At 42.0% G+C, this 57,671-nt stretch carries 38 protein-coding genes, 2 tRNA genes and 3 rRNA genes (2 of these 43 only partly in view); 20 read left to right on the top strand and 23 right to left on the bottom strand.

Annotation, left to right across the window (positions count from 1 at the left end; all coding sequences use genetic code 11):
• The 3 genes from ABIS04_RS19665 to cysQ form a co-directional block, all read left to right on the top strand.
• A protein-coding gene (locus ABIS04_RS19665; RefSeq protein ID WP_371833649.1) for an Ig-like domain-containing protein crosses the window boundary here: on the top strand, window positions 1-1,098 show its 3' portion. It extends 198 nt beyond the left edge of the window; the window shows 1,098 of its 1,296 coding nt (coding positions 199-1,296); its start codon lies beyond the left edge, outside the window; it ends in the stop codon at window positions 1,096-1,098.
• A 229-nt stretch (window positions 1,099-1,327) separates the two neighbouring features.
• A complete protein-coding gene (gene nudE, locus ABIS04_RS18280; protein WP_350433473.1) occupies window positions 1,328-1,903 on the top strand; it encodes an ADP compounds hydrolase NudE in 576 nt (191 codons plus the stop codon).
• Window positions 1,904-2,043: 140 nt separating this feature from the next.
• Window positions 2,044-2,853 (top strand): 3'(2'),5'-bisphosphate nucleotidase CysQ, encoded by an 810-nt coding sequence (cysQ, locus tag ABIS04_RS18275; protein WP_137224672.1) that lies wholly within the window; start codon window positions 2,044-2,046, stop codon window positions 2,851-2,853.
• Window positions 2,854-3,036: 183 nt separating this feature from the next.
• Here cysQ and mnmH read toward each other — a convergent pair whose 3' ends face one another.
• The 3 genes from mnmH to ABIS04_RS18260 form a co-directional block, all read right to left on the bottom strand.
• Window positions 3,037-4,137 (bottom strand): tRNA 2-selenouridine(34) synthase MnmH, encoded by a 1,101-nt coding sequence (gene mnmH, locus ABIS04_RS18270; protein WP_350432006.1) that lies wholly within the window; start codon window positions 4,135-4,137, stop codon window positions 3,037-3,039.
• Window positions 4,137-5,192, bottom strand: a complete 1,056-nt coding sequence (gene selD, locus ABIS04_RS18265) for a selenide, water dikinase SelD (RefSeq protein WP_137224676.1) — start codon at window positions 5,190-5,192, stop codon at window positions 4,137-4,139. The genes mnmH and selD overlap by 1 nt, the downstream gene beginning before the upstream one ends.
• 446 nt (window positions 5,193-5,638) lie before the next feature.
• Window positions 5,639-6,748, bottom strand: a complete 1,110-nt coding sequence (locus ABIS04_RS18260; protein ID WP_137224678.1) for a fatty acid desaturase — start codon at window positions 6,746-6,748, stop codon at window positions 5,639-5,641.
• Window positions 6,749-6,906: 158 nt separating this feature from the next.
• Between ABIS04_RS18260 and fabR the strand changes: the two genes are divergently transcribed.
• The gene (gene fabR, locus ABIS04_RS18255) at window positions 6,907-7,524 is read left to right on the top strand and encodes an HTH-type transcriptional repressor FabR (protein ID WP_137224680.1); all 618 of its coding nucleotides are present in this window, start codon (window positions 6,907-6,909) and stop codon (window positions 7,522-7,524) included.
• Between the two features lie 64 nt (window positions 7,525-7,588).
• Here the strand turns inward: fabR and trmA are convergent, their stop codons facing one another.
• Window positions 7,589-8,686 (bottom strand): tRNA (uridine(54)-C5)-methyltransferase TrmA, encoded by a 1,098-nt coding sequence (trmA, locus tag ABIS04_RS18250; RefSeq protein WP_140235349.1) that lies wholly within the window; start codon window positions 8,684-8,686, stop codon window positions 7,589-7,591.
• A gap of 129 nt (window positions 8,687-8,815) precedes the next feature.
• On the opposite strand from trmA, the gene murI reads away from it, so the two are divergent.
• Window positions 8,816-9,595 (top strand): glutamate racemase, encoded by a 780-nt coding sequence (murI, locus tag ABIS04_RS18245; RefSeq protein WP_137224684.1) that lies wholly within the window; start codon window positions 8,816-8,818, stop codon window positions 9,593-9,595.
• Between the two features lie 48 nt (window positions 9,596-9,643).
• Here murI and ABIS04_RS18240 read toward each other — a convergent pair whose 3' ends face one another.
• The gene (locus tag ABIS04_RS18240) at window positions 9,644-10,087 is read right to left on the bottom strand and encodes an RNA-binding protein (RefSeq protein ID WP_140235348.1); all 444 of its coding nucleotides are present in this window, start codon (window positions 10,085-10,087) and stop codon (window positions 9,644-9,646) included.
• 685 nt (window positions 10,088-10,772) lie between these two features.
• On the opposite strand from ABIS04_RS18240, the gene ABIS04_RS18235 reads away from it, so the two are divergent.
• The 5 genes from ABIS04_RS18235 (at window position 10,773) to rrf (ending at window position 16,540) form a co-directional block, all read left to right on the top strand.
• Window positions 10,773-12,317: ribosomal RNA gene (locus ABIS04_RS18235) — 16S ribosomal RNA — on the top strand.
• 218 nt (window positions 12,318-12,535) lie between these two features.
• Window positions 12,536-12,612 (top strand) — tRNA-Ile (locus ABIS04_RS18230).
• A gap of 136 nt (window positions 12,613-12,748) precedes the next feature.
• A tRNA-Ala gene (locus ABIS04_RS18225) sits at window positions 12,749-12,824 on the top strand.
• A 498-nt stretch (window positions 12,825-13,322) separates the two neighbouring features.
• Window positions 13,323-16,227, top strand: a 23S ribosomal RNA gene (locus tag ABIS04_RS18220).
• Between the two features lie 197 nt (window positions 16,228-16,424).
• Window positions 16,425-16,540 (top strand): 5S ribosomal RNA (gene rrf / locus ABIS04_RS18215).
• Together the 16S, 23S and 5S rRNA genes with 2 tRNA genes alongside form the textbook arrangement of a ribosomal RNA operon.
• Before the next feature lie 286 nt (window positions 16,541-16,826).
• On the opposite strand, the gene mutT is transcribed toward rrf, so the two are convergent.
• The 9 genes from mutT to nadC all read right to left on the bottom strand — a co-directional run bounded on the left by mutT (window position 16,827) and on the right by nadC (window position 25,278).
• Window positions 16,827-17,225 carry an 8-oxo-dGTP diphosphatase MutT gene (mutT, locus tag ABIS04_RS18210; RefSeq protein WP_350432005.1) on the bottom strand — a complete coding sequence of 133 codons (399 nt, stop codon included), beginning with the start codon at window positions 17,223-17,225 and terminating at the stop codon, window positions 16,827-16,829.
• A gap of 10 nt (window positions 17,226-17,235) precedes the next feature.
• Window positions 17,236-17,448, bottom strand: a complete 213-nt coding sequence (yacG, locus tag ABIS04_RS18205; RefSeq protein ID WP_350432004.1) for a DNA gyrase inhibitor YacG — start codon at window positions 17,446-17,448, stop codon at window positions 17,236-17,238.
• A gap of 42 nt (window positions 17,449-17,490) precedes the next feature.
• Window positions 17,491-18,225, bottom strand: coding sequence for a cell division protein ZapD (zapD, locus tag ABIS04_RS18200; RefSeq protein ID WP_140235345.1), 735 nt, complete (start codon window positions 18,223-18,225; stop codon window positions 17,491-17,493).
• Entirely contained in the window at window positions 18,218-18,847 is a 630-nt protein-coding gene (coaE, locus tag ABIS04_RS18195; protein ID WP_350432003.1) for a dephospho-CoA kinase, read from the bottom strand. The genes zapD and coaE overlap by 8 nt, the downstream gene beginning before the upstream one ends.
• Window positions 18,844-19,758, bottom strand: coding sequence for an A24 family peptidase (locus tag ABIS04_RS18190; RefSeq protein WP_350432002.1), 915 nt, complete (start codon window positions 19,756-19,758; stop codon window positions 18,844-18,846). The genes coaE and ABIS04_RS18190 overlap by 4 nt, the downstream gene beginning before the upstream one ends.
• 34 nt (window positions 19,759-19,792) lie before the next feature.
• Window positions 19,793-21,058, bottom strand: coding sequence for a type II secretion system F family protein (locus ABIS04_RS18185; RefSeq protein ID WP_350432001.1), 1,266 nt, complete (start codon window positions 21,056-21,058; stop codon window positions 19,793-19,795).
• Between the two features lie 194 nt (window positions 21,059-21,252).
• Window positions 21,253-22,959 (bottom strand): type IV-A pilus assembly ATPase PilB, encoded by a 1,707-nt coding sequence (gene pilB / locus ABIS04_RS18180; RefSeq protein WP_350432000.1) that lies wholly within the window; start codon window positions 22,957-22,959, stop codon window positions 21,253-21,255.
• 85 nt (window positions 22,960-23,044) lie between these two features.
• Window positions 23,045-23,488, bottom strand: coding sequence for a prepilin-type N-terminal cleavage/methylation domain-containing protein (locus tag ABIS04_RS18175; RefSeq protein WP_350431999.1), 444 nt, complete (start codon window positions 23,486-23,488; stop codon window positions 23,045-23,047).
• Between the two features lie 911 nt (window positions 23,489-24,399).
• The gene (nadC, locus tag ABIS04_RS18170) at window positions 24,400-25,278 is read right to left on the bottom strand and encodes a carboxylating nicotinate-nucleotide diphosphorylase (RefSeq protein WP_350431998.1); all 879 of its coding nucleotides are present in this window, start codon (window positions 25,276-25,278) and stop codon (window positions 24,400-24,402) included.
• A 208-nt stretch (window positions 25,279-25,486) separates the two neighbouring features.
• On the opposite strand from nadC, the gene ampD reads away from it, so the two are divergent.
• From ampD to ABIS04_RS18130, 8 genes are all read left to right on the top strand, one after another.
• Window positions 25,487-26,041 carry a 1,6-anhydro-N-acetylmuramyl-L-alanine amidase AmpD gene (gene ampD / locus ABIS04_RS18165; protein WP_350431997.1) on the top strand — a complete coding sequence of 185 codons (555 nt, stop codon included), beginning with the start codon at window positions 25,487-25,489 and terminating at the stop codon, window positions 26,039-26,041.
• A gap of 158 nt (window positions 26,042-26,199) precedes the next feature.
• Window positions 26,200-27,051 (top strand): beta-lactamase regulator AmpE, encoded by an 852-nt coding sequence (gene ampE / locus ABIS04_RS18160; RefSeq protein WP_350431996.1) that lies wholly within the window; start codon window positions 26,200-26,202, stop codon window positions 27,049-27,051.
• A gap of 310 nt (window positions 27,052-27,361) precedes the next feature.
• A complete protein-coding gene (gene pdhR / locus ABIS04_RS18155) occupies window positions 27,362-28,114 on the top strand; it encodes a pyruvate dehydrogenase complex transcriptional repressor PdhR (protein WP_137224710.1) in 753 nt (250 codons plus the stop codon).
• A gap of 94 nt (window positions 28,115-28,208) precedes the next feature.
• Window positions 28,209-30,875 (top strand): pyruvate dehydrogenase (acetyl-transferring), homodimeric type, encoded by a 2,667-nt coding sequence (gene aceE, locus ABIS04_RS18150; protein ID WP_350431995.1) that lies wholly within the window; start codon window positions 28,209-28,211, stop codon window positions 30,873-30,875.
• Window positions 30,876-30,886: 11 nt separating this feature from the next.
• Entirely contained in the window at window positions 30,887-32,896 is a 2,010-nt protein-coding gene (gene aceF / locus ABIS04_RS18145) for a pyruvate dehydrogenase complex dihydrolipoyllysine-residue acetyltransferase (protein WP_350431994.1), read from the top strand.
• Window positions 32,897-33,068: 172 nt separating this feature from the next.
• Window positions 33,069-34,499 (top strand): dihydrolipoyl dehydrogenase, encoded by a 1,431-nt coding sequence (gene lpdA, locus ABIS04_RS18140; RefSeq protein WP_350431993.1) that lies wholly within the window; start codon window positions 33,069-33,071, stop codon window positions 34,497-34,499.
• Window positions 34,500-34,826: 327 nt separating this feature from the next.
• Complete coding sequence (locus ABIS04_RS18135; protein ID WP_350431992.1) at window positions 34,827-39,302, top strand: EAL domain-containing protein; 4,476 nt, start codon at window positions 34,827-34,829, stop codon at window positions 39,300-39,302.
• 97 nt (window positions 39,303-39,399) lie between these two features.
• The gene (locus tag ABIS04_RS18130; RefSeq protein WP_350431991.1) at window positions 39,400-41,664 is read left to right on the top strand and encodes a patatin-like phospholipase family protein; all 2,265 of its coding nucleotides are present in this window, start codon (window positions 39,400-39,402) and stop codon (window positions 41,662-41,664) included.
• A gap of 265 nt (window positions 41,665-41,929) precedes the next feature.
• On the opposite strand, the gene hxpB is transcribed toward ABIS04_RS18130, so the two are convergent.
• Entirely contained in the window at window positions 41,930-42,601 is a 672-nt protein-coding gene (hxpB, locus tag ABIS04_RS18125; protein WP_350433472.1) for a hexitol phosphatase HxpB, read from the bottom strand.
• Between the two features lie 403 nt (window positions 42,602-43,004).
• Between hxpB and acnB the strand changes: the two genes are divergently transcribed.
• Window positions 43,005-45,602, top strand: coding sequence for a bifunctional aconitate hydratase 2/2-methylisocitrate dehydratase (gene acnB, locus ABIS04_RS18120; RefSeq protein WP_350431990.1), 2,598 nt, complete (start codon window positions 43,005-43,007; stop codon window positions 45,600-45,602).
• 811 nt (window positions 45,603-46,413) lie between these two features.
• Here acnB and ABIS04_RS18115 read toward each other — a convergent pair.
• The 8 genes from ABIS04_RS18115 to priA all read right to left on the bottom strand — a co-directional run bounded on the left by ABIS04_RS18115 (window position 46,414) and on the right by priA (window position 56,975).
• On the bottom strand, window positions 46,414-48,051 hold the full coding sequence (locus ABIS04_RS18115) for a serine hydrolase domain-containing protein (protein WP_350431989.1): 1,638 nt from the start codon (window positions 48,049-48,051) through the stop codon (window positions 46,414-46,416).
• Window positions 48,052-49,325: 1,274 nt separating this feature from the next.
• The gene (locus ABIS04_RS18110) at window positions 49,326-49,547 is read right to left on the bottom strand and encodes a hypothetical protein (protein ID WP_350431988.1); all 222 of its coding nucleotides are present in this window, start codon (window positions 49,545-49,547) and stop codon (window positions 49,326-49,328) included.
• A 126-nt stretch (window positions 49,548-49,673) separates the two neighbouring features.
• The gene (locus tag ABIS04_RS18105; protein WP_137224730.1) at window positions 49,674-50,060 is read right to left on the bottom strand and encodes a gamma-butyrobetaine hydroxylase-like domain-containing protein; all 387 of its coding nucleotides are present in this window, start codon (window positions 50,058-50,060) and stop codon (window positions 49,674-49,676) included.
• Window positions 50,061-50,204: 144 nt separating this feature from the next.
• Window positions 50,205-51,530: an HslU--HslV peptidase ATPase subunit gene (gene hslU, locus ABIS04_RS18100; protein WP_137224732.1), complete on the bottom strand. Its 1,326-nt coding sequence runs from the start codon at window positions 51,528-51,530 to the stop codon at window positions 50,205-50,207.
• Window positions 51,531-51,555: 25 nt separating this feature from the next.
• Window positions 51,556-52,080: an ATP-dependent protease subunit HslV gene (gene hslV, locus ABIS04_RS18095; RefSeq protein WP_137224734.1), complete on the bottom strand. Its 525-nt coding sequence runs from the start codon at window positions 52,078-52,080 to the stop codon at window positions 51,556-51,558.
• A 170-nt stretch (window positions 52,081-52,250) separates the two neighbouring features.
• Entirely contained in the window at window positions 52,251-52,850 is a 600-nt protein-coding gene (locus tag ABIS04_RS18090) for an SPOR domain-containing protein (protein ID WP_140235327.1), read from the bottom strand.
• Window positions 52,851-52,852: 2 nt separating this feature from the next.
• The gene (argS, locus tag ABIS04_RS18085) at window positions 52,853-54,598 is read right to left on the bottom strand and encodes an arginine--tRNA ligase (RefSeq protein ID WP_350431986.1); all 1,746 of its coding nucleotides are present in this window, start codon (window positions 54,596-54,598) and stop codon (window positions 52,853-52,855) included.
• A 181-nt stretch (window positions 54,599-54,779) separates the two neighbouring features.
• A complete protein-coding gene (gene priA / locus ABIS04_RS18080; RefSeq protein ID WP_350431985.1) occupies window positions 54,780-56,975 on the bottom strand; it encodes a primosomal protein N' in 2,196 nt (731 codons plus the stop codon).
• Between the two features lie 81 nt (window positions 56,976-57,056).
• Between priA and ABIS04_RS18075 the strand changes: the two genes are divergently transcribed.
• Window positions 57,057-57,671, top strand: the 5' portion of a protein-coding gene (locus ABIS04_RS18075; RefSeq protein ID WP_350431984.1) for a FimV/HubP family polar landmark protein. It continues 195 nt past the right edge of the window; only the first 615 of its 810 coding nucleotides appear in the window; the start codon lies at window positions 57,057-57,059; its stop codon lies beyond the right edge, outside the window.

Below are 57,671 nucleotides of genomic sequence, written 5' to 3'. Positions count from 1 at the left end.
TTCATTGGGACAGATGTATTGGTGTATAGCATAAGTGATGGTAACGGTGGCACAGGTAGCAGCAAGTTAACCGTAACTGTTGTGGCGAACAGAGCCCCAATTGCAGTGGATGATATAGCTAATACAGATGATAAAACAACCTTGATATTAGATGTGTTGAGTAATGATACCGATGCAGATAACCAAACATTAAGCGTGATAGCGGTGAGCGCACAGCAAGGTAGCGTCATGATTGAAAATAACAAAATCCGTTATACTCCAATAACTGGTTTTGAAGGTATTGATACTGTGAGTTATACCATTAGTGACGGTGAAGGTGGTGAGGCTAGTGCGAATGTAATGGTTACCGTTACGGCTTTTAAAACTCAAGTAGTCAACAATGAGTCAAGTGGCGGCAGTATGCATTGGTTTTGGAGTGGTCTGCTATTGTTGGTGATAATGCTGCGTATCAAGCCGGAGAATGGTTTTAGATATTATAAGGTTTTATCATTAGGTTTGGTGGTGTTATTGGCAAGCTCGAGCCATGTTCAAGCACAAGAGTCATCAGTGATATCACCTTGGTATTTGGATGCTGTTGTTGGTTTTAGCGAATCGGTTAACACTCAAGCAGAATTGCAGCAGGAAATAACATCCGGTCAGATAGAGGCGTTTGATAAATCAGACACTAGCTTTGGTTTTAGTATCGGCTATCAAGTTAATTCAGTACTTGCTTTTGAACTTGGATATATAGATTTTGGTGAAGGCTCTACGCAGATAAGCGGCGAGAGTTTAAATACTGACCAATATCATGAGTTACTCAAATCCGTGTCGCCAATATTACCTACAGGATTCAGTGTGGGTGTCGAATTGAGTTTAGTCGAGCATGATGGATGGCGATTTTCGGTGCCAGTAGGGGTGTTAATTTGGGAGTCGGAAGCCAAAAGCTACTCCCAAGGGCAAACGTTAACGACTCAGTTTGATGGTACGGATTGGTATACAGGCATGCATTTAGATTATCAATTTACTCGCAATTGGTCTGCAGGTTTAGGGATGGATTATATTGCTTTGGCACCCAACGATATCTTAAGTTACCAATTAAACCTCCGTTATCATTTTTAATTTTTTCTCGGTAAGCTGATGCCTCCTTTTAGTATGTGAAATATCATGCTCAAAGGGGGCATTTTGTTTTATGGTTAAGTTCAACGGTGTTGAGTTGTTATCCACTTCTTATACCGCTAAGATATTTGTTGTTGACCTAGATTTTATTGCAATAAAAACAGGTCACATATTATTTTTGTTTGGTATAAGATTGATGTTTGTGAAAATGACATTATTTGATGAGGCTTCAATGACACAGCGGCATAAAAAGCCGGAGACCCTGCATAGCGAAATTGTTGCCAAAAGCAGACTGTTTCAAATTGAGCAGGTACACCTTAAGTTTTCTAATGGCGTAGAGCGTCAATATGAACGCATGAAAGGGAGTAACAGAGGTGCAGTGATGATTGTCCCCATTCATCAGGGTAATTTGTTACTCGCCAGCGAATACGCTGGAGGTACTGATAATTATGAGCTAGGCTTTCCTAAAGGATTGATTGACCCAGGTGAAACGGCGATAGAAGCTGCCAATAGAGAGCTCCAGGAAGAGATCGGTTTTGGTAGTTATCAATTGACCCATTTAAAAGAGCTATCTCTTGCGCCAAGTTATTTTTCCAGCAAAATGCACATTTTTGTAGCAGAAAAACTGTATCCTAGTCGTTTAGAAGGTGACGAGCCTGAGCCAATTGACGTGATACCTTGGCCATTATCTGATTGGCAGTTATTAATCGATAATGTTGATTTTTCCGAGTCTCGCAGTGTAAGTGCCCTTTTTTTAACTCAACAATATTTGGCTGGATCAACTCATCAGCTTGCTGATGAAAAATAGCTGAAGTTGAAAAACGCTAAATAGGTAACTTATTTTGGCGTATTGAATTCATCATGCAATCACACATAGAATAGGCAATAGCCGTATTTATTGGTGTCCTTGTCAGGTCATCTTTCTCGAATCCAGTAATTGGAGTAGTAATGAAGCCAGAAGATGTAATTGAGCAAGTCATAGACATTGCGACAGAAGCTGGACAAAAAATTCGTGATATTTACCTAAAAGGTAACTTTAAACGCGAAATTAAGTCAGATAACACACCAGTGACGTCTGCTGATTTAGCTGCCAATGATATTATTTGCAGTAAGTTAGCAGAGCTAACACCCGATATTCCTATTTTAAGTGAAGAAGCCGCGGATATTCCATTAAGTGTACGTGAAACATGGAAGCGTTATTGGTTAGTTGATCCACTTGATGGTACTGGCGAGTTCATTGCTGGAAGTGGTGACTTCTCTGTCATTATCGCCTTGATTGAACATAATCGTCCAATTATGGGGGTGGTTTATGTGCCGATGACTAAGGTGTGTTATTACGCAATAGCTGGACTAGGTGCCTATAAGCGTGATGGTAAGAACGAAATACGTATTACCAGTAAACAATTAACCGGTGATGAACCAGAACATTTACGTTTAGCGGTAAGTCGTCGTCAAGATCCTCAATCGGTATTAAAGTTACTTAATAAACCGAACCATTGCGAATTAGTGGTGATGGGCGGAGCAGCATTAAAAAGTTGTTTAGTCGCAGAGGGCAGAGCAGACTGCTATGTTCGCTTAGGACCAACTGGTGAGTGGGATACGGGAGCTGCACAAATTATTATTGAAGAAGCTGGTGGTGCGCTAATTGATATAAATTTACAGCCTATGACCTACAATGAGCGTGAAACGTTAGAAAACCCCAATTTTATTGTAGTCGGTAGTGCCAATTTACCGTGGGATTCACTTTTAACTAAATGATTTGCATATAGTTAATTCGATTTAATAAATATTTTGCAGTGTATTTTTTTGACCGATGGTGAATCATTCATCGAAAGTGTTAATCATCCGTTTAGGTTAGATGAGTTAAATATAGTTAACTTATATGCTGAAGATACCAGACATTATAAAGCCCTCATGATGAGGGCTTTATAATGAAGTGCTTTATGACTTATGGTTATCTAACCATTGGTGTATGGCTTGTCTATTACCTTGAAATATGACTCTATCTTTTTTCTGTTCAAGTTGATACTGGTACATTGGGTCATAATAAATAGTGAGTAACTGGCTTATCCAGTCTAGATGTTTACTGGTATCATTTTGATTCTGTTGCGCATTAAGTGCTTTATCTACTAAGTCTTGCAGTTCTTGATGTAATTTACCGCCTAAGCGTTTACGGATCCCCAGTAAACTTTGGGTCAAATATGCAGTAAAAGCATCGAAACCAGCTTGTTCACCCAAGCGTGACTCATAATCAGCGAGCTTTCCCTCTACATAATCATGCAATAAGCGCGGTAAACGTGCGTCTAATGGTTCATCGAGCACGATAATTTCAGCTTGTTGCATGGCGTGGTAAAAGCTGTGTGGCAGGGCAGAGCGACCAATCAGAATACTTTCATCTTCTAACAGTAAGTGATTATGTTGCTGTTGTTGATGTTTAAGTAATGAAACGGCTAAGTTATTTTCGAAGTTAATTTGACTGGGCTGCGGGTCAATATTTTTGCCAAAGCTCGATCCGCGATGATTTGCTATGCCTTCAAGATCGACAGACTCATCTCGCTGATTGATAACTTCTGTCTTACCGCTACCCGTTATGCCACTTAAAATAAGCATTTTTGTTTGGTTAGGGGTTTGTTCGATAGCATTAATTAAAAAAGTCCGCATGGCTTTGTAGCCCCCTTGAATATAAGGGATGTTTAAGCCTGACTCTTTAATCCATTGCTGTGATAATTGCGAACGTAAACCGCCACGGAAACAATATAAGTAACTGTCTGGGTGTTGAGACAATTGAGCTTGCCAAGCATCTATACGCTGTTGTTTAACTTTTCCGGTTACCAGCTCATGGCCTAATGCGATAGCAGCGTCTTGACCATGTTGTTTATAGCATGTTCCTACCTTCTCGCGTTCACCGTCTTGCATTAACGGTAAATTAATTGAATGGCTAAATGCACCTTTGATAAATTCGACAGGTGCACGCACATCAATTAATGGACGACCTTCTAATAGTATTCTGCCATATTCAGAGCTGGGAATAACCTCGCTCATTAGCTTAATTCCACAAGAACATCATGGCCATCAGAACTCGGTTTATAGGTATTGAGTCTCCCGATACAAATAGCTTCAATTCCATTGGTTTCTAATAATGCTTTAAGTTCATTTTCCGCTTCAGCACTCACTGCAACTAATAATCCTCCACTGGTTTGAGGATCGCAGAGAATGGCTTTTTGATCATCAGTTAAAGGGGGTAAATATTCGCCATAGCTGTCAAAGTTACGATGAGTTCCGCCAGGAATACAGCCAAGAGCCAAGTAATCACTTACTTTTGGTAATAAAGGCACTTGGGATAACACTAAGTTAGCTTTAAGTTTTGCGCCTTGGCAGACTTCAATTAAGTGGCCGGCCAGTCCAAACCCCGTTACGTCTGTTAATGCATTAACACCAACAATTTTAGCAATATCGATACCAATCTTGTTGAGCTGACACATCGCATCAGGCGCAATTAGACTATCTTCATCACGGAGTTTTTTCTGTTTCTGTGCTGTTGTCAGAATACCAATACCAATCGGTTTGGTGAGGTATAAACGATCGCCTGCTTTGGCGGTATCGTTTTGTTTTACTTGTTCAAGCGGAATTTGCCCTGTTACGGCTAATCCAAAAATAGGTTCAGGAGCATCGATACTGTGACCTCCAGCCAACATAATACCGGCATCGGCACAGGCTTGACGTCCACCATCTACTACTTGTTGTGCTACTTCTGCGGGTAATTTATTAATTGGCCAGCCTAAAATGGCAATCGCCATTATGGGAGTACCACCCATAGCGTATATATCACTGATGGCATTGGTGGCTGCAATTCGGCCAAAGGTAAATGGGTCATCTACAATGGGCATAAAAAAGTCTGTGGTACTGATAATGCCAGTTTGTTCATTTAGCTTATAAACAGCGGCATCGTCACGGGTTTGATTACCCACTAATAAGTTCGGATCAGTAAATACGGGGAGTTGTGATGCAAGAATGGTGCTTAATACTTTAGGGGAGATCTTACAGCCGCAGCCTGCGCCATGGCTATATTCGGTTAGTTTGATTGCTTGCTGAGACATATTAGTTGATCTTTCGATGGCGAATTGAGCAGCAATTATAATCATTATTAGGCAGAATATCTTGTGTTTTAGTCGTTTATCAAACTTAGTCGATCTTTTTTAAAGCTATAAAAATATTATTATGAACATTAGCTTATTTTATTTTTAGGTCAATTCAATGTATCGCTAATGTTATGCGGTAGTTAGGTGAGCATGGTGGTAAGGAGTAAAGGTAATATACGCGAACACATGTTCAGTGAGTGTTGCACTTAATTGATTGTCGTGTGAGCCAATACACATAGTTGCTACAGCAACGAACGACTGACCTCTATTTTGGGCTCGTAGAAAGAATGAATTGTAAAACGGGGTATATCTTAAGTTGAAGATAACAGTGGCATTATTTGGGATTGCTCAAAATAAAAAAGGTCACGTATGTACGTGACCTTTTAAATAGTTAAGCATTAGCTTTACTGTGCATAGGCAGCTGTTAAGCTTTTCCAATTACGTTGTTGCTCAAGAAATTGATTACGTAATAATTGTACCTGCTGTTTGAGGTTATGGTCAGTTAGTTGCTTACGTTTTGCTTCTAACAAGCTTTTTTGAGCTTGATAATATTCAACTAAGTGTTGCTTCATTAGCTCATACTCTGTTTGAAATTTTTCAATTATTTCATCACAGTTAGGTAAGTGAGCAACCTGATTTTGAGCCTCTAAAAGCTGCATTTGCAAACGGGCACTTTCAATACGTTCTTGTGGAACTTGACGTAAATTACTGGTTAAGCCAAACCAACTCATTAGCTTGATTAACCATTTGGTTGGATCGTAATCCCACCATTTAATACCGTTACGGTAATCATTTTCGAAAATATGATGAAAGTTGTGATAACCCTCTCCATACGTAAACAATGCTAAAATGGCATTATCTTTAGCTGTATTTTTATCTGTGTACGGTTGTTTACCCCAGATATGAGCCAATGAATTGATAAAGAAAGTACAGTGATGTACTACCACTAGACGCAATAAGCCTGCCATTAATACCATAGATAGAATATCGCCATTTAACCAACCGATAAATGCTGGCAAACCAATATTCATTAGTATCACTAAAGCTAAATAGTGTTTGTGTTGCCACATAACGATACGATCATTTTGTAAATCACGTACATTGTTATAATCACTATAACGACTTGCCTGATACTCGCGCAGCATCCAACCGATATGACTATACCAAAATCCCATTTTTGCGGAATATGGATCTTTATCATTATTATCAACATGTTTGTGATGAACGCGGTGATCACTACACCAGTGTAATGCACTGTTTTGAAGTGCGAGCGCCCCACCTAGTGCGTATAAAAAACGTACCGAAGAGTGAGCTTTATAAGCTTTATGAGACCATAATCTGTGGTAACCCGCAGTGATCGATAGACCACTTGCGTAAGCAAAAATAACAAACGAAATCCATTCAATGCCATCAAAGCCATGGGTAATACCACGCCAAGGGACTAATACTAGAGCGCCAATAAAAGTAATGGCAAATAACAGTGTATTAAGCCAAATGATTGGAGGTTTTTTCATTTAATAGGGTTCCAATAAATAGGTTTAAAAGAAGGTTGAGCGTACAATTGTACGCTAATTTAACTTAATGAGCTAGCCATGGTCAAGTTTAACAGGGCTGTGTTTCTGTTTTAAAAACGGTATTATCTGTGAATTAATAGTGATTGAATGGATTAGTAATGGGTGTTAGAGCACAACAAAAAGAAAAAACTCGTCGAGCATTAGTTGATGCTGCATTTAATCAGCTTAATGCTGAGCGAAGTTTTTCTAGCTTAAGCTTACGTGAAGTGGCTCGCGAAGCGGGTATTGCACCTACATCTTTCTATCGTCATTTTAAAGATATGAACGAACTGGGTTTGACTATGGTTGATGAAGGTGGATTAACCCTACGTCAAATGATGCGTAAAGGGCGTCAACGTGCTGAAGCGGGTGGCAGTGTAATCCGTATTTCTGTCGACACTTTTATGGAAGTCTTGGAGTCAAATCCGAACGTATTTAGAATACTGTTACATGAACGTTCTGGTACCTCTGCAGCATTTAGAGCTGCCGTTGAGCGTGAAATTGAGCACTTCATATCTGAACTTGCTCATTATACTGAAGCACAGACAAATCGTACACCTGTGTTAGCGCGTGCTCAAGCTGAAGCTCTCGTTATTTTAGTCTTCAATGCGGGCGCATCAGCGTTGGATTCAAAACGTAGTGAACGAAGATTATTAGCCGATCAATTAGTACTACATTTGCGTATGGTTGCTACTGGCGCTGAAGCGTTACAACATAAAATAGACAATCGAGCCTAATCGATTGCCTTTTTTATCAAACGAGGCATAAATTTTTTGCCCCCTGTTTGAATAGCACCTTTAATTACAGACGCTCTAGCAAAACGCCAGATTCCATATGGTCGGTATAAGGGAATTGGTCAAATAGCGCGAAGCGAGTGATTTTGTGGGTTTGACTTAACGTGAGTAAATTATCATTGAGGGTTTCTGGGTTACAAGATATATATAAAATCCGCTCATAACCTTGGATAAGCTTCAATGTTTCAGGATCAATACCAGCGCGTGGTGGATCAACAAAGATAGTATTGCAATCGTAACTGTCTAAATCGATACCCTCTAAACGTCTAAATTGACGTTTTTTAGCCATCGCATCGCTAAAATCTTCTGCCGACATACGAATAATTTGGACGTTAGTGACATTGTTGATATCAATATTGTACTGCGCAGCGTCAACAGAAGGTTTAGCCAACTCTGTGGCTAATACTCGATTGAAATTTTGAGCGAGGGCAATCGTAAAATTACCATTACCGCAGTACAACTCAAGTAAATCACCTTGGCTATTTTTAGTAGCATCAATAGCCCACTCCAACATTTTTACTGATACTTTAGCGTTGGGCTGGGTAAAACTGTTCTCAATTTGTTTGTAATGCAATACCTGTTCATTAACCGTTAATGTCTCAACCACAAAATCTTTATCTAAATCGATTTTCTGCTTACGCGCACGGCCAATAATATTGACATTGAATTGGGTACATAATTTTGCTTTTAATTGAGTTGCTTGTTCACGCCACTCTTCATCAAGCTGGCGGTGGTAAAGTAAAGAAACCAGTATTTCACCACTTAATGTCGACAAAAAATCAATTTGAAATAGTCTGTGGCGTAACGCCGGATTGGGTCTTAATTCTTCAATCAAAGTCGCCATCATTTGATTAATCAATTTACCAGCAGGTAAATATTGATCGCAACGCACTTTTGCATTCAGTGCTTTATCAAACATGTAGTAATATAGGTCATCGCCTTCGTGCCACATTCTAAATTCTGCACGCATACGGTAATTAGCTACTTCTGAAGCGAATACCTCTAGTGCGGGTGGGTTGAAGCTGGCAAAGGTCTGCTCTAGCTTGATGCGCTTTTGTTGTAATTGTGCATCGTAGTTTTTAGGGTCCATTGCAGCTAAATTCATATCGTCCACCTAAGGCTGTAAAAATGGGCGCAAATATTATACTAAATGACGCTCATGTCTAGTATTACGCGCCTAAGTATAAAGTTACATGATGATTAATGCTGAGCATATACATATTTGGAGCCCATATTGTCTGGACCTATTTTAGTGTTTGATTCTGGTATCGGCGGATTGTCGGTTATGAATGAAATTAGAAAACTACTGCCACAGCATGATTATTGCTATTTATTTGATAATGCACGTTTACCCTATGGAAACTTATCAGAGCAAGAATTAATCGTGGGCTGTGTTGCATTGATAACCTTTCATGCTAGACGTCTCAATGCCAGTATTGTTGTTGTGGCGTGCAATACCGCCAGCACTCTAGTGCTACCCGAATTACGTAAGCAATTATCGATCCCTATCGTCGGTGTGGTTCCGGCAATTAAACCTGCTGCGATGCTATCAAAGAAAAAACACATTGGTTTGCTGGCAACTCCAGGTACAGTAAAGCGAGATTATACTCAGGCATTAATTAGCCAATTTGCAGAAGGTTGTAAGGTTGAATTGTTTGGTACGTCGGAGTTAGTCCTACTAGCAGAGCAACATGTTGCGCAGATACCGATAGACTTAATCGTATTAAAACAACTGCTATTGCCCATTATAGAATCGGATATCGATGTACTAGTGCTTGGTTGTACACATTTCCCCATAATCGCGGCGGAAATTAGTCAATGCTTAGGAAGTGATGTGGCATTACTGGATTCAGGAGAGGCAGTTGCAAAGCGAGTGAGATTTCTATTAAGTAAAGAACAGCAAGGGAATAAGCACTTACAAGCTTGTTACACGAAAGGGATTAGCGAGGGATTAAAAGGAACATTAGTCGATTATGGTTTTGGTGATTTTTCGCTGGTAACCATAACCGACTAACAACACTGCTTAAATTGAACAGTGATAAGAATCTACTTTAAATAGCAATTAGCTATTATCTGAATCAGATTCTTGTGATTTAGCTTCTCTTACCTTTAACGTGCGTTCTTGAAAGCTGTAGTCGTTTAATTTCGACATTGCTTTCTGTGCGCCCGCTTCAGACATCTCAACAAAACCAAATCCTTTACGACGTCCTGTTTTACGGTCTCGCACTAAACGAACTGAGTTAACCGGTCCGTATTCGCCAAACAATGCCTTTACTTCTCCTTCATGAACACGGTAAGGCAAATTGCCTACATATAGTGTCATGGTAGGGCCAACATAAGGTTCGTCAGAAGAACTTGAACCGCTAGATGGCATAAAGGTGAAAATTAACGTCGCAACGACTACACCAGCAATAAACGCTACCGAAGATGGTGTACCGCCAAACTGAGAAAAAACAAAAGCGCCAAGAAGCGCCGCAATCAAAACAATCACGAATGATTTCTGCATAAAATAATCTCTAATGAATATAAAAATGATAAATAACTGTTAAATACTATTACATACTAATTAAAAATTACCAGATAAACCAGACCGCTGTTGAAAAATTGAGCTTAAAAGTCACTTAAATATCAAAAACAAGCATTTCCCATTTCATTGAAGATGGTTCTTTAAGCAAAAAAGCTAAAAAAGAATCGATCTGCATAAAAGTTCGACGTTCAATACGTTTCATCAATAAAAGCGCTTGCACTAAATCTTGTGTTGCCTATAATGCGCATCCACTGACACGGCAGACAGCGCAAGCAGTCACCGGGTTAGGTTGAATTAAGTGCCTCAAAACACTGAGTTCAGCAGCGAAAAGAAAGTTTGAAAAAACACTTGACGCCATAAAGGGAATGCGTAAAATACGCAGCCCAAGCCAACGACCTAGCGTCTTACGGCGATGCATGAAAGATAGCATCAACGCTCTTTAACAATTTATCAAGTAATCTGTGTGGACATTCACAGGTATTGAGTTATTCGAAATTGTCTTCTGTTCTTCGGAATGTTGGCAATCAAAAAATTTCAACTCAATGCAACGATGAATGTTCATAGCAATATGTAACAAGCATTTTATAGATTCTTCCGAGTTTATAAGGTGTAAATCAGAATTCATTGAGCCGAGATATTCCTAACCGAGTATTTCAAAAAACTTTAATTGAAGAGTTTGATCATGGCTCAGATTGAACGCTGGCGGCAGGCCTAACACATGCAAGTCGAGCGGTAACAGAGAGGAAGCTTGCTTTCTTTGCTGACGAGCGGCGGACGGGTGAGTAATGCCTAGGGATCTGCCCAGTCGAGGGGGATAACAGTTGGAAACGACTGCTAATACCGCATACGCCCTACGGGGGAAAGGAGGGGACCTTCGGGCCTTTCGCGATTGGATGAACCTAGGTGGGATTAGCTAGTTGGTGAGGTAATGGCTCACCAAGGCGACGATCCCTAGCTGTTCTGAGAGGATGATCAGCCACACTGGGACTGAGACACGGCCCAGACTCCTACGGGAGGCAGCAGTGGGGAATATTGCACAATGGGGGAAACCCTGATGCAGCCATGCCGCGTGTGTGAAGAAGGCCTTCGGGTTGTAAAGCACTTTCAGTAGGGAGGAAAGGTAGCGTGTTAATAGCACGCTGCTGTGACGTTACCTACAGAAGAAGGACCGGCTAACTTCGTGCCAGCAGCCGCGGTAATACGAGGGGTCCGAGCGTTAATCGGAATTACTGGGCGTAAAGCGTACGCAGGCGGTTCATTAAGCTAGATGTGAAATCCCCGGGCTCAACCTGGGAATTGCATTTAGAACTGGTGAACTAGAGTCTTGTAGAGGGGGGTAGAATTTCAGGTGTAGCGGTGAAATGCGTAGAGATCTGAAGGAATACCGGTGGCGAAGGCGGCCCCCTGGACAAAGACTGACGCTCATGTACGAAAGCGTGGGGAGCAAACAGGATTAGATACCCTGGTAGTCCACGCCGTAAACGATGTCTACTCGGAGTTTGGTGACTTAGTCACTGGGCTCCCAAGCTAACGCATTAAGTAGACCGCCTGGGGAGTAGGGCCGCAAGGTTAAAACTCAAATGAATTGACGGGGGCCCGCACAAGCGGTGGAGCATGTGGTTTAATTCGATGCAACGCGAAGAACCTTACCTACTCTTGACATCCACAGAAGCCGGAAGAGATTCTGGTGTGCCTTCGGGAACTGTGAGACAGGTGCTGCATGGCTGTCGTCAGCTCGTGTTGTGAAATGTTGGGTTAAGTCCCGCAACGAGCGCAACCCCTATCCTTATTTGCCAGCACGTAATGGTGGGAACTCTAGGGAGACTGCCGGTGATAAACCGGAGGAAGGTGGGGACGACGTCAAGTCATCATGGCCCTTACGAGTAGGGCTACACACGTGCTACAATGGCGTATACAGAGGGTTGCAAAGCCGCGAGGTGGAGCTAATCTCACAAAGTACGTCGTAGTCCGGATTGGAGTCTGCAACTCGACTCCATGAAGTCGGAATCGCTAGTAATCGTAGATCAGAATGCTACGGTGAATACGTTCCCGGGCCTTGTACACACCGCCCGTCACACCATGGGAGTGGGCTGCAAAAGAAGTGGGTAGTTTAACCTTCGGGAGAACGCTCACCACTTTGTGGTTCATGACTGGGGTGAAGTCGTAACAAGGTAGCCCTAGGGGAACCTGGGGCTGGATCACCTCCTTACCTATACGACTAACTCAATACCTAAAAGTGCAGCGATGCATGTGAGTGTTCACACAGATTACTTGATAGAAAGAAAGAGAAAGATATCGAAAGGTATTTTTGAGGATTTTGATTCTTAATCAAGGCACTTGATGAGTCTCGCAAGGAGTGTGCTTTTAGCACATGACTGAGAAACGAAGAAAGTAACGCCGAGTAAGGATGAAAAGACCAAAAAGAATGGGTCTGTAGCTCAGCTGGTTAGAGCGCACCCCTGATAAGGGTGAGGTCGGTGGTTCAAGTCCACTCTGACCCACCAAATCTTCTTTAACTCTGCGTTGATTTATACCTCGTTTAGCAAGCTAAACGTCGGCATAAACCGCCTTGATTTAAATCGATTTGGCTTCGCCAATCCTATGATTGGATACTGGATATTAATCTCACTGCATGTAAATGGGGCTATAGCTCAGCTGGGAGAGCGCCTGCCTTGCACGCAGGAGGTCTGCGGTTCGATCCCGCATAGCTCCACCATTTACACTTATCATGACGATAAGCATATGCATAGGTTAGAGATGCCAAAGATAAATGAAATTTTATCTTTGGCTTTTTTAAGCCCGCTCTTTAACAATTTGGAAAGCTGATAGTACTAACTAAAGGCGCATTGATAACGATTTATTGTTATTGATGTGATTACGTTAGTGCGAAAAATAATACTGATGCGAAAGTATCAGTATCTTGAGTTCTCAAAACACTGTTTAAGTGTCTTGAATATTCTAAAAACTAAGGCGAGTCCACTTCCTACCCTGGAGGTGAGACAAGTAAAAACCAGCTGGTCATAATACGACCCTGTTTTTCTTAGTCTCTTTTAGCAATAAAAGAAGCTAAGCGCAGTTAATCGCTTATTAGGCAAGGCTTGAAGTTGAACGAAGAATGAGTGTAGCAGCGCTACATGATTGAATCGTGAAACTGAAAACGTCGCATAATAAGATGAGTAACAAGCGAAAAAAGAAAGACTCATTTGGGTTGTATGGTTAAGTGACCAAGCGTATACGGTGGATGCCTTGGCAGTCAGAGGCGATGAAGGACGTAATAACTTGCGAAAAGCGTTGGCGAGCTAGTAATAAGCATTTGAGCTAACGATATCCGAATGGGGAAACCCAGCAGCATAAGCTGTTATCACTACATGAATACATAGTGTAGTGAGGCAAACCCGGGGAACTGAAACATCTAAGTACCCGGAGGAAAAGAAATCAACCGAGATTCCCCTAGTAGCGGCGAGCGAACGGGGATTAGCCCTTAAGTCTATGGGGTGTTAGTGGAATGAGTTGGAAAGCTCAGCGGCACAGGGTGATAGCCCCGTACATGAAAACTAACCATAGATGAAAACGAGTAAGGCGGGACACGTGACATCCTGTTTGAATATGGGGGGACCATCCTCCAAGGCTAAATACTCCTGACTGACCGATAGTGAACCAGTACCGTGAGGGAAAGGCGAAAAGAACCCCTGTGAGGGGAGTGAAATAGAACCTGAAACCGTGTACGTACAAGCAGTGGGAGCGGTTCTTGAGACCGTGACTGCGTACCTTTTGTATAATGGGTCAGCGACTTACGTTTTGTAGCGAGGTTAAGCGAATAGCGGAGCCGTAGGGAAACCGAGTGTTAACTGCGCGTTTAGTTGCAAGGCGTAGACCCGAAACCGAGTGATCTAGCCATGGGCAGGTTGAAGGTTGAGTAACATCAACTGGAGGACCGAACCGACTTATGTTGAAAAATGAGCGGATGACTTGTGGCTGGGGGTGAAAGGCCAATCAAACTCGGAGATATCTGGTTCTCCTCGAAAGCTATTTAGGTAGCGCCTCGAGCGAATACCATTGGGGGTAGAGCACTGTTAAGGCTAGGGGGTCATCCCGACTTACCAACCCTTTGCAAACTCCGAATACCAATGAGTACTACTCGGGAGACAGACAGCGGGTGCTAACGTCCGTTGTCAAAAGGGAAACAACCCAGACCGTCAGCTAAGGTCCCAAAGTGTATGTTAAGTGGGAAACGATGTGGGAAGGCTTAGACAGCTAGGATGTTGGCTTAGAAGCAGCCATCATTTAAAGAAAGCGTAATAGCTCACTAGTCGAGTCGGCCTGCGCGGAAGATTTAACGGGGCTAAACATACCACCGAAGCTACGGGTGCATTTCTTAGGAAGTGCGCGGTAGAGGAGCGTTCTGTAAGCGGTTGAAGGTGAAGGGGTAACCCACACTGGACGTATCAGAAGTGCGAATGCTGACATGAGTAACGATAAAGGGAGTGAAAAACTCCCTCGCCGAAAGACCAAGGGTTCCTGTCCAACGTTAATCGGGGCAGGGTGAGTCGACCCCTAAGGTGAGGCCGAAAGGCGTAATCGATGGGAAACAGATTAATATTTCTGTACTTCTGCTAACTGCGATGGAGAGACGGAGAAGGCTAGGCTAGCGCGGCGTTGGTAGTCCGCGTTTAAGGTAGTAGGCTGTATTCTTAGGCAAATCCGGGAATACGTACTTAAATGTACAGGTTGAGAGCTGATGACGAGTCACTAAGGTGATGAAGTAGTTGATGCCATGCTTCCAGGAAAATCTTCTAAGCTTCAGGTTAGTAGAAATCGTACCCCAAACCGACACAGGTGGTCGGGTAGAGAATACCAAGGCGCTTGAGAGAACTCGGCTGAAGGAACTAGGCAAAATGGTACCGTAACTTCGGGAGAAGGTACGCTGCTGTCGGTGATGGGACTTGCTCCCTAAGCTGACGGCAGTCGCAGATACCAGGTGGCTGCAACTGTTTATCAAAAACACAGTACTGTGCAAAATCGCAAGATGACGTATACGGTATGACGCCTGCCCGGTGCCGGAAGGTTAATTGATTGGGTTATCTTCGGAGAAGCTCATGATCGAAGCCCCGGTAAACGGCGGCCGTAACTATAACGGTCCTAAGGTAGCGAAATTCCTTGTCGGGTAAGTTCCGACCTGCACGAATGGCGTAATGATGGCCACGCTGTCTCCAGCCGAGACTCAGTGAAGTTGAAATTGCGGTGAAGATGCCGTATACCCGCGGCTAGACGGAAAGACCCCGTGAACCTTTACTATAGCTTGGCACTGAACATTGAACCTACATGTGTAGGATAGGTGGGAGACTTTGAAGCTTGGACGCTAGTCTGAGTGGAGTCAATCTTGAAATACCACCCTTGTAGTTTTGATGTTCTAACCGCGGCCCCTTATCGGGGTTCGGGACAGTGCCTGGTGGGTAGTTTGACTGGGGCGGTCTCCTCCCAAAGAGTAACGGAGGAGCACGAAGGTTGGCTAAGTACGGTCGGACATCGTACGGTTAGTGCAATGGCATAAGCCAGCTTAACTGCGAGACATACACGTCGAGCAGGTACGAAAGTAGGTCATAGTGATCCGGTGGTTCTGAATGGAAGGGCCATCGCTCAACGGATAAAAGGTACTCCGGGGATAACAGGCTGATACCGCCCAAGAGTTCATATCGACGGCGGTGTTTGGCACCTCGATGTCGGCTCATCACATCCTGGGGCTGAAGTCGGTCCCAAGGGTATGGCTGTTCGCCATTTAAAGTGGTACGCGAGCTGGGTTCAGAACGTCGTGAGACAGTTCGGTCCCTATCTGCCGTGGGCGTTGGATGATTGAAGGAAGCTGCTCCTAGTACGAGAGGACCGGAGTGGACGAACCGCTGGTGTTCGGGTTGTTATGCCAATAGCATTGCCCGGTAGCTACGTTCGGAATCGATAACCGCTGAAAGCATCTAAGCGGGAAGCGAGTCCTAAGATGAGTCATCCCTAGAGCTTTAAGCTCTCTAAAGGGCCGTAGGAGACTACTACGTTGATAGGCAAGGTGTGTAAGCGTTGTGAGGCGTTGAGCTAACTTGTACTAATGACCCGTGAGGCTTAACCATACAACCCAGATGGGTTTTACTGAAAATGTTCCCGACATTTTCTAGCACTTCCTCCTTCCATGGAGGTCGTACTAAAGGGAGCATGACCTTAGTGTTAGAATAGAGCGCTTAGACAGTGTGAGAGACTCAAAAAGCAATCAGCTTTCCGAATTATTATTTAATGCATAAAAAAGAATGCGTTAGATAAACAAAATTTGTCTGGAAACCATAGAGCTGTGGCACCACCTGATCCCATTCCGAACTCAGAAGTGAAACACAGTATCGCCGATGGTAGTGTGGGGTCTCCCCATGTGAGAGTAGGTCATTTCCAGGCGCCTAATTGACTTGAAAGAGTCGTGAGACAGCCCGCTATTGCATAGCGGGCTTTTTTACGTCTGTAATTTGTTGAAATTATGGCTTGGTTTATCTGAACATCATGTTTGTGTGGCCGATATGCCCATGTGTCCCCTTCGGGGATAAAAGAGTAGGTCATTTCCAGGCGCCTAATTGACTTGAAAGAGTCGTGAGACAGCCCGCTATTATATAGCGGGCTTTTTTACGTCTGTCATTTGTTGAGAGGGGTAAAAAATTATTGCAGCAGAGGAGGTGGTTTGGTGTCGTTATAAATTTAACGTTAATAACTTATCTACAATGGGTTTATTGGCTTCGGGGAACTCATATTTAGAGATGGTTTGTAGTTCAACCCATTCTATTTGTTGCCCTTCAACACCAGCGGCTTGGCCATTGAAATCTGTCACTAAGTGAATATCGAGTCTTACCTGTTTATCAGGATAGTCATGACAAATATCCATAAATTCTGTGGTGCTGCTTACATCAAGATTAACTTCTTCTTTCAATTCGCGAATTAGCGCTGCGGTTACCGTTTCATTTTGTTCGACTTTACCGCCAGGAAACTCCCATTTTCCACCTTGGTGCAAATGGTCATGACGCTTAGCTAATAAAATTTGCTTATGTTGATTTATGATAACGCCGACGGCAACATGTACCCTTTTTTGCATGTTATGCCCCTTAGTCTTTAAAGAAGTCGCCTTCATCAAAACCAATATCATCAAGCATATCAGGATCGATACTATTCTTAACCGGAATTGCGTGTTTCTCGCTAGCCCAGTCACCAAGGTCGATAAGTTTACAACGCTCACTACAAAAAGGTTTAAATAGAGCTTCGTCTTTCCATTCAACTTTGGTGCTACAAATAGGGCAGTTTACTACTGTTAAAGGCATAATCGTTCTTAGTCATTAATGTTGTTACTGATGGTAAAGTGTTTAAGTGCAGGTTGCTAGTGAGAATTCAACAGATTCATTAGTATGACGTTGTAAATTAAAATCTACGAAATGGATAGCGTAACGATTTCGATGGCCACTAATGGTGGGATAATAATTTTGGTTGGAATTTATTTTAACTCGGATTAACGACAGTGGTTGCGAAGAATCACCTTGAAAAAAACCTGCTTGTGCATGGCATAGATTAAAGTCTGCAGTAGATCTGATTAATTCTAATAATAGGGATATCGGTGCCAGAAGTGGTTGATATTGTACTAACCAGTTTTGAATATCTAGTTGTCTATGTTGCCAATCCTGACCTAACCAAAAATGTAGCTGAGGCAAATCAAAGTTACAGTACGCTCCTGTCATATTTGATCGTTGTCGTAATGCGGTAATAAATTTATCTTGTTTGAGTCTACAACCAATTCTTTCTTGTATTTGTAACGGTGACTTAAATGCGTTAAGTCTTTCTGTGAGTCGATCGACTTGAACACTATCGACATTTGAATTTTTTCGCCAATTGGAAATTAGCTGAATTTGTTTTTCGATATCTTTTAATATGTCGGTGCGATAATCACAACGTTCAGTGAGCTCTGCAAGAGAGAAAAGCGAGGGGAAACATTGATGTTGATGATCTTGTGTGGCATATAATTGCAACTGTTGGCCAAGATTATCTATGCGTAAATAACTACGTATTTTTTCATTTAATGGTTGTTCGTAGATTAAATCAGTCATTGAGGTCAGTTTCTAAATCAGCAGCCTGTTGTAAGTATTGTTGGTGCAGACGTAATACTTGACTGCGCAACAGTTCATTTTCTCCTTGATTATCAATAATATTATCAGCTTGAGCGACACGTCGTTCTCGGGTCATTTGACTCGCAAGAATATGTTCGACTTGTTGTTTACTGACACCATCACGTTGTATCGTCCTTGAAATTTGTAACTCGGGTGCAATGTCTACAACCAAAGTGGTATTCACTAAACTATCTAAATGGTTCTCAAATAGCAAGGGTGCCACCATTATCACATAGGCTGACGTTGATGCTTGTACTTGAGAAAGCATCTGGTGACGGATCATAGGATGGAGCAAATTATTAAGCCACAAACGTTGTTGAGGGTTATTAAATACTTGGGCTCGTAAAGCCGCTCTATCAAGGCTGCCATCGACTAATAAAATAGCCTTACCGAAATGCTCTGTTATTGCTTTTAGTCCATCAGAACTTATTGAGACAACCTCTCGAGCGATAACATCAGCGTCGACTAAGTCTATGCCGTATTCAGCAAATAAGTTCGCTATAGTGGTTTTGCCGCTTCCAATACCACCGGTAAGACCGACAACAAACTTGTTTTTAATCATAATGTACTTAGATACCAGTTAAGAATATCTTGCCCCCAAACTAACGCAATCCAACCCGCGGCAGCGATATAAGGGCCAAAAGGAATTGGATTACCTTTATTGAGTTTTTTAGCGATAATCATCGTTATACCTACTACAGCACCAACCAGTGAAGATAATAGAATAATTAATGGCAGCATTTGCCAACCTAACCAAGCACCGAATACGGCTAACAGTTTAAAGTCACCGTAGCCCATGCCTTCTTTGCCAGTAACCAGTTTAAATAACCAAAATATCGACCATAAACTTAAATAACCTGCAGCAGCACCAATAATGGCATCTTCAGGGCTAGCATAAATACCTTTAAGGTTAATAATTAACCCTAACCACAATATTGGTAACGTCAGTTGGTCCGGTAATAGCATTTCATCTAAATCGATGCCTGTTAACGCAACTAACACAAACGTTAAAATACTGGCATACACAAACTGCCATGTTGGGCCAAAATGCCAAGCTAAAGTGGCAATTAATGCCCCTGTTAATAATTCGATAATCGGATAGCGTATTGAAATACCGGTTTTACAATCGGCACACTTTCCCTTAAGCATTATCCAACCGAGTATGGGAATATTATGCCAAGGCTTTATATTGGCCTTGCATTTTGGGCATGCAGATCCTGGTACCACAATATTGTATTTTGCTGGGAATTGATCGATAGGTTTATTTAAGCGCTCATTACCCACCTGTTTAACAATATCTGGATGGTATTCGTTTAAATAAAAATTACACTCGCTTTGCCATTCGCGTTTCATCATCACTGGCAAGCGGTGGATCACGACGTTGAGAAAGCTGCCAATCGTGGCAGCAAAAATAAAGCTAATAGTGATAAACACCCAAGGGTATTGGGCCATTAAGGTGATAAATTCAGTCATTTCAATTCTATTGTTGAATAAGTCATAAAAACCTTTAGTTTATTATATTACCCATTTGGAAAATAGGTAAATACATTCCGACGATTAAGCCACCAACTAAAGTACCAATCACGACCATCATAATTGGTTCTATTAAACTGGATAAACCATCAACAGCATCATCCACTTGCATCTCATAAATATCAGCCACTTTATTAAGCATGTCATCCAAACCACCTGACTCTTCTCCAATCATTACCATTTGAATGAGCATATCAGGAAATAACCCTGTGGTGCGCATGGCTACATTCATCTGCATACCTGACATCACTTCTTGGCGCACTTTTAATAACGCTTTACGATAAACATAGTTGCCAGATGCGCCAGCAGCAGATTCTAAACCATCAATTAAAGGTACACCTGCTGCAAAGGTGGTTGATAAAGTGCGGGCAAAACGAGCCATTGCGGCTTTGTGGAGGATATCACCTACCAGGGGGATTTTTAGGATGGCTACATCAACACTGTCTCGAAAAGCTTGAGATTTCCTATGTGCACGTCGGAATAACCAAATCCCACCAATAATGGCGATAGCAAAGTAATACCATGCACTCTGTAGCCATTTAGAAATATTTATAATTATTTGGGTGAATGCTGGTAGCTCTGCGCCAAAGCCACTAAATATTTCTTCAAATTGAGGTACAACAAATAATAATAACAAGCTTGTTACTGCTATCGCGACAATAACAACGGCTATAGGATAAAGCATAGCTTTTTTGATTTTAGATTTTAATTGCTCGGCCTTCTCTCGGTAAGTTGCAACGCGGTCAAATACCGCATCAAGTGAACCGGAATGCTCTCCTGCAGCAACTAAGTCAACATATAAATCATCAAAATAACGTCGGTGAGGTCTTAACGCATCAGAAAGTGGAATACCAGATTGGACATCGGATAAAATAGTACCTAATAATTCACGTACTTTGGCTTTTTCATGGCCACGACCAAGAAGCTCAAGTGTGGTTACTAATGGCACCCCTGCCGCTAACATTGTAGCTATTTGGCGGGTGAACATCGCAATATCCATTGCGGTGATGCTTTTTTCAGACTTAAATAACGGTGCGGATTTCTTGCGTACGCCTTTTGGGGTAACCCCCTGGGCTTTTAAGACACTGCGTATTTCAGCAATAGAAGAGCCTTTTAGCTCCCCTGAGGAGCGTTGGCCATCACGATTGACTCCCTTCCATTGGTAGGTAAAAACCTTAGGTTGGTGTTTGGTAGTTTTTTTCCCCTTCGCCTTTGGCTTGCGTTTTGCTGCTGTAGCCATTTAGCCAATCCTTTTCGTGTTGAGCGGTATCCGCGCTAAATTATTATTATGAATAGAAAATAGTGAAATAAACATTTGACTGACTATCACTCATTAACTTTAGCTGATTTAACTTTACCTTATTGCGCTTAATCAATTAAATTTAGTCGATTTATCTTAGTCGATTTCTCTTACTCGGTTTGATTCTAGCCGAATTAAAAGCTAGTAACACGGTTAATTTCGGCAATGCTGGTTACGCCGTGAATCACTTTAAGTAAGCCAGATTGGCGTAAATCGCGCATGCCTTGTTGTTTGGCTAAGGTGGCAATTTGCAGCGAGTTGCCACCTTCCATAATGGTACGGGCAATTTCATCACTCATTTTCATTACTTCGTAAATGCCGACACGACCTTTATAACCACCAGAGCAAAGCTCACAACCGACAGGTTTAAACACCGTAATACCTTTGTTTATATCAGCTTCAGTAAAGCCTAAACGTTGCAATTCAGCAACAGGTACTTCTTCTTCGTGTTTGCATTCTGGGCATAAGCGTCTGGCTAGTCGTTGGGCAATAATTAAGTTAACTGAGCTGGCAATGTTATAGCCGGGTACACCCATGTTGATTAAACGGGTTAGGGTTTCTGCTGCTGAGTTGGTGTGCAGGGTTGATAACACTAGGTGACCAGTTTGCGCCGCTTTAATCGCTATTTCGGCGGTTTCTAAATCACGGATTTCACCGACCATCACCACGTCAGGATCTTGACGTAAAAATGAGCGTAATGCCGATGCAAAGGTTAAACCCGCTTTTAAATTAATATGCACCTGGTTAACACCCTCAAGGTTAATTTCAACCGGATCTTCTGCGGTAGAAATATTACGCTCTTCGGTATTAAGAATATTGAGGCCAGTGTAGAGAGATACGGTTTTACCTGAACCTGTTGGGCCGGTGACTAATATCATCCCTTGAGGTTTGGCGAGCATTTCTTCATATAATAGCCGTTGATCATCTTCATAACCGAGCTTTTCGATACCCAGTTGTGCCGATGATGAATCTAAAATACGCATTACAATCTTCTCGCCCCAAATAGTGGGCAAGCTACTGACACGAAAATCGATGGATTTGGTGCGTGACAGCTTCATTTTAATCCGGCCATCTTGCGGTACCCGACGCTCGGCAATATCAAGTTTCGACATCACTTTTAACCGGGCAGAAATTCGGTTGGATAAGTTAACTGGTGGCTCGGAGACTTCATGTAATATGCCATCAATACGGAAACGAATTCGATAACGTTTCTCGTAAGGTTCGAAATGTAAATCAGAGGCACCTTTACGAATTGCATCGGTAAGGATTTTATTGATATAGATAACAATCGGGGCATCATCGCTGCTGTCACCGCTCGGTTCATCATCCCTACTGGTATCAGTTACTTCAATTCCAGCCAAGGCTTCTTCGTCAATGCCTTCTAAACCCAAACCGCTAATGTCTTCTTCGAGTATTTTTTCTAAGGCTTTAAGGAGTTTATCGTCTTCGACTAAAATAGCTTCTGCATGTAGGCCTAAACTAAATTGGAAATCTTCAAGTGCCGCAATATTGGTTGGGTCTGAAGTGGCGATATAAAGTCGATTACCACGTTTAAAAAGTGGTAAGCATTTATGTTTATTTATGAGTTTTTTGTTTAATAAACCTTCAGTTATATTAGCTATATCAAATTCATTAAGATCAAGTAACGGAGTACCATATTCTTCATAACAAAGCTCGGCAATTTCACGAGCTGAGAGAAATTTGGAATGAATTAACGTTGTGACTAGGGACTGTTTGGTTTTACGGGAGAGTGTTATAGACGTTGAAATTTGTTCTTCAGAAAGAAGGTTTTTTCGAATAAATAATGTTGATAAACCTAAATGTAAGCCAGTGTTGGACATTGTTATAACAGTCTCATTATTATTCAGTAAGGGGCTATAATAGCCCCTTACTGTATTATTTAGTAACACATTCTAAATTGTACGACTAAGTAGTTGGTAAACCAGCACCTTTTTTACAAAGTATTATTTCATCAGCGGTAGCACCAGTCGCACCAGCCATCGATAATTCTAAAGAAGGAGTCGACGCACTAGGTACTGCAAATGTAGCAGTTAATTCACACTTTTTTTCCTTCCAAACTAGAGTACCAGTAGCATCTTGTTCGAATGTTGTGAATGTATCGGTAAGTTTAGAATTTGCAGCTATTTCGTTATCTATTGTTGAACATCCAATATCTGTTTCAAGACAGGTCTGAATTTTAGTTGTGAAAGAGGTAATCCCTTTCATTGCTGCGCCGCCTTGTGCAGACGTGACATAATCTTTATAAGCAGGCAGTGCGATTGCTGCAAGAATACCGATGATCGCGACTACGATCATTAATTCGATAAGAGTAAAACCCTTAGCGTTTTTGATTTGGTTGATACCTTTCATTATTTCTCTCCGTAAAATAGGCCGGGGTAGTAGTATCAATCCTCGATAACTGCGAGCTTAGTCTAGTCATAGAGCCTAGTCACCAAGTCGCCTGGCATTCCATTTGCCTAAAACCTTAAAGCACAATTATGTGGTGTTCGATGACCACGATTTTTATAGTGCCAACATTCCTTGTGTTGCCCATCGTTATTTATAAGCACAATGCACATATAAAAAACAATGTTAACTGCAAATAATGTTAGCTAATTATTTACTTAATGACATTTCGGCTGAGCGGTAAACATAGAGTAAATACGTTAATATTAACAAAATAAAAAATAACATTTGCCCATGTTTTAAAAGATAAATGTTAATTAGTTGATAACAATTGACGTAATTTACAATCTTATGATTATAGTCCATGGCCTAAAAGCCAACTCGCCTAAGACAAAGTTAGTATAAATTGTTACACAATGGAATAGTCTTAACGTACAAATAAGAAATAAATCTCTAAAAATGCACTAATTTCACGTTATTAATACTGGACACGGTTAATTATTTTTTGACACAGCCGTTTAATGAGTTTTTTTTTGACAAAAATGCAACAGTGTTAGTTTGTTGGCGCTTTTTTTGTGACCGATTTCTATGTCCGAATGGAATGTGCAGAAAGCCTAGATTCAAGTGCGCTACGCTGCTAGATGCTATAAAAAGCTCAGCAGAAAAGTTGTCCCAGAATTTCAATTTTAGCAGCGAAGCTGTCCTAGCAGGACGAAGTCCGCTCTAAAATCTAGGAACTAGGATCTAGTACCTAGAGCGCTACGCTGCTAGATGCTATAAAAGCTCAGCAGAAAAGTTGTCCCAGGATTTCAATCTTAGCAGCGAAGCTGTCCTAGCAGGACGCAGTCCGCTCTAGAATCTAGGACCTAGAAGCATCAAGCTTTTAATCTTAGCGATAAATCCAATGCTTTAATGTGTTTAGTCAGTGCGCCTACTGATATGTAGTCAACACCAGTTTGTGCAAAACTGGCTAGTGTGTCTAACGTAACATTGCCTGACACTTCTAATTTGGCGCCTTTATCTTGGTCTTTATAACGATTATTTAGGCTAACGGCATCAACCATCATAGTGACATCAAAATTGTCTAACATGATGATGTCTGCGCCGCCGTCGAGAGCTTGGGTTAATTCGTCAAGTGACTCTACTTCAACTTCTACTGGTTTTTGGCTGTCTAATTGACGTGCTGCGTTAATGGCTTTTGAAATCCCACCACAAGCCATGATGTGATTTTCTTTAATCAAAAAAGCATCGAACAAGCCAATGCGATGATTATGTCCACCGCCACAGGTGACTGCGTATTTTTGTGCAGTTCGAAGGCCCGGAATAGTTTTGCGGGTGTCAAGTAATTGAGTATGAGTGCCAGCAAGCTTGTTGACGTACAGTTTGGTTAAGCTGGCAACGCCTGACAACATCTGAATAAAGTTCATTGCAGTGCGCTCACCCGTTAAAATGGCTCGTGCCGGACCAGAGAGTTCACACAAAACTTGATTGGGAACCACTAAATCACCGTCGTCAACATGCCAATGGAGTACAACTTCACTACCCAGCTGATTAAATACTTGTTCAGCCCATTCTTTGCCACAAAAAACGCCTTCTTCGCGAGTGATGAGCACCCCAGACATATGTTTATCTTCAGGAATAAGTTGTGCGGTGATGTCGGCATTAAGCATCCCATGAATGGTATTGTGGGGTGTGTATCCTAAGTCTTCATCTAAGGCAGTTTTTACAGCGTGACGAATGTCATTTTCTAACATAAGCAAAGTCCTTGCTAACATAGCGTGATAGGGCAAAACGGTATCCGCATTCAGTAGAGTGTTTATTGCCGAAAGCAGCTATTAAAGATTAACATAATTTATCGCTATACTGACACAAGCAAATAGGTAATTTTTAGGATTGGTATTGCTGTTTAATACTGTTAAATTTGAACTCATAATGGTTTGGTAGTGATGTTTAAGGATGGATATGCCACAAGGCTTAATGGAACAAGGTTGGTTAACCAAGGCTCGAAAGTGTATGTCGCCACATTTTAACGCTCGCCCCAATGGCGAGGTGAGTTTATTGGTGATCCATAATATTAGCTTACCCGCGGGGTGTTTTGGCTTACCGCACATTGATGAACTATTTCAAGGTTGCCTAAATATAGATGCTGACGACAGTTTTACTGAGTTAGCAAGCTTGCAAGTTTCGGCGCATTTTCTCATTTGCCGTGATGGTGAAGTGGTTCAATATGTGGGTTGTGATGACAGAGCTTGGCATGCTGGCATCTCTGAATTCAATGGGCGTGAGGGTTGTAACGATTTTGCCATAGGTATAGAACTAGAAGGGACAGATAACAGTGGGTATACCGATGAGCAATATGATCAATTAATCCTGTTAACATTGGAGTTAATGGCGCAGTATCCTATGATTAATGTAAATAATATTGTCGGCCATTGTGATATTGCGCCAGGACGTAAAACAGATCCCGGTAGTGGTTTTGATTGGTCTCGATATAAGCAAGCCATTCCAGTTGTTTAGGTTAGCACTTAGAGATTACGAACTTGAAACACAACACTTAGCGCTTAAAATAGCACTTACAGACTTTGCTGATGTTAGATGGTACTTATCAATATAGCCCGCTAAAGAGCTGCTTATTAATGGTGGCAGTAACTAAATAGAAGTAAAAAAGGATTTTCATGGCGTTATTTTCATTGTTAATGGCAATTTTAGTAGAGCGTTTGAAGCTTCTGCCCAGTGGTTGGCAGTTTGATAGCGTTATAGCGCGTTACCAAACATTATTTTGGGATAACCAATCGCTTAAATCCGAATTTGGTGTTGCGATGGCAATTGTGTTGCCTGCTTTATTGGTTTTGCTGATTAGTTTTCTGCTCGATGGTATTTTTTATGATTTATTGAGTTTGTTGTTTTGGGTGGTGATATCCATTATTTGTTTTTGCCACCAGTCATTACGACGGGTGTTTAAACAGTATATTCAAGCGGCATGTCGGGGCGATATACAAGCTTGTTATAGATTGGCCGGAGAGTTGGACTGTACTGAACACTTGCATGTGGTTGATGAGCAAGATTTAGGTCGTAAAGTGGGGCAAATAACCGCTTGGATTAATTATCGCTATTACGGCGCAGTGGCATTGTATTTAATATTTTTAGAACCCGTTGGCGCTGTTTTGTATTGTACAGTGCGTTTTTTTAGTGATTACAATAATAAAAATAAGCTTGAGATGCCATTAGTTGATCGTTTGCTGATGCTATTGGATTGGCTGCCAAGCCGTATCTTTAGTTTTGGCTATGTATTAAGTGGTCAATTTAGCACTGGTTTGAGTGCTTGGCGACAATATGGTTTAAGTGGCAAAACCGATGCGAAAACAATCGTAACTTACACTGCTATCGCGGCAGAATCTTTACCTGAAGCAGGTGATGCGCCGCTGAGTATACGGTCGACATTGGCATTACTGGCATTGAGTAAGCGTAATTTTGTGTTATTGCTGACAATGGTTTCGGTATTAACCATTTTTGGTGTTGTTAGTTAGACTCTAGGGTGGACTACGTCCTACTAGGACAGCTTTGCTGCTGAGATTTTATAGCCTCTAGCAGCGAAGCGCTCTAGTTCCTAGGGCGGCTTTATTGTATCCAGCGTTGAGGTTAATTCGAGTAAATGGTCTGACCCCTTGAGTGTTAATATCAGTTATGCTCTTGGCTCGAGCGTTTTAAACGAATACGGTGTTCTATTGTCGATATGCCGATAACTAGACATGGCTTGTATGATTTGATAAAGTGCGCTATCTCATATTAATTGGTCAGACCAATTGACAATTGCTTGTTTAGGGAGCAGGGCGCCAGATGGCTTATATTAAAATTAACCAGCCAAAAATTTCTGATGTGATCATGGAGCAATTAGAGCGAATGATCCTTGAAGGCAGTTTACAGCCAGGTCAGAAGCTACCTCCTGAACGCGAACTCGCGGTACAATTTGAAGTGTCTCGTCCTTCTTTACGTGAAGCGATTCAAAAATTAGAAGCTAAAGGGTTGCTGATGCGTCGTCAAGGCGGTGGCACCTATGTAAAAGAACAACTTTGGCAAAGTCTTGCCGATCCTATCGTTGAATTAATGCATAACGATTCTGAAAGTCAGTATGACTTACTTGAATTTCGTCACGCTACTGAAGGCATGATGGCGTATTTTGCTGCATTGCGCGGTACTGATGCGGATATGCAAAATATTAAAAACCGAATTAATGAAGTAGAAGCCGCAAGCGGTATTGAAGAGCAGGCAGATGCAATTGTACATTTTTATCGTGCAGTGGCAGAGGCGTCACACAATGTTGCAATGCTTCATCTAGTATTAAGTTTAACCCCTGTACTACATAAAAATGTAGAACAAAACTTGGAACTTTTAAGCCGACGCGAAGAAGCTTCCACCATGGCAAATGATCACAGACGAGCTTTACTCGCTGCGATTGTACGTCGGGACCCAGACGCTGCGCGTGAAGCTTCGAATGAACATTTAAGCTACATCGAAGAAGTCATGTTGGCAGTAAGAGAAGAAGACAGTCGGTTGCAACGTAGTTTGCGCCGTTTAAAGAGCGGTGTGTAGTACTTGTCACTTTGAATAAGAATACATTTTTGCTGTGTCAACAAGCAGCAACTAAAAGCCGAAATATAACCCGTATATAAAGAAGGACTGCGAGATGTCTGAAGATATGCTTCAAGATTTAGACCCACTAGAAACCCATGAATGGGTTGATGCTCTGCAAGCTGTGTTAGAGCATGAAGGGCCTGAACGTGCACATTTTTTACTCGAAAAATTAATTGATAAAGCACGTCGTAATGGTACTCACTTACCTTACAATGCCACTACTGCCTATTTAAATACTATTCCAGCAGGCCAAGAGCCTAATATGCCTGGTAACCAAGAAATGGAACGTCGTATTCGTGCGATTATCCGTTGGAATGCCTTGGCAATGGTATTACGTGGTTCTAAGAAAGATTTAGAGCTTGGTGGTCATATATCCAGTTTTGCTTCTAGCGCGACAATTTATGATGTGTGTTTTAACCACTTCTTCCGTGCACCAAATGAGCAAGATGGTGGTGACTTGGTGTATTTTCAAGGTCATATCGCACCGGGTATTTATGCGCGTTCTTTCCTTGAAGGGCGTATTACTGAAGAACAAATGGCTAACTTCCGTCAAGAAGTCGATGGCAAAGGCTTGTCTTCTTACCCGCATCCTAAATTAATGCCAAGCTATTGGCAGTTCCCGACGGTATCGATGGGTCTAGGTCCTATTCAAGCCATTTACCAAGCACGTTATTTAAAGTATTTAACTGACCGTGGTTTAAAAGATTGTTCTAAGCAAACTGTTTACTGTTTCTTAGGTGACGGTGAGTGTGATGAGCCAGAAGCTTTGGGGGCAATTGGCTTAGCTGCGCGCGAAGAATTAGATAATTTAGTGTTTATCGTTAACTGTAACTTACAGCGTTTAGATGGTCCTGTTCGTGGTAACGGTAAGATTATCCAAGAGCTTGAAGGCGAATTCCGCGGCGCAGGTTGGGAAGTGGTTAAAGTCATTTGGGGTCGTTATTGGGATCCATTATTGGCGCGTGATACCAGCGGTAAGTTATTACAGTTAATGGAAGAAACCGTAGACGGTGAATACCAAAACTGTAAAGCTAAAGGTGGTGCATGGACTCGTGAACATTTCTTTGGTAAATATCCTGAAACCGCAGAAATGGTGGCTAATATGTCAGATGATGACATTTGGCGCTTAAACCGTGGTGGCCATGATCCTGTAAAAGTTTACGCTGCACTTGAACATGCACAGAAAACCAAAGGTCGTCCAACGGTTATTCTTGCTAAAACCGTTAAAGGTTATGGTTTAGGTGATGCGGGTGAAGGTAAAAACATTGCTCATAACGTGAAAAAAATGGGCATAGAGGCTATTCAACACTTCCGTAACCGTTTCAATATTCCGATCCCTGATGACAAGTTAGAAGATTTGCCTTTCTATCATCCCGGTCCTGACTCTGAAGAAGTTAAATACCTGAAGAGTCGCCGTGAAGCGTTATTAGGTTATTTACCGCAGCGTCGTGAAAAGTTCACTGAAGAGTTAGATATTCCTTCATTGAAAATTTTCGATTCGATTTTGAAAGGTTCTAATGGCCGTGAAATTTCGTCAACAATGGCGTTTGTGCGCGTATTAACCGCATTGTTAAAAGACAAAGGCATTGGCAAACGCATTGTGCCAATTATTCCTGATGAAGCGCGTACTTTTGGTATGGAAGGCTTATTCCGTCAAGTGGGTATTTACGCTCACGAAGGCCAAAAATACGTACCACAAGATTCTGATCAAGTGGCGTACTACCGTGAAGCTAAAACTGGTCAGGTTTTACAAGAAGGTATTAACGAATTAGGCGCAATGTCATCTTGGGTGTCAGCTGCAACCAGTTACTCAGTCAACGACATGCCAACGATTCCGTTTTACATCTACTATTCTATGTTCGGTTTCCAACGTATCGGCGATATGGCATGGGCTGCTGGCGACATGCGCGCACGTGGTTTCTTGGTGGGCGGTACTTCTGGCCGTACAACATTGAACGGCGAAGGTTTACAGCATCAAGATGGTCACAGCCACGTATTGGCTAACACTATTCCAAACTGTATTTCTTATGACCCTACTTACGGTTATGAAATTGCGGTAGTCGTACAAGATGGTATTCGTCGTATGTATGGCGAAAACCAAGAAGATATCTTCTACTACTTAACCACAATGAACGAAAACTACGTTCAGCCAGAAATGCCAGCCGGTGCCGAAGAAGGTATTGTAAAAGGTATTTACAAGCTTGAATCAGTTGCTGGTAGCGGTAAAGGCAAAGTGCAATTAATGGGTTGCGGTACGATTCTTGAAGAAGTTCGTAAAGCCGCGCAAGCATTAGCCAAAGACTTTGGCGTAACTGCAGACGTATTCAGTGTGACCAGTTTTAATGAGCTAACTCGTGATGGTCAAGCTGCTGAGCGTTGGAACATGTTGCATCCTACAGCAAAACCTAAGCAAGCATATATTAGCCAAGTATTATCTGCAGATGCGCCAGCGATTGTGGCGACTGACTACATGAAGATATACGGTGAGCAATTACGTGCATTCGTGCCAACTGACTATAAAGTGTTAGGTACAGATGGTTTTGGTCGTAGCGATAGCCGCGCAAACTTACGTCATCATTTTGAAGTTGATGCCAAGTTTATTGTCATTGCGGCGTTGAAGTCACTTGTTGACCGTAATGAAATGCCAGTGGATGTGTTGATTAAAACCATCGCTGAATATGGCATTGATGCTGACAAGATCAACCCACAGCTCGCGTAAGGGGATACAAAATGGCTGAATTAAAAGAAGTTTTGGTTCCTAATATCGATACTGATGCTGTACAAGTTATTGAAATTTGTGCTGCAGTGGGTGATTTTCTTGAGAAAGAAGCGTCAATCATTACAGTTGAAAGCGATAAGGCAACCATGGATATTCCAGCACCTTTTGCTGGTACCTTGGCAGAATTAAAAATTGCTGTGGGTGATACAGTGTCAGAAGGCACGTTAATTGCGATGATGAGTGTTGCTGATGCCGCGCCTGCCAAAGCAGACGTTGCAGCACCAGCGCCTAAAGCTGAAGCGCCAGTCGCACAAGCTGCGGCTCCTGCACCAGTGACGCCTGTTGCCGCACCAAGTGCTGGTGCCTCTGAAGTGATTGAAGTGAAAGTGCCAGATATTGGCGGTGATACAGATGTGTCTGTCATCGAAGTGTTGGTTGCTGTAGGTGATAGCATTGATGTTGATACAGGTTTAATTACCTTAGAAACAGATAAAGCCACCATGGACGTACCGTCACCTAAAGCGGGTGTGGTTAAATCAGTGAAAGTGGCTGTTGGCGACAAAGTCTCTGAAGGTTCATTAGTTATTACGCTAGAAGTTGCTGGTTCTGAACCAGTAGCACCAGCAGTGTCAGCGCCACAAGCAACAGCACCGGAAGCTCAAGCAGCTGCACCTCAGGCTGCAGCTCCTGTTTCTCAAGCAATGGCAGCCGTAACAACAAGCCAAGTACAAGAAATTCATGTACCTGATATTGGCGACGCTAATGATGTCGATGTTATTGAAGTGCTGGTTGCTGTTGGTGATGAAATCACCGCAGATCAAGGTTTAATTACCCTTGAAACTGACAAAGCGACCATGGAAGTACCAGCACCATTTGCCGGTAAGTTAGTGTCGTTAATGGTTAACGTGGGCGATAAAGTGTCTCAAGGTAGCTTAATTGCGACTATTGAAACGACTAGTGCCGCACCTGCTCAAGCTGCTCCTGTTCAAACGGAGTCTGCTCCAGTAGCGCCTGCATCAACAATAGCTGCCAGTCGTCCATCGACTCCGCCGGTACCGTATCACCCTAGTGCTGCGGCACCTAAATCTACCGGAGTTGCTTACGCATCGCCTTCTGTGCGCCGTTTAGCGCGTGAATTTGGTGTGGATTTGACCAAGGTTACTGGTACTGGACGTAAAGCGCGGATTTTGAAAGAAGACGTGCAAGCATTTGTGAAATATGAGTTGTCACGCCCTAAAGCGACAGCTGCTACGGCGGTTGCTGGTGGTGCCGGTGGCTTAAGTGTGATTGCTGCTCCTAAAGTTGATTTCAGTAAGTTTGGTGAAGTGGAAGAAGTACCACTAAGCCGTATCCAGAAAATTTCTGGACCTAACTTACATCGTAACTGGGTAACGATTCCGCATGTTACCCAGTTCGACGAAGCTGATATTACTGAGATGGAAGCCTTCCGTAAGCAGCAAAATGAGCTTGCAGCGAAGAAGAAAGCAGATTACAAAATCACGCCTCTGGTGTTTATGATGAAAGCTGTCGCGAAAGCATTGGCTGAGTTCCCTGTGTTTAACTCAAGCTTAAGTAGTGATGGTGAGTCGCTGATTCAGAAGAAGTACTTCCACATTGGTGTGGCTGTTGATACGCCTAATGGCCTAATGGTTCCGGTTGTACGTGACGTTGATAAAAAAGGCATTGTTGAATTGTCTCGCGAGTTAACTGACATTTCGATCCGTGCTCGTGACGGCAAGTTAAAGTCGGCTGATATGCAAGGCAGCTGTTTTACGATTTCAAGTTTAGGTGGCATTGGCGGTACGGCATTTACGCCGATTGTTAATTACCCTGATGTGGCGATTTTAGGTGTGTCTAAATCTGAAATTAAGCCTAAGTGGAATGGCAAAGAGTTTGAGCCTAAATTAATGTTGCCATTGTCATTATCATACGACCATCGTGTGATTGATGGTGCAATGGCCGCACGCTTTAGTGTGACATTGTCAGCCATCTTATCTGACATTCGTACCATGATATTGTAAACAAATATGGCCGCTCTAATAGAGTGGCCTTTTTTATGTCGATGATTATCACTAATGTTTGATTGTGATCGTCATCAAACAAAGGGTAAAATGCGGTCAGCTATCACAATCTGACCACATTGATTGTTGAATCGGTTTTGTTCGCCAACATATGCAAAGAATAGAGGAAAACATGAGTAACGAAATTAAAACTCAGGTAGTTGTATTAGGATCAGGCCCTGCAGGCTATTCAGCAGCATTCCGTGCAGCTGATTTAGGTTTAGATGCCATTATCGTTGAACGTTTTAGCACCCTAGGTGGTGTATGTTTGAACGTAGGTTGTATCCCATCTAAAGCATTACTACACATTGCTAAAGTGATTGAAGAAGCTAAATCAGCTGCGAGTCACGGTGTGGTATTTGGTGAGCCAACAATCGATTTAGAAAAATTACGCGGCTTTAAAGACAAAGTTGTTGGTCAGTTAACGGGCGGATTAGGCGGAATGTCTAAAATGCGTAAAGTTAACGTGGTTAACGGTTTTGGTAAGTTCACTGGCCCTAACAGCCTAGAAGTGACGGCTGAAGACGGTACTGTTACTGTGGTTCAGTTTGAGCAAGCTATTATTGCGGCAGGCTCTCGTCCAATTAAACTGCCATTTATCCCCCATGACGATCCACGTATTTGGGATTCGACTGACGCACTAGAATTGAAAGAAGTGCCTGGTAAGTTATTGGTAATGGGCGGTGGTATTATTGGTCTAGAAATGGGTACTGTGTATTCATCTTTAGGCAGCCAAATTGACGTGGTTGAAATGTTTGACCAAGTTATCCCTGCAGCAGATAAAGACGTTGTTCGAGTATTCACTAAACAAATTAAGAAGAAGTTTAACCTTATTCTTGAAACTAAAGTGACGGCTGTAGAAGCTAAAGAAGACGGTATCTACGTCACAATGGAAGGCAAGAAAGCACCTGCTGAACCTGTTCGTTACGATGCTGTATTAGTGGCAATTGGTCGTTCACCTAATGGTAAGTTAATTGCTGCTGAAAAAGCGGGTGTAAATGTTGATGAGCGTGGCTTTATCAATGTAGACAAGCAATTACGTACCAACGTGCCACACATTTATGCAATTGGTGACATCGTTGGTCAACCAATGTTAGCTCACAAAGGTGTGCATGAAGGTCATGTAGCGGCTGAAGTAATTGCGGGTATGAAGCATTACTTTGACCCTAAAGTGATTCCATCGATTGCTTATACTGATCCAGAAGTAGCATGGGTTGGTCTAACTGAGAAAGAAGCCAAAGAGCAAGGTATTGCTTTTGAAACGTCTACTTTCCCTTGGGCTGCAAGTGGCCGCGCCATTGCATCAGATTGCAGTGAAGGTATGACCAAGTTAATATTCGACAAAGATACTCATCGTATAATCGGTGGTGCTGTTGTTGGTGTTAACGGTGGTGAATTGTTAGGTGAAATTGGCCTAGCGATTGAAATGGGTTGTGATGCTGAAGACTTAGCATTAACGATTCATGCTCACCCAACCTTACATGAATCAGTTGGTTTAGCGGCTGAAATGTATGAAGGTTCAATTACTGATCTACCTAACCCGAAAGCGGTTAAGAAGAAGTAATTTACGCTGACGATATAGCGATAAACAAGCACTCCATCTAGGGGGGTGCTTTTTTTTGCCTGTAGTTTGATTTTTAGACTAGTGTTATAGATGAGTATTACTTTCTCTACCGAATAATGTTAAAACATTAATAATGTTTATAAAACTACTCGAGAATGCCCTAAAAAAAGTTTGTTAATTGTTATTTTTTTGGTGTAGATGATTATACTATAACTTCACTTACTGAGGCATTAAACCAATATGTTGGTTGGTGTCGTTGTTATTCCGTTTATCAGTAAATCATGGCGATTAGTAAACATATTATCTTTTGAGGTCTAGGCTTAATTTATGAACAGAGCGGTAATCTATTGGTTAGTCTGTATAGGGTTTAATCTGCTCGCCGCTATACCTGCTAATGCAGGGGATGTAGTACAGCGAGTATTTACTGCGCGAGATGGATTAGCCAATGCGATAATTCAAGATATTAGCTTTGACCATTATGGGTTTGTTTGGCTCGCTACTCAACAAGGTCTGTATCGGGTTAGTAATAGCAAAGTAAGGCGTATTGATAAAGTCGGTTTTTATTCTGTACTTGATGACGAACTCATCACTACAGTGGTAAATGCTGGTCAAGATCATTTGCTTATCGGCAGCAATAGCTCATTATATTTATACAGTATTTTAGATAATCACTTTAGCTTATTGCTTAAACCTAAAGATAATGACGTCACTAATATTAACAACAGTATTCGTGTAGTGGCAACTCAGCGTCAGCTCGATGGGCGATTACTTATATTAGCCTATTCGGGACAAGTCTATTATTTTGATGATGTTTCTCAACAATTGTCTTTATCTGCAAGCCACTCATTAGATCATCAATTACCTTGGCGCAACGCGCTAGAATTACACTCATCTCAATATCTATTTTCAACCGATCATTTATTGGAACTTCATCAGGCCGATGGGGCGTTTATCGGCGCATTTCCATGGACAGATCAAAATGGTTCGATTAGGGAATTGTTCCAAGATAAACAGCATCGAATATGGATGTTGACTTCTAAAGGATTATTTAGCGTTGATGTCGAGAATTTACGTTTACAACCCGTGACTAACATCCCATATTACGTCGATAAGATGGAACAAGACCTTGATGGCAACTTGTGGATATCGAGTCGGACAGGGCTTATTTTTTGGAACCCATCTAATGATACATTTACACTTTATCATGATGAACTTAAACAAAGTGCCAATATTGATTATATTCACGATATGGCAGTTGATGCCGATGGTCTATTGTGGGTTGGTGGTTCTGGCGATGGTCTTGCGGTCATTGCTGGTAAGCCTAAGTTTTTAATTGAAGATTATTCTAAAGCCCCACCTTATCAATTGGATAATGAAATGGTGTGGTCAATATACAGCGAAGGTGATCAGTTGTGGATGGGGACCGATGGTGGCTTATCTGTGGTCGATACTCAGAACCAAACGTCAACAATGATCACTCCGCCAGGGTTTGAACTTAATGACAGTATTTACCGAATTGAATCGCTAGATGAACAGAATCTCGTATTAGCCTCATCAAGCGGGCTTTATGTGGTGAATAAAATCACTAATGTTAGTTCTAATTTTGCTAGTTGGAGTGGCGGTAAAGAGTCACTGAAAGATAAAGTAGTCATTGGTATTTATCATGATGAATTTTATAGCGATGTGATTTGGTTCGGGACCAATCATGGATTGTATTATTGGAAAGAGGGTAATACTGATCTGAAGCTACAAGCGTTATCAAATGGTCAACAGTCACTGATTAATACTTGGTATAAAGCCATGCTGAGAGATGATGCTGATCGTTTATGGCTAAGTGGTGGTAAGCATTTTGGTTATTTAACTGCGGCTGGTGAATATGTTTCAAAGTTGGACGTGTTTACTAATTTTACTAACCTTCCTACGATGAATAGCTTTATGCAAGTAGCCCCAAGTATTATGTGGTTAGGCACTTCCCAGCATGGTATTTATCAATACAATACAAAAACCGATGAGCTTATCTCGCTTGATCAACAATGGAAGATCGATTGTAAAGTGGTGTTCTTTTTTCAAGATACCACTACAGACCACATTGTAGGTTGTGCTAGTGCCATTATTAAAGTGAATAAAAAGTCCGGTAAAGTCAGTTCATTTAGTCATCAAGATGGGTTAATTTCTGACGAATTTAATGAATCAGCAAAATTTTATGATCCTAATAAAGGTTTCTTCATTGGTACGCCTGATGGGGCAATGTTAATCGATCTTGATACATTGGCGCCTCGCACCATCAGTGACAAAGTCATACTCGAATCTGTATCTGTATTTTACGAAAATAATACCGCAGTTTATTTAATACCAAGTCAACTCACTCAAGTCGAGCCGGGCGCTAGCTTAATTAGTTTTCAAATCGCATTACTCGATTATCTTGATGATAAACCGATGGCCATACAGTACCGACTCGCTAAGGATGATAATGCGGCAGGAAACTACGTGTTATTAGAAGGCCAGTCGCAAATTAATATTACAGGGTTAAGTGCCGGGGCGTATGTACTTGAACTCTTGTACAAAAGAAATGGTGTTTGGTCAAGTGAACCATTCCAATATCAATTTGCCGTAAAGCAGCTTTGGTGGCGCACTCAGCAATTTGAAGTAGCCTTCATTTTTAGTATTTTGTTAATTGTTTCTATTATGTTGTTGTTTAGGCAGCGACAAGTGCATCGCTTTAAACAAATTAACCATGCATTAGTTGAAAGTGATGAGCGCTTACATCAAGCCTTAAAAGGCAGCGATTCTGATTTATGGGAGTGGCATGATTCTACTCAAATGTTGTCGCTAGATAACCAGAGTGGTGTGTTAGGACCAGAGCATAATATTAGTGTCAAACTAGAGGATATACCCATACACGTAGACGATGTTGATCGGATGCAATCTGTCTGGAAAGACCTTATAACAGGTCAAGAAGAAATGATTGATGCCGAGTACCGATATCGCAATCAGTATGATCACCAATGGCATTGGCTACGGATTAAAGGCAGAGCGATTAAATTTGATCCCAGTAGTGGTCGTGTGACTCATGCTGCGGGTATGTATACTGATATATCGCAACAACGTGAGCTGGAAAGCGAAGTCAATTTGTTAGCTCAGGCTTTTGAAAATACCTCCGAAGGAGTGCTGATATTAGATGCTGATAAAAATATTAAAATTAGTAATGCGGCAGCTAATTTAATTTTAACCTCTAAAAATAGTGATTTAGCTGGCAAGCATTTTGCCGATTTGGTGTTTGCAACACCAGAGCCGTTCGATATGCAGGATGTGTTTGATAAAGAACATTTTTGGACTGGAGAGTGCGAGTTTAACTGTATTGATGGCAGTCGCTGTCCTGTATGGGTAAATGTATCGACGATGCTCAGTGTTAATGGTGCAGCATTGCATTATGTGGTGGTTTTTTCTGATATCACCGAACGTAAACACAATGAGTTGCACTTACGTCGTTTGGCTAACAGCGATACGTTAACCGGTTTAGCTAATAGGGCGATGTTTTCTCGTCGACTGGGCGAAGCAATTGAAACCGCTAAAAAGCACAAAGAAACCTTAGCACTACTTTTTCTAGATCTTGATCGCTTTAAACATGTTAATGATTCATACGGTCATAGTATGGGCGATGCATTATTAGTTGAAGCGGCTAATCGGCTTCAGTCTTGCTTGTCAGAAAAGCATTTATTATGCCGTTTTGGTGGTGATGAATTTGTGCTTTTGCTTCGTGACGCAAACGATGTCGACAGCATTAATCACATAGCGACACAATTACTAAAACAAATCGAAATGCCATTCAAACTGTATGGTAGAGAGTTTTTTATCTCGACCAGTATCGGGATTAGCATTTGGTCTGATGATGATCAAACTCCTGAAACCTTAATTAAAAATGCTGATTTAGCCATGTATCATGCTAAAGAAGAAGGCCGTGGTAATTTTCAATATTACTCCGCTGAGCGTAACGCAGAAGCCTTATATCATTTGCGCTTAGAAGCTGATTTGCACCGAGCAGTACAATGCAACGAATTTGAATTGTACTATCAACCTCAAATTGATGTTCAGCAACAAAATCGCTTAGTCGGCGTAGAAGCATTAATTCGTTGGCAACATCCAAAAGATGGCATGGTTAACCCCGATGTATTTATTGGTATAGCTGAATCGTGCGGCCTTATTGTGGAGATTGATCGCTGGGTGCTAACTCAAGCTTGTATCGATGGTGCTTACTGGCATCGACAGTATCAAAGTGAGATAAAAGTATCAGTTAACGTATCTGCTATGCACTTTAGACAACCAGATTTTATCGACTTTTTAACTGCGACATTGCATAAAACTGGCATGCCTGCTCATTGCTTGTCGATGGAAATTACTGAAGGTGTATTGATGAAAGAGATTGATATTGCCAGTCAGCATTTGCTCGCTTTGAAGCAGTTAGGTATTGATGTTGCCATAGATGATTTTGGGACTGGTTACTCCTCTCTTGCTTATTTACGCTCATTCCAAGTTAATGTCCTAAAAGTTGATCGCTGCTTTTTAATCCATATTGATACTAACAAAGCAGATCAAGCTATCTTGAGCAGTATTATTGAATTAGCACGAAATTTATCCCTTGAAGTGATTGCAGAAGGGGTTGAATCGGAACAGCAATTGAATCAAGTTGTTCAGCGAGGATGTCATATTATTCAGGGTTATTATTTCGCTAAGCCTATGCCCAAAAACGAGATTGAACATAAAATAAAACAACAAATGTTGATTGATATGTCACGCGATGTTTAACGATACTGATTGTAATATTGTTGGTGCCATTCACTAGTATAGGTATTGGTTAAATTTTGTTAGAATGAGTCGTTTTTACTTACTTTCGGAATGATTTATGCAACAAATTTTGCGCCTTAACTTGTTTACTTGGTTTTTGGCTAGCTGTATTTGCTTTAGCTTGGTAGTACAACCTGTACATGCGGCTAAAAAAACGGCTAAAGAAAGACCTACCATTGGCTTAGTGCTCAGTGGTGGTGGTGCAAAAGGTGCTGCACATATCGGTGTGTTGAAAGTATTAGAAAAGTATCATATCCCAGTAGATTATATCGCTGGTACCAGTATTGGTGCATACGTCGCCGGTATGTATGCGCTGGGCTATAACGCGGATCAAATTGAAGAATTAATGCTTAATGGCCAATGGTCAAAAGGTTATTCCGATACCATTCCTCGTGACAAATTAAGTTACCGAGACAAGCAACAGCGCGATCAATTTAATATCCCTCTTACGGTTGGCTACAACGATAATCGCTTAACGTCGCCAAGCGGATTGTTGCGTGGCCAAAGCATGTCGCAGTTACTGCGTCATTCAACGGGATTAGTTGAACAGTTTGGCGACTTTGATGAGTTGGCTATTCCTTATCGGGCTGTAGCAACTGACTTAGCAACCAGCGAAGCGGTGGTATTATCAAGCGGCAGTATAGTACAAGCAATGCAAGCCTCAGCCACTGTACCAGGAGCATTGCAACCAGCATTGATTAATGGTCGTTTACTCGTTGATGGCGGGATTGCTAACAATATGCCTATTGATGTAGTGAAAGCCATGGGCGCAGATATTATTATTGCAGTTGATATTGGTTCTGCATTGACTAAACAAGAAAACTTAGACAGTACCATTGCTGTGCTAGAACAACTTTCTACTATTTTGACTCAAGCCAGTACCGCCCGCCAAAAAACCTTACTGACGTCTGGCGATATTTTAATTCGTCCAGCCATTGATAGCTTAAGTACTACCGATTTTTCAATCATGCCATTAGCACTTAAATTAGGTGAAGATGCCGCCATATTAGAGTTGGTGAAGTTAGAGCCGCTTGGGATTAGTGAACACGATTATTTGGCTTACCAAGCGAGTAAATTACAACAAAGTTTATTGTGGGTAGATCCTCTTAAAAAACCCATTTATAAAATCGCCTTCGATAACCAGTCAAAAGTCAGTGAGAAATTATTGCGAGATCGCTTAGGGATTGTCGAAGGGGTTGCACTCAGTAAAGATGAATTAGATTCCGCCCTTAATCGTGTGTATTCGCTGAATAAATTTGAGCGTGTCGATGCCGAATTTGAAGATGTTGAACAAGGCCGAATTTTAACGATTACCACCAAAGCAAAATCATGGGGTCCGAATTATTTCCAAGCAGGTTTTAACTGGGAAGATGACTTCACTCTCGACTCAGCGATTACATTAAGTCTAGCGTATACCATGACCGACTTAACTGAAAATGGCGGAGAGTGGCGTAACGAATTAGAACTAGGGTTTAAAAAATTAGTCGCGACGGAATTTTATCAACCATTAGATCGTGATCAAACATTTTATAGCCTAGCGAGATTCCAATATGAAATGAAAGATTGGGATTTGTTTAATCAAGATGGCAGTTATGTTGAGCTCGAACATAATGTGGCTCAAATTGTTTTAGGTACGGGTTATAATTTTAATTCAGATGGCATTATCGAACTAGGCTTTGTTGCGGAAGATGGGCGAGTCAGCAGTGAGTTTGGTTCGGTTGATTCACTTAGTTATCATTCAACCGGCGGTTATTTTAAAATTGCCTATGACAATTTAAACAGTATTAGTTTCCCAACAGAAGGAAATCGAATTACCTTTGTCAGTTATTTTCGAGATGAATCGTACAGCGGATTAACTAATGTCGATACAACCTTTAGTGACGATCTCGCTTGGCAATTTGAGGCGGATTGGAAGGGTGCATTAAAACTCGGCAACCATGCCATTGTGGGCAAAATGGAGTTGGCTACTGTTGAAAATGATGGTGACTTTACCTTACACGTTGCCGATTTAGGCGGGTTCTTAAACTTGTCTGGTTATCGTAAAGATACCCTAGCAGGCGCTCATAAAGTATTTGGCGCAGTGATTTATCAATATGATCTTGGCCGTGACGTATTGATCACCGATTTACCTTTGTATTTAGGCACAAGCCTTGAAGCTGGTAATGTGTGGTTTGATCGTGATGATGTGGATTTAGACGATTTGATTTTTGCCAGCAGTTTGTATTTAGGTACTGATACTGACTGGGGCCCTGCGGCATTAGGGTTTGGTTTTACTGACAGCGGTGAAACAGCATTCTATTTATTTGTGGGTAAAAACTTTTAGGCTAGAGGCTATACAAGCTATAAGCCTAGTGGCTAGAGCGCTTCGCTGCTAGAGGCTATACAAGCTAAGAGCCTAGTTGCTAGAACGCTTCGCAGCTAGAGGCTATACAAGCTATAAGCCTAGAGCGCTTCGCTGCTAGAGGTTATACGAGCTAAAAAAGTCTAGATGCTAGAGCGCTTCGCTGCTAGAGGCTATACAAGCTAAAAGCCTAGAAGCTAGGACGTTGCAGAGGCTATTAAATCTTAGCAGCGCAGCGACCTAGAACCTAGCAGGACGTATTCCGCTCTAGCAGCGCAGGTAGTAATCCTGCATGCGCCAACTGATGATGTGCAATAACCCATTTAGTTTGATTGACGGTATGAGGTGCAGGAATCGCCACGGTTTGCATACTGGCTGCTCGTGCGGCAATTAAACCATTAAACGAGTCTTCAATAGCGATGCATTGACTCGGTGGCACGCCAAGCCCTTTAGCACAATTCAAATAAACTTCTGGATGTGGTTTGCCATACTCTAGATTTTCAGCAGATTCAATCGCATCAAAATAATGGCCTATGGCCAGTTTATGCAGCACAGCTTCAATAATTAATGACGACGAAGATGTTGCTAACCCTATTTTAAGCCCTAAACGTTTACAGGCGTCTAGCGACTCAATGACACCTCGCATCGGTTCACCATTGGCATTGATTTGGGCGATAACTTCATTAACAATTTTATTTGCCGAGGCTGTGTTGTCGTAATTTGGCCAAGGAAAACGTTGGTACCAATAGCTAACTACATGATCAATGCGCAAGCCAGTAGTTTGTTCTATTTCTTCGAGGCTGAGATTTAACCCAAAACTATTTAGTACAGTTTGCTCGGCTAACTGCCAAACGGGTTCGGAATCAATTAATACTCCATCCATATCAAAAATAACGGCTTTTATTTGGGTCGACACAATACTGGCTCCATAAACGGCATAACCTTTAGCGTTAATTATTACTTTGTTGCTGATGAGACACAATCAAAACAGACTTTTTTAAAAAATATTTCATTTAAAAAAGTGGATATTTCATTGTGTATAGTTTAATCAGTGGGTGTTGCGTAAGTTAATGTATTTAAGTGTTTTTTAGGCTATTTCAAACTATTGTCTAATTTTAATTTATTTAACTTCCCGCTAAATTGATTGTTAGGTTGATAAATCGCGTTGATTTCATACCTCCGATAGTGTGAGCTGATTCATACTTTTGTAAAGCTGTAGTATACTGGAGGTCGGATTTCAAGCCCGAACCAGTGGAATTATCAGCGTAATCATAATGACGTTGAGTTTCGCCGTTAGGCGTCAAACAAAGAGGAATGTTGCCGTGCTAAAAGCATATCGTAAACACGTCGCAGAACGTGCTGCAGAGGGTGTAGTCCCTAAGCCATTAAATGCACAACAAGTGGCTGAACTGGTTAAGTTATTTGAAACACCACCAGCAGGTGAAGAGGCATTCATCCTCGACTTGCTCGAAAATCGTATTCCACCAGGAGTAGATGAAGCTGCCTATGTAAAAGCCGCTTTCCTTGATGCTGTCGCTAAAGGCACAGTGTCATCTCCAATATTAAGCACAGAACACGCTGTTAAACTGCTTGGCACTATGCAAGGCGGTTACAACATTGAGCCGTTAATCGACCAACTAGACAATGCTAAATTGGCACCTTTAGCCGTTACAGCACTGTCTAATACCTTGTTGATGTTTGATTCATACCACGATGTTGTTGAAAAAATGCAAGCGGGTAATGATTTTGCTAAGCAAGTGGTTGAAGCTTGGGCCAATGCAGATTGGTTCTTAAATCGTCCAAAATTGACTGACAAAGTTACATTAACTGTTTTCAAAGTGTCTGGTGAAACCAACACTGATGATTTGTCTCCTGCGCCAGATGCATGGTCTCGTCCAGATATTCCATTACACGCATTAGCAATGTTAAAAAATGCGCGTGACGGTATTGTGCCTGATGAATCAGGTGTTGTGGGTCCAATCAAAGAAATCGAAGCGTTAAAAGGTAAAGGTCATCCTTTAGTTTACGTTGGTGATGTTGTCGGTACGGGTTCTTCACGTAAATCTGCCACTAACTCAGTGTTATGGTTTATGGGTGATGACATTCCTTTTGTTCCTAACAAGCGTGCTGGTGGCTTCTGTCTAGGCAACAAAATTGCGCCTATTTTCTTCAACACCATGGAAGATGCAGGTGCATTACCGATCGAACTAAACGTTGATAAAATGGATACCGGTGATGTTATCGATATCTACCCTTATGAAGGTGTTGTTAAACGTGGTGGCACTGATGAAGTCATCTCTACGTTCGAATTAAAAACTGAAGTATTGTTAGATGAAGTTCGTGCTGGTGGTCGTATTCCGTTGATCATTGGTCGTGGCCTTACTGACCGTGCGCGTGAAACCTTAGGTCTTGAAGCATCGAAAGTATTCGTTCGTCCACAAGACATCGCCGCTTCTGATAAAGGTTTTACTTTAGCTCAGAAAATGGTTGGTAAAGCATGTGGCGTATCAGGTGTTCGTCCTGGTCAATACTGCGAACCTAAGATGACTTCTGTTGGTTCACAAGACACTACCGGCCCTATGACACGTGATGAGTTAAAAGACTTAGCATGTTTAGGCTTTAGTGCTGATTTAACCATGCAGTCATTCTGTCACACTGCGGCTTATCCAAAGCCTGTTGATGTTACGACTCACCACACATTACCGGATTTCATTATGAACCGTGGTGGTGTTGCTTTACGTCCAGGTGACGGGGTTATTCACTCGTGGTTAAACCGTATGTTATTACCTGATACCGTAGGTACTGGTGGTGATTCACATACTCGTTTCCCTATTGGTATTTCATTTCCAGCGGGTTCTGGTTTAGTGGCATTTGCTGCTGCAACAGGTGTCATGCCTCTTGATATGCCTGAGTCAGTGCTAGTGCGCTTTAAAGGCGAAATGCAACCTGGTATTACCTTACGTGATTTAGTCCATGCTATCCCATTAAAAGCAATTGAAATGGGTCTGCTAACGGTTGAGAAGAAAGGCAAGATCAATGCTTTCTCTGGCCGCGTATTAGAAATCGAAGGTCTTGAAAAACTTAAAGTTGAACAAGCATTCGAATTATCTGATGCATCTGCTGAGCGTTCAGCGGCAGGTTGTAGCATTAAGCTAGACAAAGAGCCTATCATCGAATATCTAACCTCTAACATCGTGATGTTAAAGTGGATGATTGCAGAAGGTTATGGCGATCGTCGTACGATTGAACGTCGTATTAAAGCGATGGAAGAATGGATTGCTAACCCAGAGTTGATGAAAGCTGATAAAGATGCAGAATATGCTGAAATTATCGAAATCGACTTAAACGACATCAAAGAGCCAATCCTTTGTGCACCAAACGATCCTGATGATGCAGTATTATTATCAAGTGTTGCACAAACTAAGATTGACGAAGTGTTTGTTGGTTCTTGTATGACAAACATCGGTCACTTCCGTGCGACCGGTAAGATGTTAGAAAAGTTTGCTACAACATTACCGACTCGTTTATGGATTGCACCACCAACTAAGATGGATCGCGATCAATTAACGGAAGAAGGCTATTACGCCATCTTCGGTCGTGTTGGCGCACGTATCGAGATCCCTGGTTGTTCTCTATGTATGGGTAACCAAGCACGTGTTGCAGAAGGTGCTACTGTAGTATCAACTTCAACTCGTAACTTCCCTAACCGTTTAGGTACTGGCGCAAACGTTTACTTAGCATCAGCTGAGTTAGCAGCAGTAGCAGCGTTATTGGGTCGTTTACCTTCAGTAGAAGAGTATCAAAACTACGCTAAAGAATTAGATGCAACTGCAGCTGACACTTACCGTTACTTGAACTTCGACCAAATCGATTCTTACACTAAGAAAGCCGACAGCGTGATTTTCCAAGCCGCGCTATAAGCTTAAACTAGTTAACAGTTGATCAAAAATGCCAGCAGAAATGCTGGCATTTTTATTTGGTGTAAAATCATGTTGTTAGTAACTTATTTTTAGACAAAAGTGTATTAAGATATGGCCTGCGGCCACTAACGTCATGGCGCTTCGCCCACACCAGACCAAGAGGAAACTAACGGCTAAAACCAATTCGAAAATCAGCCATATCTGTTTTCCTTGTGCTTATGGCCTGCGGCCACTAACGTCGTGGCGCTTCACCCACACCAGACCAAGAGGAAACCAACGGCTGTTCCCTCTTTACTTTTTTTAAAAGAATTAGCCCAGCCGCCCCGCAACATTTTCGCTATTTACAAAACAATAGCGGCGAAAAGGTCGCCATGGGGATTGATCCAGCTTTTAACTTTATTTGTATGCTGCTTCGGTCCATCTTATTAATAAAGAGTGAAAATGCTAACGCTTCCGATGGTACATCTGATGTGAATGGATTCACGAATGTCGTAATGACAGGACGCCAAAGAACGACCTGTACCGCGAAAGCTAGCGGGCTCTGATAGATCGGATGTCTGAATGCCTTGAAGCACATGGATGTGCGAGAGAGGCCATGGCCAGCTCACGCTATTTTCTTCAACGGTCTCAAGTTCAGAGTTGAATTTTGGCTGTTCAATCGAGGAATCTAACTCATTTATGGACAGAAACGTCTTAGGTTGATCCCCTCAGACGTACTTTAACCAAAGCTTGTTAGAACTGAAGCACTTTTAATTCTAGCTGTAAGCAATTGATTATTAGATGCTTTTTCTATTGCAAGCATTGAGCTCGACTATTCAGCCAACACTTTTTTATACTGGACATGTTTAACTCGATTTGAGGACATCTTGAACCCAGTAATTACGCTTTCGGGGTTTCTTTCTATATGGATGATACCAAGGTTGCGACTGACCAGCATATCTTGTTGCACTGCATCAAGCTTAGATACCAGACTGTTACCTATATGAAGCTGTAGCTCACCGTCAATTATCTTGATGTGGTAATTGACCATTAATGCTTCACTGTAAAAATTCCCCGTAAATTGGGCTAATTGGTCGCCGTTGTAATTGGCTGGTGTGTACTCATCACATATAAAGGGATCCCGACCATTTACCGAGACTGACATTTGATTACTTTTAGGCATAAAAGTCATAATGACGTTAGCAGACACACCCATTAGCTTGAACTGCTTTTCGGAAAGAGGGGCTAAATCATATTCTCGTTCGGGGGCTGGTGATAGCTTTAACTTTCCCTGTTTAATATACACATGACGTGAATCACTTCTATCTTCACTCCAATAGTGACCAGAAAAATTCTTTAGCTGATCTGCGTTAAGTTCAATAAACTGCGGCGCACTTTCAACTTCTTTTTTGTAGAACTGATTTAAATATAGATCAGCAACTTGGCGTGCTAAACCAGTTGAATAAGCATCCTCTCTGTTCGCTAGGACAATGACTGAAAATTTTTGCTCTGGAAATCTAATCAGATTCGACTTAAAACCGCCAAACCACCCTGCGTGGTCTATCTGTTTAAGCCCTTTATAATCACTTATACGAAGCCCAGAAGCATAATCAAGTTGCTCACCGTTATTGAGCGTTCCAACGGTTGTCATTTTTTCCCAAAAGTTTTTATCAAACACTTTTTGTTGATAAAACTCATCGTCCCATTTTTTTAAATCTTCTACAGTAGTTAAAATGCCGCCATCACCAATAAGATCTAATGTTGACATGTTAATTTCGAATTCAGGTCCAGAGAAGGGGGTATATCCATAGGCTTTATTTTTCACAATACGGTTATGATTATTATGAAACCGCGTATTGTGCATCTTCAGAGGCTTAAAGATTTCATTGTCAGCGAATGAGGCCATTGAAACTCCCGTTACCTTTTGCACTATTTGTGCAAGTAACCAATAACCTGAATTACTGTATAAAAACTCCTCCCCAGGATTGAAATTAAGTGATGGTTGAGCAGTCAACCACCCCATGACCTCTGCATCATCATAGTAATCATCAGTTCGAAAACCTTTTAACTCTTTAAGGTTAAAATAATCTCTAACCCCACTAGTGTGGTGGAGCAAATGTCTTATGGTGATGTCTTTTGCATAATCTGGAAAATCTGGAAAGAAAGAGTAGAGCGAATCGTTTAAATTCAAATTTTGTTGCTGAACTAATAGGAGGATAGTCGCTGCTGTGAATTGTTTTGAGGTAGATGCAATTCTAAAAACGGTGGTTGGAGTATTAGGGACTGAGTGCTCGATATTGGCTAAGCCATATCCTTTACTGAAAATGAGTTTACCTTCTTTAATAACTGCTACAGTGCCGCCTGGCTGGTCAACTTGTTCCCATTCGGAAAAAATACTATCAATGTCAAACTGGCTAGGATCAGCAATAGCATCTGGGCGAAATGTAGAAATAACAATAAACACACTCACGAGGATTAATGATCTGATTTTTAGCAACTTAAACTCCATTTTAAAATTAGATGTCTTCTTTTAGTCCACTGTATTCTATTTTTGTTCAAAATACTTACAAGTGAACATCTCCTTGGTAACCCTTGTCCTCGATTGCAAGCCAAACTCACGACTTCTTTCTTACATCTATTCAAATAGAGTATTAAAATGTATACAAGAGTGGCTTTTTATTTAGCTATACAAAAAACTGCTGACTCGAAGATCTCCGTTTGAAGTGAACGAATGTGTAAAGCTATTTTGATCTAAAGCTTGAGACTAGTTCACATTGTAAGAGCTATTTTACAAGGGCAGCAAGACTCTCAAAAAGTTAATCGAAAAGGGAAATACTGTTGTTTTCCTCTCATCACTTTTTGCAAAAGATTAGGGGCGAAGCGACACAACGTAGTTTATTATATGACTAACAAGGTTTGGGGCATAAATGAGTTACGTATATTGCTTACAATAGTCTAAATTCAACTCTGGACTTGAGGCCGTTGAAGACAATGACGTGAGCTAGCCATGGATGGCGAGCTAGCTTTAGAGGGGAAGGGACGCCCCATCTGAAGCGTTAGCATTTTCGAATAAGGCTGAGGCAGTTACCCAATAAAGTTAAAAGCTGGATCAATCCCCATGGCGACCTTTTCGCTGTTTGAAAATGTTGCGGGGCGGCTGGGAGTTCCAAGAGGGAACAGCCGTTGGTTTCCTCTTGGTCTGGTGTGGGTGAAGCGCCACGACGTTAGTGGCCGCAGGCCATAATCTAAAAACATAATGGGGCAAAAATGGGTTACATGCCTTGCTTGTAATGGGCATGATGTAACACTGAACTTGAGGCCGTTGAAGAAAATAGCGTGAGCCTGACTGGACGTCAGGCTAGCTTTCGCGGTACAGGATGTACCATCGGAAGCGTTAGCATTTTCGAATAAAGCCGAAGAACACGAAAATGAGGTCAAAAGCTGGATCAATCCCCATGGCGACCTTTTCGCTGTTCAGAAAATGTTGCGGGCGGCTGGGAGTTCTAAGAGGGAACAGCCGTTGGTTTCCTCTTAGTCTGGTGTGGGCGAAGCGCCACGACGTTAGTGGCCGCAGGCCATATCTTAAAAAAGTTTTTGGCCCGTGCAGGGTGGAACCTTGCGATGTTAATCTGGTGTGGGCGAAGCGCCACGACGTTAGTGGCCGCAGGCCATTGTTAACACTCGCGAACCATACCCATTATTCAAAAATGCCAGCAAAATAGCTGGCATTTATAGTAGAGTCATTTAACGTTTTTGAATAATGACCACATCCTTTCTAAGAACGCTATCAACATTAACGACGCGATATGCCGCTGGTTTAACAACGACCACTTTAGTTACTGCCGTCTTATTCGTCAGAGCTTTGGCATGTCCATTGTGAAATAGTGGGGCGCAAGCACTCAAGCTTATCATTGCGAATCCCACCAATAGCATTTTAATCACCGGAAGTTGAATTGACTTTTTCATACACACCTCGGTACAAGTGAAGGTTATTACTTAATATAATCTTCTCAATGTCAATTGCCGATAGTGATGCGTAAAGTTATGCAAATATGGTGTTGAAATGAACGTCTATCGTTAAAAAGTAACGAATTATGAATACTTAATATTCATATCAATCAATGCTTCTCGTGAACCCTTTTCCGCACGCAATCTTGCTAAATACTGTTGCCATAATTCAGCCTGATTACTGCACAAGTTATAAAGCACTTGCCAAGAATACAAACCAGTATCATGACCATCATCAAAGGTGATTTTTACCGCGTAGTGGCCTACAGGTTCGAGCGCTTTAATATTAACGGCTTTCTTATGAGTCACTAATATTGGGTCGCCATGACGCTGTACTTCTGCAGAGGGCGAGAACACCCGCAGCATTTCACAACTAATGTTGTAAGTCTGGTCGTTGTCGAAAGTCACTTCGAGTAACTTAGATTGGCGTTTAAGTTTAACGCCAGTCACGTTAGGTGTTGCTTGTGTCATTGGATCACCTATAAAAAAAGGATTAACGCTAAATCGCAGATTATCATCATACGCGCGTTAATCCCATTTTTGTTATACCAGTTCGTGATATCTGCTGGCGATTTCTAATGGTCATTTATCTAACATAAATGGCCATTGAATCGATTATAAAATAAAGCGACTTAGATCTTCATCTTGTACCAAGGTATCTAGATGGTCGTTGACATAATCTGCGTCAATTATATAAGTTGAACCTGATTTTTCAGAAGCATCATAGGAAATATCTTCCATTAATTTTTCCATCACGGTATGCAACCGGCGAGCACCAATATTTTCAGTACGCTCGTTCACTTGCCATGCGGCTTCTGCAATGCGATCAATACCCGACTCAGTAAACTCTATAGTCACACCTTCAGTGTTCATTAGTGCAATACTCTGCTCAGTGAGTGAGGCAAATGGCTCTGTGAGAATACGCTTAAAATCGGCAGCGGTAAGGGCGTCTAATTCAACACGAATAGGTAAACGACCTTGAAGCTCTGGAATTAAATCTGAGGGTTTAGACATCTGGAATGCACCAGAAGCAATAAACAGAATATGGTCGGTTTTCACCATGCCGTGTTTAGTGGTTACGGTACAACCTTCCACTAATGGCAATAAGTCACGTTGTACCCCTTCACGAGATACATCGGGGCCTGAACTTTCGCCGCGCTTACAAATTTTGTCAATTTCGTCTAAAAACACAATACCATTTTGTTCAACTAGCTCGATGGCTTGTTCTTTTAAGTCTTCTTGATTGACTAATTTTGCCGCTTCATCTTCAACTAACTGCTTATAAGCATCTTTAATTTTAAGCTTTTTACGCTTAGACGTGCTCTGACCTAGATTTTGAAATAAACCTTGTAGCTGATTGGTCATTTCTTCCATGCCTGGAGGCGACATAATTTCTACGCCAATCTGAGGCGCAGCAACGTCGATTTCGATTTCTTTATCGTCTAACTGGCCTTCACGCAATTTTTTACGGAAAACCTGACGGGTGGTTGAGTCGTCTTTTTTGTCGGTTTCCCAGTCATCTTTTGGTTTTGGCAATAAGGCATCTAAAATGCGTTCTTCTGCCATTTCTTCGGCGCGATGACGGCACTTTTTCATTTGCTGTTCGCGAGTCATTTTTACCGCTGACTCAGTCAAATCTCGGATGATTTGTTCGACTTCTTTACCCACATAACCGACTTCAGTAAATTTGGTGGCTTCGACTTTAATAAAGGGTGCGTTAGCTAATTTAGCTAAGCGACGCGCTATTTCAGTTTTACCGACACCAGTAGGGCCTATCATTAGAATGTTTTTCGGCGTGACTTCATGACGAAGCTCGGGCTCTAATTGCATGCGGCGCCAGCGATTTCGAAGCGCGACTGCAACTGAGCGTTTAGCATTTTGTTGGCCGATGATATGCGAATCTAGTTCGTGAACAATTTCACGAGGTGTCATTTCAGACATAACGGTTCCTTTCTTTACGCTCGAATTAGTAGTCTAACTTTTCGATAGTTTTAAATTGGTTGGTAAACACACAAATGTCGCCTGCAATCGTTAATGATTTTTCGGCAATCTCTTCTGCGCTTAATTCGGTATTTTGCAGTAATGCTAAAGCCGATGCATGGGCATAGTTTCCGCCAGAACCAATCGCAATTAAGTCATGTTCTGGTTCAACCACGTCACCATTACCGGTAATAATTAATGATGTTTCAGGGTCAGCAACGACCAGCATAGCTTCGAGCTTTCGTAGCATTTTGTCGGTACGCCAATCTTTGGCAAGTTCTACGGCAGATTTTAATAGATGGCCTTGATGCATTTCGAGCTTGGCTTCAAAAAGCTCAAAAAGAGTAAATGCATCGGCGGTACCGCCAGCAAAACCAGCTAATACTTTGTTGTGGTAAAGGCGACGCACTTTACGCGCATTACCTTTCATTACGGTATTGCCTAAAGACACTTGGCCATCACCAGCGATGACAACTTGATTATTACGACGTACAGATACGATAGTAGTCACGGTAAATCCTCTTAACTAATACATCAACGGGGTCATTAGGGTGAATGCAATTGTTGATTGTTAAAAAGGATATGGGGTCAAAATGGCAGATATCAAGCGATGCTTAATAAAAAGCCCTGTTCAAAAGAACAGGGCGATGTGATTTATGCATTACGACTATAATAGGTTGTTTATTCCCACAACCAAATGAGACAACCATTTAAACCTGCGCTCTGCATTTTATGACGATTGGTTTCGGCTTCACGCTTGTTTGGGTATGGCCCCAACACCACGCGATACCATACGCCATTGGTTCCTTCACTGCGACGCACTTGCGCCTCTGCACCTTGGAAGGCAATTCTGGCTTTCATTTCATTTGCTTGTGATTCTTGCCTAAATGAGCCACATTGCATTTGATAGATGCCGCTAGACACTACGCCAGACTGAGGGACGTCGACTTCAACTTGCATATTTTCAAGTTCTTTTAAATAAGTCCATTCTTCCTGCGGTTTCGGTGGTAATGCATTTGGATCTTTCTTTACGGTTTTTTTCGGTGCTTCAGCGACCACAGCTTGTGTTGTTTTCTTCTTTGGTTGTTGAACTGGTTCCGTTGTGGCTGATGAGTCTGAGCTGCCATTAATGGACCATAAAAAATAGCCGAAACCGATGATCAATGTGAGTACCCCAAAAACAGCCAAATATGGAAAAGAGCGCTTAGGTGCTTTTTTCCGTTGTGGCGCGCGGGCTTTAGTACCCGAACGAGGTTTGCGATTTGCGTAGTCACGACTCATGATTACATCCGCTCTAGGGTTTCAATGCCGAGTAGCGACAAACCCGTTTTCAACGTTTTAGCTGTAAGTTGCGATAGCAACAAACGGCTTTGCTTTTGCGCTTCGGTTTCGGCAGCAAGCACAGGGCATGCTTCATAGAAGCTTGAAAATTCACTAGCAAGTTCATAAAGGTAACCACACAACACATGAGGCAAGCCTTTATCTGTCATACGGGTTAATACTTCACCAAATTGTGCCAGTTTTGTGCCTAAGTCTTTTTCTTTTTCATGTTCGAGCACTATCTTAGCCTGGCTAAGATCAATATCTGCTGCGCGTTTGAAAATACCTGCCACGCGGGTGTAGGCGTAAAGTAAGTAAGGTGCAGTATTACCTTCAAAACTCAACATCTGTTCAAAACTGAAAATATAATCACTGGTTCGGTTTTTAGATAGATCGGCATACTTAACAGAGCTGATGCCGACTACGCGAGCGATTTCAGTCAGTGTTTCTTGGTCCATATCTGGGTTTTTACTGCGAACCAGTTCAAGTGCGCGAACATCGGCTTCGTCAAGTAAATCAACTAATTTAACCACACCGCCTGAACGGGTTTTAAATGGACGACCATCTTCACCATTCATGGTGCCAAAGCCAGTGTGCTCCAGCAACATTTCAGGGCGAACAAATTTAGCCAATTTGGCAAGGCTAAACACTTGTTGGAAGTGTAAGGCTTGACGTAAATCGACAAAGTACATGGCGCGATCGGCTTTTAATACGTTTGAGCGGTAACGCATGGCGGCAAGATCTGACGTTGCATATAAGTAGCCACCATCCGCTTTTTGAATGATAACCGGTAGAGGCTCACCTTCTTTGGTGCGATATGCTTCTTGGAATACCACTTTAGCGCCATTGCTTTCACTTAACAGACCTTGGGCGTCTAAATCTTTAACCACTTGAGCTAGATCGGCATTGTAGGCGCTTTCGCCGTGAACATCGGCGCGGGTTAAGCTAACCCCTAAACGCTTATATACATCATGACAATGGCTTAAAGAGATGTCGTTAAATTCGCGCCATAGCTTATTGCAGTATTCATCACCTGATTGTAAAGCGACGACTAACTGACGGGCACGCGTAGCGAATTCAGTCGATTCGTCAAAACGTACTTTAGCGGCACGATAAAAACTCTCTAGGTCAGACAATTCCATCTTGGCTTGTTCGCCATTGGCGGCACGTAACTCTTCCATTAACGCCAGCAGCATACCAAATTGAGTGCCCCAGTCGCCTACGTGGTTTTGACGAATGACGTTATGGCCTAAATATTCAAGTGCGCGTACGACGCTGTCACCAATGATGGTTGAGCGTAAGTGGCCTACGTGCATTTCTTTGGCTAAGTTTGGCGAAGAATAATCGACAACGATAGTTTGTTTTGCGGGTAATACCACACCTAAATGGTCATCGTTTAGCGCTTGTTGTAGCTGGTTAGCTAGCGCATTGTCATCGATAAAAAAGTTAATAAAACCTGGGCCGGCGATTTCTACTTTGGCCACATAAGATGATGCAGGTAAGGTGTCGATGATCAGTTGTGCTAATTCGCGCGGGTTCTTTTTCGCTACTTTGGTCAGCATCATTGCAAGGTTAGTCGCTAAGTCACCATGACTTTTATCTTTAGTGCGATCGACCTGAATGCGAGCTTGAAAATCAGCCGGCACAATTCCTTGTTGTTTGAAGGATTCGATGGTTTGTTCTAGTAAAGATTCAATATGTGATTTCATGGGCGTTTGCTTGCACTAATTCGTTAAATGAATGACATGACGGAACCGCATATTTTAGCCGTTTATGGGGGGTAATTGCTATCTGCTTTGGCGGAAATATCGGTTTTTTATGCTGAATATTAATCTAAGTGAAGTTTATGGCAGCTTTAAGCTTGATAGGCTTGCCCGTAATACGGCTTAATTACATTAAATCCTGCGGGTCACGATCTATATTCCAACGGCATTTTTTACCTTCCGGTATTTGCTCTATTTGGCCTAATACTCGTTCAAATTCGGTTTGGAGACGTTGGCGGCTTTTAGCTTGGAGTATTAATTGACGTCGGTATTTTCCTGCTTTTCGATCAAGTGGCGCTGGAATTGGGCCTATCACTTCAAAGTCTTTATCTTGTGGTAATAGCTCACTCGTGCGCGTAAGGAAAGCATCGGCATTTTCAGCTAAATGTGATTCTGCACGAATTAATACCATGTGCCATGCAGGGGGTAATAATGCTTGCTGACGTTCTTTCAATTGGCTACGAGCGAACTCGCCATAACCGCGTTTGAGTAAGTCACGTAGAATAGGGTTATCACTTTGATGAGTTTGCAGGAGTACTTTGCCGGGTTTGTCTGCACGACCAGCACGACCTGATACTTGAGTGTATAACTGGCCGAAACGTTCAGGGGCACGAAAATCTGCACTAAACAAAGCACCATCGACATCAAGTAAGCCGACTAAGGTGACATCAGGAAAATGATGGCCTTTGGCTAACATTTGGGTACCAACCAAAATTTTATATTTCCCCATATGAATGCCTTGCAATTGTTGCTCGAGTGAACCCTTTCGGCGGGTAGTATCGCGGTCAATACGGACAACAGGATAATTGGGAAACAACTTTATTAATTCAAGTTCCAGCTGTTCGGTACCTAAACCATGACCCATTAACATGGTGCTGCCGCATTCGTGGCATTGACGTGGGATAGCGTATTGATTGCCGCAATGATGGCAACAAATTTCATTTAATCCTTGATGTACGGTGAAAAATGCATCGCAACGGTCGCATTCATGTAAATGGCCACATTCGTGGCAAAGCAAAGCAGGGGCAAATCCACGACGGTTTAAAAACAGCAGCACCTGATTACCCGCGTCAAGATGCATGCGCATTTCGTTAATCAATGATGTCGACAAGCCTGCTTTGAGTGGCTGCGAAGTAATATCGATAATACCTTGCTTAACTTTTTGGGCTGCACCTGCTCGTTCACTGAGTTCAAGGTGGTGATAACGTCCAGATAGTGCATTTTGTAAGGTTTCTAACGATGGAGTCGCTGAACCTAATACCACTTGAATATCTTCAAGATGACCGCGCATTACTGCTAAGTCTCTTGCGTGATAACGCACTCCTTCTTGTTGTTTAAAGCTACTGTCATGCTCTTCGTCGAGAATAATTAATCCAGGAAAGGCCATAGGAGTAAAAAGTGCTGAACGAGTGCCAATGATAATGGCCGCTTCACCCACACGAGCTTGGCGCCAAGCCTCAAGTCGTTGGTTGTCGGTGAGTCCTGAATGGATCACGGCAACGTTAACTTCGAAGCGACGTTTGAAACGATTAATGGTTTGCGGTGTTAAGCCTATTTCAGGCACGAGGATCAGTGCTTGCTTACCTTGTTTTAAAATAGTCTCAAGCAAGGTTAGGTAGACTTCGGTTTTACCTGAACCAGTAATGCCTTCTAATAAAGTGCAATGGAATCCTTGCTGTTGAGTGAGCACAGCAACAGCGACAGCTTGCTGCTTGTTGAGCTTATGAGGTGACTCATTCATGACCAATTGCTGACGCCAGCTTAAATCATGGCTAAGTTGCTTTTGCTGGCGTTCAATCCACTGCTTTTCTTCTAAGGCTTTTAACGCTGGCTTGCTTAATGCTTGGGTGGTGAACTCGTCTTGAGTTATAGGGTTTGCAAGTAATAACTGGAAAAGTTTTTTCTGTGCTGGGGCACGTTTGAGTACGCTTGGATCTGCATTGCGCCCTTGCTCACTTAAATGATATTCAATCACTGCTTGTGGTGTTGCTTCAAGGCCTTTTCTTAATGCAACAGGTAGTGCTTGGCTGAGCATTTGCCCTTGGGATGTAAAGTAGTATCTGGCTGCCCATAATGTTAATTTATATAGCGAATCAGGTAACAATGGGGCATCATCTAATACAGCGGTAACCGATTTTATTTGTTGCGGTGCTAAGTCACAGCTATCGGTGATAGCTGTAATTAAGCCGATGAGCTGTTGCGGTCCAAAAGGAACTTTAACTCGAAGGCCAATTTGTAATCCCGTTTGCTGTTCGTCTTTTACGCGATAACTAAAGTTTCTGCGTAATGGAACGGGTAAGGCAACTTCAACAAACACGGGCATAAGGCTTCATCATTTTCAATTCTATAGTGGATTGTGGATCAGTTTACCTCTAAGTGTCATCAAAGAGATAGGGCAACATATATGCGTAAAGGACTTATTGAGGCCATCATCTTAGCCTTTGGATTATTGGGTTATGTGACCACGGCAATGGCTCAAGTGAATCATGTCAGTATCAATAGTCGTCAATTTGAATTGAACAGTGTACCGCAAATGAAGGTGAATGTTGTGGCACAAATTGATGATGTGTCACGGTTAGGGTTCTATGTTCGTCAGCTAGATAATGGTAAATTTAAGCAGCAAAAATTGAGTGTGCAGATGATTAACCGCTTTTTACTGCAACTGGATGGTACTGATATCATTCGTGATAAAAATGCACAGCTGATTATTACCCAAGCCACACCATCTAAGGCAGTTATATTAGTCGTTGTGGCGGTTTTTGATGCGCCATATTCTTTTAAAAGTGCCAATTTAACCGCTCATACAAATAACCAACAATCATCAGCAGTTGCAGAAAATCCTGTAAAGAAATTGTCTGTTATATCTCAAAAAAATAAGCAAACATCACAACCATCGTCAACAACAGTAACACAAGCAATAGCATCGGTAGACGGAGCAACGCAGCAAGTAGATTGTTTAATTGAGCGAGATAATAGTGACACATTATGGCGTATAGCTAACCGTTACAAAGAGCAATGG

This window comes from Shewanella sp. H8, assembly GCF_040285065.1.
Classification (GTDB): domain Bacteria; phylum Pseudomonadota; class Gammaproteobacteria; order Enterobacterales; family Shewanellaceae; genus Shewanella; species Shewanella polaris.
The sequence above is the reverse complement of the archived record's forward strand: the minus strand, read 5'-3'. Positions and strand labels throughout refer to the sequence as shown.

Coding starts and splice junctions, on each gene's coding strand:
- aceE (WP_350431995.1), top strand. CDS start 28,209: ATGTCTGAAGATATGCTTCAAGATTTAGACCCACTAGAAACCCATGAA.
- ABIS04_RS18185 (WP_350432001.1), bottom strand. CDS start 21,058: ATGGCTACAGCAGCAAAACGCAAGCCAAAGGCGAAGGGGAAAAAAACT.
- ABIS04_RS18190 (WP_350432002.1), bottom strand. CDS start 19,758: ATGACTGAATTTATCACCTTAATGGCCCAATACCCTTGGGTGTTTATC.
- ampD (WP_350431997.1), top strand. CDS start 25,487: ATGCCACAAGGCTTAATGGAACAAGGTTGGTTAACCAAGGCTCGAAAG.
- lpdA (WP_350431993.1), top strand. CDS start 33,069: ATGAGTAACGAAATTAAAACTCAGGTAGTTGTATTAGGATCAGGCCCT.
- ABIS04_RS18105 (WP_137224730.1), bottom strand. CDS start 50,060: ATGACACAAGCAACACCTAACGTGACTGGCGTTAAACTTAAACGCCAA.
- yacG (WP_350432004.1), bottom strand. CDS start 17,448: ATGCCTTTAACAGTAGTAAACTGCCCTATTTGTAGCACCAAAGTTGAA.
- selD (WP_137224676.1), bottom strand. CDS start 5,192: ATGTCTCAGCAAGCAATCAAACTAACCGAATATAGCCATGGCGCAGGC.
- nadC (WP_350431998.1), bottom strand. CDS start 25,278: ATGTTAGAAAATGACATTCGTCACGCTGTAAAAACTGCCTTAGATGAA.
- hslU (WP_137224732.1), bottom strand. CDS start 51,530: ATGTCTGAAATGACACCTCGTGAAATTGTTCACGAACTAGATTCGCAT.
- ABIS04_RS18090 (WP_140235327.1), bottom strand. CDS start 52,850: ATGAGTCGTGACTACGCAAATCGCAAACCTCGTTCGGGTACTAAAGCC.
- fabR (WP_137224680.1), top strand. CDS start 6,907: ATGGGTGTTAGAGCACAACAAAAAGAAAAAACTCGTCGAGCATTAGTT.
- nudE (WP_350433473.1), top strand. CDS start 1,328: ATGACACAGCGGCATAAAAAGCCGGAGACCCTGCATAGCGAAATTGTT.
- cysQ (WP_137224672.1), top strand. CDS start 2,044: ATGAAGCCAGAAGATGTAATTGAGCAAGTCATAGACATTGCGACAGAA.
- ABIS04_RS18130 (WP_350431991.1), top strand. CDS start 39,400: ATGCAACAAATTTTGCGCCTTAACTTGTTTACTTGGTTTTTGGCTAGC.
- pilB (WP_350432000.1), bottom strand. CDS start 22,959: ATGTCCAACACTGGCTTACATTTAGGTTTATCAACATTATTTATTCGA.
- ABIS04_RS18260 (WP_137224678.1), bottom strand. CDS start 6,748: ATGAAAAAACCTCCAATCATTTGGCTTAATACACTGTTATTTGCCATT.
- mnmH (WP_350432006.1), bottom strand. CDS start 4,137: ATGAGCGAGGTTATTCCCAGCTCTGAATATGGCAGAATACTATTAGAA.
- ampE (WP_350431996.1), top strand. CDS start 26,200: ATGGCGTTATTTTCATTGTTAATGGCAATTTTAGTAGAGCGTTTGAAG.
- coaE (WP_350432003.1), bottom strand. CDS start 18,847: ATGATTAAAAACAAGTTTGTTGTCGGTCTTACCGGTGGTATTGGAAGC.
- mutT (WP_350432005.1), bottom strand. CDS start 17,225: ATGCAAAAAAGGGTACATGTTGCCGTCGGCGTTATCATAAATCAACAT.
- argS (WP_350431986.1), bottom strand. CDS start 54,598: ATGAAATCACATATTGAATCTTTACTAGAACAAACCATCGAATCCTTC.
- ABIS04_RS18175 (WP_350431999.1), bottom strand. CDS start 23,488: ATGAAAGGTATCAACCAAATCAAAAACGCTAAGGGTTTTACTCTTATC.
- ABIS04_RS18110 (WP_350431988.1), bottom strand. CDS start 49,547: ATGAAAAAGTCAATTCAACTTCCGGTGATTAAAATGCTATTGGTGGGA.
- trmA (WP_140235349.1), bottom strand. CDS start 8,686: ATGAATTTAGCTGCAATGGACCCTAAAAACTACGATGCACAATTACAA.
- ABIS04_RS18240 (WP_140235348.1), bottom strand. CDS start 10,087: ATGCAGAAATCATTCGTGATTGTTTTGATTGCGGCGCTTCTTGGCGCT.
- pdhR (WP_137224710.1), top strand. CDS start 27,362: ATGGCTTATATTAAAATTAACCAGCCAAAAATTTCTGATGTGATCATG.
- ABIS04_RS18135 (WP_350431992.1), top strand. CDS start 34,827: ATGAACAGAGCGGTAATCTATTGGTTAGTCTGTATAGGGTTTAATCTG.
- zapD (WP_140235345.1), bottom strand. CDS start 18,225: ATGACTGATTTAATCTACGAACAACCATTAAATGAAAAAATACGTAGT.
- aceF (WP_350431994.1), top strand. CDS start 30,887: ATGGCTGAATTAAAAGAAGTTTTGGTTCCTAATATCGATACTGATGCT.
- priA (WP_350431985.1), bottom strand. CDS start 56,975: ATGCCCGTGTTTGTTGAAGTTGCCTTACCCGTTCCATTACGCAGAAAC.